Annotated in this window: 72 protein-coding genes (2 of these 72 running past the window's edge); 61 read left to right on the top strand and 11 right to left on the bottom strand. The window is 70.2% G+C overall.

Features of this window, described 5'->3' with window-relative positions; all coding sequences use genetic code 11:
• The 7 genes from ACZ7L7_RS05135 to ACZ7L7_RS05165 all read left to right on the top strand — a co-directional run.
• A protein-coding gene (locus tag ACZ7L7_RS05135; protein WP_472074839.1) for a hypothetical protein crosses the window boundary here: on the top strand, positions 1–554 show its 3' portion. The gene continues 70 nt to the left of window position 1, outside the view; 554 of the gene's 624 nt are visible here — the last part of the coding sequence; its start codon lies beyond the left edge, outside the window; its stop codon occupies positions 552–554.
• On the top strand, positions 551–904 hold the full coding sequence (locus ACZ7L7_RS05140) for a hypothetical protein (protein WP_472074841.1): 354 nt from the start codon (positions 551–553) through the stop codon (positions 902–904). The genes ACZ7L7_RS05135 and ACZ7L7_RS05140 overlap by 4 nt, the downstream gene beginning before the upstream one ends.
• Entirely contained in the window at positions 901–1,101 is a 201-nt protein-coding gene (locus tag ACZ7L7_RS05145; protein ID WP_472074843.1) for a hypothetical protein, read from the top strand. The genes ACZ7L7_RS05140 and ACZ7L7_RS05145 overlap by 4 nt, the downstream gene beginning before the upstream one ends.
• A complete protein-coding gene (locus tag ACZ7L7_RS05150; protein ID WP_472074845.1) occupies positions 1,094–1,678 on the top strand; it encodes a hypothetical protein in 585 nt (194 codons plus the stop codon). The genes ACZ7L7_RS05145 and ACZ7L7_RS05150 overlap by 8 nt, the downstream gene beginning before the upstream one ends.
• A complete protein-coding gene (locus ACZ7L7_RS05155; RefSeq protein WP_472074847.1) occupies positions 1,675–3,057 on the top strand; it encodes a hypothetical protein in 1,383 nt (460 codons plus the stop codon). The genes ACZ7L7_RS05150 and ACZ7L7_RS05155 overlap by 4 nt, the downstream gene beginning before the upstream one ends.
• Positions 3,058–3,059: 2 nt before the next feature.
• Entirely contained in the window at positions 3,060–3,554 is a 495-nt protein-coding gene (locus tag ACZ7L7_RS05160; protein WP_472074849.1) for a hypothetical protein, read from the top strand.
• A 127-nt stretch (positions 3,555–3,681) separates the two neighbouring features.
• Entirely contained in the window at positions 3,682–4,422 is a 741-nt protein-coding gene (locus ACZ7L7_RS05165) for a hypothetical protein (RefSeq protein WP_472074851.1), read from the top strand.
• On the opposite strand, the gene ACZ7L7_RS05170 is transcribed toward ACZ7L7_RS05165, so the two are convergent.
• From ACZ7L7_RS05170 to ACZ7L7_RS05180, 3 genes are all read right to left on the bottom strand, one after another.
• On the bottom strand, positions 4,412–4,921 hold the full coding sequence (locus ACZ7L7_RS05170; protein ID WP_472074853.1) for a type II toxin-antitoxin system VapC family toxin: 510 nt from the start codon (positions 4,919–4,921) through the stop codon (positions 4,412–4,414). The two genes, ACZ7L7_RS05165 and ACZ7L7_RS05170, sit on opposite strands and share 11 nt — an antisense overlap.
• Positions 4,914–5,735, bottom strand: coding sequence for a hypothetical protein (locus tag ACZ7L7_RS05175; RefSeq protein WP_472074855.1), 822 nt, complete (start codon positions 5,733–5,735; stop codon positions 4,914–4,916). Before ACZ7L7_RS05175 ends, ACZ7L7_RS05170 begins: the two co-directional genes overlap by 8 nt.
• A 669-nt stretch (positions 5,736–6,404) precedes the next feature.
• The gene (locus ACZ7L7_RS05180; protein ID WP_472074857.1) at positions 6,405–6,740 is read right to left on the bottom strand and encodes a DUF6233 domain-containing protein; all 336 of its coding nucleotides are present in this window, start codon (positions 6,738–6,740) and stop codon (positions 6,405–6,407) included.
• 45 nt (positions 6,741–6,785) lie between these two features.
• On the opposite strand from ACZ7L7_RS05180, the gene ACZ7L7_RS05185 reads away from it, so the two are divergent.
• Genes ACZ7L7_RS05185 through ACZ7L7_RS05195 form a run of 3 tightly spaced genes read left to right on the top strand, consistent with a single transcriptional unit; the run spans position 6,786 to position 7,350 of the window.
• Complete coding sequence (locus tag ACZ7L7_RS05185) at positions 6,786–7,010, top strand: LexA family protein (protein WP_472074859.1); 225 nt, start codon at positions 6,786–6,788, stop codon at positions 7,008–7,010.
• Positions 7,007–7,207, top strand: coding sequence for a hypothetical protein (locus ACZ7L7_RS05190; protein ID WP_472074861.1), 201 nt, complete (start codon positions 7,007–7,009; stop codon positions 7,205–7,207). Before ACZ7L7_RS05185 ends, ACZ7L7_RS05190 begins: the two co-directional genes overlap by 4 nt.
• A 20-nt stretch (positions 7,208–7,227) precedes the next feature.
• Positions 7,228–7,350: a hypothetical protein gene (locus ACZ7L7_RS05195; RefSeq protein ID WP_472074863.1), complete on the top strand. Its 123-nt coding sequence runs from the start codon at positions 7,228–7,230 to the stop codon at positions 7,348–7,350.
• Here the strand turns inward: ACZ7L7_RS05195 and ACZ7L7_RS05200 are convergent.
• A complete protein-coding gene (locus tag ACZ7L7_RS05200) occupies positions 7,347–7,625 on the bottom strand; it encodes a hypothetical protein (protein ID WP_472074865.1) in 279 nt (92 codons plus the stop codon). The two genes, ACZ7L7_RS05195 and ACZ7L7_RS05200, sit on opposite strands and share 4 nt — an antisense overlap.
• A gap of 58 nt (positions 7,626–7,683) precedes the next feature.
• Positions 7,684–7,965, bottom strand: a complete 282-nt coding sequence (locus tag ACZ7L7_RS05205) for a hypothetical protein (protein WP_472074867.1) — start codon at positions 7,963–7,965, stop codon at positions 7,684–7,686.
• Positions 7,966–8,120: 155 nt separating this feature from the next.
• On the opposite strand from ACZ7L7_RS05205, the gene ACZ7L7_RS05210 reads away from it, so the two are divergent.
• The 43 genes from ACZ7L7_RS05210 to rhuM all read left to right on the top strand — a co-directional run bounded on the left by ACZ7L7_RS05210 (position 8,121) and on the right by rhuM (position 41,115).
• Positions 8,121–8,426 carry a hypothetical protein gene (locus ACZ7L7_RS05210; protein WP_472074869.1) on the top strand — a complete coding sequence of 102 codons (306 nt, stop codon included), beginning with the start codon at positions 8,121–8,123 and terminating at the stop codon, positions 8,424–8,426.
• The gene (locus ACZ7L7_RS05215; RefSeq protein ID WP_472074871.1) at positions 8,426–8,788 is read left to right on the top strand and encodes a hypothetical protein; all 363 of its coding nucleotides are present in this window, start codon (positions 8,426–8,428) and stop codon (positions 8,786–8,788) included. The genes ACZ7L7_RS05210 and ACZ7L7_RS05215 overlap by 1 nt, the downstream gene beginning before the upstream one ends.
• Positions 8,789–8,862: 74 nt before the next feature.
• Positions 8,863–9,708, top strand: a complete 846-nt coding sequence (locus ACZ7L7_RS05220; RefSeq protein WP_472074873.1) for a protein transporter Sec31 — start codon at positions 8,863–8,865, stop codon at positions 9,706–9,708.
• Complete coding sequence (locus tag ACZ7L7_RS05225) at positions 9,708–10,352, top strand: hypothetical protein (RefSeq protein ID WP_472074875.1); 645 nt, start codon at positions 9,708–9,710, stop codon at positions 10,350–10,352. Before ACZ7L7_RS05220 ends, ACZ7L7_RS05225 begins: the two co-directional genes overlap by 1 nt.
• A complete protein-coding gene (locus ACZ7L7_RS05230) occupies positions 10,349–10,861 on the top strand; it encodes a hypothetical protein (RefSeq protein ID WP_472074877.1) in 513 nt (170 codons plus the stop codon). Before ACZ7L7_RS05225 ends, ACZ7L7_RS05230 begins: the two co-directional genes overlap by 4 nt.
• The gene (locus ACZ7L7_RS05235; RefSeq protein WP_472074879.1) at positions 10,858–11,442 is read left to right on the top strand and encodes a hypothetical protein; all 585 of its coding nucleotides are present in this window, start codon (positions 10,858–10,860) and stop codon (positions 11,440–11,442) included. The genes ACZ7L7_RS05230 and ACZ7L7_RS05235 overlap by 4 nt, the downstream gene beginning before the upstream one ends.
• A 78-nt stretch (positions 11,443–11,520) precedes the next feature.
• Positions 11,521–11,706 carry a hypothetical protein gene (locus ACZ7L7_RS05240; RefSeq protein ID WP_472074881.1) on the top strand — a complete coding sequence of 62 codons (186 nt, stop codon included), beginning with the start codon at positions 11,521–11,523 and terminating at the stop codon, positions 11,704–11,706.
• A gap of 367 nt (positions 11,707–12,073) precedes the next feature.
• A complete protein-coding gene (locus ACZ7L7_RS05245) occupies positions 12,074–12,289 on the top strand; it encodes a hypothetical protein (protein ID WP_472074883.1) in 216 nt (71 codons plus the stop codon).
• 160 nt (positions 12,290–12,449) lie between these two features.
• Positions 12,450–12,824 carry a hypothetical protein gene (locus tag ACZ7L7_RS05250; protein WP_472074885.1) on the top strand — a complete coding sequence of 125 codons (375 nt, stop codon included), beginning with the start codon at positions 12,450–12,452 and terminating at the stop codon, positions 12,822–12,824.
• Between the two features lie 147 nt (positions 12,825–12,971).
• Complete coding sequence (locus ACZ7L7_RS05255) at positions 12,972–13,397, top strand: hypothetical protein (RefSeq protein ID WP_472074887.1); 426 nt, start codon at positions 12,972–12,974, stop codon at positions 13,395–13,397.
• Between the two features lie 235 nt (positions 13,398–13,632).
• Positions 13,633–14,364 carry a DNA-methyltransferase gene (locus ACZ7L7_RS05260; RefSeq protein ID WP_472074888.1) on the top strand — a complete coding sequence of 244 codons (732 nt, stop codon included), beginning with the start codon at positions 13,633–13,635 and terminating at the stop codon, positions 14,362–14,364.
• A 121-nt stretch (positions 14,365–14,485) separates the two neighbouring features.
• Positions 14,486–14,725 (top strand): MerR family transcriptional regulator, encoded by a 240-nt coding sequence (locus ACZ7L7_RS05265; protein WP_472074890.1) that lies wholly within the window; start codon positions 14,486–14,488, stop codon positions 14,723–14,725.
• 28 nt (positions 14,726–14,753) lie between these two features.
• On the top strand, positions 14,754–15,083 hold the full coding sequence (locus ACZ7L7_RS05270) for a hypothetical protein (protein ID WP_472074892.1): 330 nt from the start codon (positions 14,754–14,756) through the stop codon (positions 15,081–15,083).
• 38 nt (positions 15,084–15,121) lie between these two features.
• Entirely contained in the window at positions 15,122–15,271 is a 150-nt protein-coding gene (locus tag ACZ7L7_RS05275; RefSeq protein ID WP_472074894.1) for a hypothetical protein, read from the top strand.
• The gene (locus ACZ7L7_RS05280; protein WP_472074896.1) at positions 15,271–15,513 is read left to right on the top strand and encodes a hypothetical protein; all 243 of its coding nucleotides are present in this window, start codon (positions 15,271–15,273) and stop codon (positions 15,511–15,513) included. Before ACZ7L7_RS05275 ends, ACZ7L7_RS05280 begins: the two co-directional genes overlap by 1 nt.
• A gap of 15 nt (positions 15,514–15,528) precedes the next feature.
• A complete protein-coding gene (locus ACZ7L7_RS05285) occupies positions 15,529–15,891 on the top strand; it encodes a hypothetical protein (RefSeq protein ID WP_472074898.1) in 363 nt (120 codons plus the stop codon).
• Positions 15,888–16,199: a hypothetical protein gene (locus ACZ7L7_RS05290; RefSeq protein ID WP_472074899.1), complete on the top strand. Its 312-nt coding sequence runs from the start codon at positions 15,888–15,890 to the stop codon at positions 16,197–16,199. The genes ACZ7L7_RS05285 and ACZ7L7_RS05290 overlap by 4 nt, the downstream gene beginning before the upstream one ends.
• Before the next feature lie 263 nt (positions 16,200–16,462).
• Positions 16,463–16,843: a holin gene (locus ACZ7L7_RS05295; protein WP_472074901.1), complete on the top strand. Its 381-nt coding sequence runs from the start codon at positions 16,463–16,465 to the stop codon at positions 16,841–16,843.
• 427 nt (positions 16,844–17,270) lie between these two features.
• Entirely contained in the window at positions 17,271–17,891 is a 621-nt protein-coding gene (locus tag ACZ7L7_RS05300; RefSeq protein WP_472074903.1) for a hypothetical protein, read from the top strand.
• Between the two features lie 14 nt (positions 17,892–17,905).
• Positions 17,906–19,552 (top strand): terminase, encoded by a 1,647-nt coding sequence (locus ACZ7L7_RS05305; protein ID WP_472074905.1) that lies wholly within the window; start codon positions 17,906–17,908, stop codon positions 19,550–19,552.
• Between the two features lie 15 nt (positions 19,553–19,567).
• Entirely contained in the window at positions 19,568–21,007 is a 1,440-nt protein-coding gene (locus ACZ7L7_RS05310) for a phage portal protein (protein ID WP_472074907.1), read from the top strand.
• Positions 20,991–22,046, top strand: coding sequence for a hypothetical protein (locus ACZ7L7_RS05315; protein ID WP_472074909.1), 1,056 nt, complete (start codon positions 20,991–20,993; stop codon positions 22,044–22,046). The genes ACZ7L7_RS05310 and ACZ7L7_RS05315 overlap by 17 nt, the downstream gene beginning before the upstream one ends.
• A gap of 65 nt (positions 22,047–22,111) precedes the next feature.
• Positions 22,112–22,837: a hypothetical protein gene (locus ACZ7L7_RS05320; RefSeq protein ID WP_472074911.1), complete on the top strand. Its 726-nt coding sequence runs from the start codon at positions 22,112–22,114 to the stop codon at positions 22,835–22,837.
• On the top strand, positions 22,834–23,022 hold the full coding sequence (locus ACZ7L7_RS05325; RefSeq protein WP_472074913.1) for a ribosomal-processing cysteine protease Prp: 189 nt from the start codon (positions 22,834–22,836) through the stop codon (positions 23,020–23,022). Before ACZ7L7_RS05320 ends, ACZ7L7_RS05325 begins: the two co-directional genes overlap by 4 nt.
• Positions 23,023–23,026: 4 nt before the next feature.
• Positions 23,027–24,361, top strand: coding sequence for a hypothetical protein (locus ACZ7L7_RS05330; RefSeq protein ID WP_472074915.1), 1,335 nt, complete (start codon positions 23,027–23,029; stop codon positions 24,359–24,361).
• 57 nt (positions 24,362–24,418) lie between these two features.
• Positions 24,419–24,763 (top strand): hypothetical protein, encoded by a 345-nt coding sequence (locus tag ACZ7L7_RS05335; RefSeq protein ID WP_472074917.1) that lies wholly within the window; start codon positions 24,419–24,421, stop codon positions 24,761–24,763.
• A gap of 15 nt (positions 24,764–24,778) precedes the next feature.
• Positions 24,779–25,408 (top strand): hypothetical protein, encoded by a 630-nt coding sequence (locus ACZ7L7_RS05340; protein WP_472074919.1) that lies wholly within the window; start codon positions 24,779–24,781, stop codon positions 25,406–25,408.
• On the top strand, positions 25,405–25,746 hold the full coding sequence (locus ACZ7L7_RS05345; protein ID WP_472074921.1) for a hypothetical protein: 342 nt from the start codon (positions 25,405–25,407) through the stop codon (positions 25,744–25,746). Before ACZ7L7_RS05340 ends, ACZ7L7_RS05345 begins: the two co-directional genes overlap by 4 nt.
• A 2-nt stretch (positions 25,747–25,748) precedes the next feature.
• Positions 25,749–26,162, top strand: coding sequence for a hypothetical protein (locus ACZ7L7_RS05350; RefSeq protein WP_472074923.1), 414 nt, complete (start codon positions 25,749–25,751; stop codon positions 26,160–26,162).
• Complete coding sequence (locus ACZ7L7_RS05355; RefSeq protein ID WP_472074925.1) at positions 26,162–26,416, top strand: hypothetical protein; 255 nt, start codon at positions 26,162–26,164, stop codon at positions 26,414–26,416. The genes ACZ7L7_RS05350 and ACZ7L7_RS05355 overlap by 1 nt, the downstream gene beginning before the upstream one ends.
• The gene (locus tag ACZ7L7_RS05360; protein ID WP_472074927.1) at positions 26,413–26,838 is read left to right on the top strand and encodes a hypothetical protein; all 426 of its coding nucleotides are present in this window, start codon (positions 26,413–26,415) and stop codon (positions 26,836–26,838) included. Before ACZ7L7_RS05355 ends, ACZ7L7_RS05360 begins: the two co-directional genes overlap by 4 nt.
• A 71-nt stretch (positions 26,839–26,909) precedes the next feature.
• Positions 26,910–27,473 (top strand): phage tail tube protein, encoded by a 564-nt coding sequence (locus ACZ7L7_RS05365; RefSeq protein ID WP_472074929.1) that lies wholly within the window; start codon positions 26,910–26,912, stop codon positions 27,471–27,473.
• An 85-nt stretch (positions 27,474–27,558) separates the two neighbouring features.
• The gene (locus ACZ7L7_RS05370; protein ID WP_472074931.1) at positions 27,559–27,903 is read left to right on the top strand and encodes a hypothetical protein; all 345 of its coding nucleotides are present in this window, start codon (positions 27,559–27,561) and stop codon (positions 27,901–27,903) included.
• Between the two features lie 29 nt (positions 27,904–27,932).
• A complete protein-coding gene (locus tag ACZ7L7_RS05375) occupies positions 27,933–28,325 on the top strand; it encodes a hypothetical protein (RefSeq protein ID WP_472074933.1) in 393 nt (130 codons plus the stop codon).
• Positions 28,326–28,338: 13 nt separating this feature from the next.
• Positions 28,339–33,165, top strand: a complete 4,827-nt coding sequence (locus ACZ7L7_RS05380) for a hypothetical protein (protein WP_472074935.1) — start codon at positions 28,339–28,341, stop codon at positions 33,163–33,165.
• Positions 33,166–34,143 carry a phage tail family protein gene (locus ACZ7L7_RS05385; protein WP_472074937.1) on the top strand — a complete coding sequence of 326 codons (978 nt, stop codon included), beginning with the start codon at positions 33,166–33,168 and terminating at the stop codon, positions 34,141–34,143. It begins immediately after the preceding gene.
• A gap of 3 nt (positions 34,144–34,146) precedes the next feature.
• Entirely contained in the window at positions 34,147–35,307 is a 1,161-nt protein-coding gene (locus ACZ7L7_RS05390; RefSeq protein ID WP_472074939.1) for a siphovirus ReqiPepy6 Gp37-like family protein, read from the top strand.
• A 6-nt stretch (positions 35,308–35,313) separates the two neighbouring features.
• Complete coding sequence (locus ACZ7L7_RS05395; protein ID WP_472074941.1) at positions 35,314–36,255, top strand: hypothetical protein; 942 nt, start codon at positions 35,314–35,316, stop codon at positions 36,253–36,255.
• Complete coding sequence (locus tag ACZ7L7_RS05400) at positions 36,255–38,231, top strand: hypothetical protein (RefSeq protein ID WP_472074943.1); 1,977 nt, start codon at positions 36,255–36,257, stop codon at positions 38,229–38,231. The genes ACZ7L7_RS05395 and ACZ7L7_RS05400 overlap by 1 nt, the downstream gene beginning before the upstream one ends.
• 67 nt (positions 38,232–38,298) lie before the next feature.
• Positions 38,299–39,225, top strand: a complete 927-nt coding sequence (locus ACZ7L7_RS05405; protein ID WP_472074945.1) for an N-acetylmuramoyl-L-alanine amidase — start codon at positions 38,299–38,301, stop codon at positions 39,223–39,225.
• Positions 39,225–39,593, top strand: a complete 369-nt coding sequence (locus tag ACZ7L7_RS05410) for a hypothetical protein (RefSeq protein ID WP_472074947.1) — start codon at positions 39,225–39,227, stop codon at positions 39,591–39,593. Before ACZ7L7_RS05405 ends, ACZ7L7_RS05410 begins: the two co-directional genes overlap by 1 nt.
• The gene (locus tag ACZ7L7_RS05415; protein WP_472074949.1) at positions 39,590–39,898 is read left to right on the top strand and encodes a hypothetical protein; all 309 of its coding nucleotides are present in this window, start codon (positions 39,590–39,592) and stop codon (positions 39,896–39,898) included. The genes ACZ7L7_RS05410 and ACZ7L7_RS05415 overlap by 4 nt, the downstream gene beginning before the upstream one ends.
• Before the next feature lie 443 nt (positions 39,899–40,341).
• Entirely contained in the window at positions 40,342–41,115 is a 774-nt protein-coding gene (gene rhuM, locus ACZ7L7_RS05420; RefSeq protein ID WP_472074951.1) for a RhuM family protein, read from the top strand.
• A gap of 53 nt (positions 41,116–41,168) precedes the next feature.
• Here the strand turns inward: rhuM and ACZ7L7_RS05425 are convergent, their stop codons facing one another.
• Together ACZ7L7_RS05425 and ACZ7L7_RS05430 are read right to left on the bottom strand one after the other, a co-directional pair.
• Complete coding sequence (locus ACZ7L7_RS05425; protein ID WP_472074952.1) at positions 41,169–42,023, bottom strand: helix-turn-helix domain-containing protein; 855 nt, start codon at positions 42,021–42,023, stop codon at positions 41,169–41,171.
• 10 nt (positions 42,024–42,033) lie between these two features.
• The gene (locus tag ACZ7L7_RS05430; RefSeq protein ID WP_472074953.1) at positions 42,034–42,786 is read right to left on the bottom strand and encodes a DUF6879 family protein; all 753 of its coding nucleotides are present in this window, start codon (positions 42,784–42,786) and stop codon (positions 42,034–42,036) included.
• 176 nt (positions 42,787–42,962) lie between these two features.
• Here ACZ7L7_RS05430 and ACZ7L7_RS05435 point away from each other — a divergent pair, with 176 nt between their 5' ends.
• The 3 genes from ACZ7L7_RS05435 to ACZ7L7_RS05445 are packed head-to-tail and all read left to right on the top strand — an operon-like array spanning position 42,963 to position 43,869.
• Positions 42,963–43,181 (top strand): hypothetical protein, encoded by a 219-nt coding sequence (locus tag ACZ7L7_RS05435; RefSeq protein WP_472074954.1) that lies wholly within the window; start codon positions 42,963–42,965, stop codon positions 43,179–43,181.
• Positions 43,178–43,657 (top strand): hypothetical protein, encoded by a 480-nt coding sequence (locus tag ACZ7L7_RS05440; protein ID WP_472074956.1) that lies wholly within the window; start codon positions 43,178–43,180, stop codon positions 43,655–43,657. Before ACZ7L7_RS05435 ends, ACZ7L7_RS05440 begins: the two co-directional genes overlap by 4 nt.
• Positions 43,654–43,869 carry a hypothetical protein gene (locus tag ACZ7L7_RS05445; protein WP_472074958.1) on the top strand — a complete coding sequence of 72 codons (216 nt, stop codon included), beginning with the start codon at positions 43,654–43,656 and terminating at the stop codon, positions 43,867–43,869. Before ACZ7L7_RS05440 ends, ACZ7L7_RS05445 begins: the two co-directional genes overlap by 4 nt.
• A gap of 161 nt (positions 43,870–44,030) precedes the next feature.
• On the opposite strand, the gene ACZ7L7_RS05450 is transcribed toward ACZ7L7_RS05445, so the two are convergent.
• Entirely contained in the window at positions 44,031–44,267 is a 237-nt protein-coding gene (locus ACZ7L7_RS05450) for a helix-turn-helix domain-containing protein (RefSeq protein ID WP_472074960.1), read from the bottom strand.
• 651 nt (positions 44,268–44,918) lie between these two features.
• On the opposite strand from ACZ7L7_RS05450, the gene ACZ7L7_RS05455 reads away from it, so the two are divergent.
• Entirely contained in the window at positions 44,919–45,212 is a 294-nt protein-coding gene (locus tag ACZ7L7_RS05455) for a hypothetical protein (RefSeq protein WP_285510910.1), read from the top strand.
• 11 nt (positions 45,213–45,223) lie between these two features.
• Here the strand turns inward: ACZ7L7_RS05455 and ACZ7L7_RS05460 are convergent, their stop codons facing one another.
• Positions 45,224–46,279 carry a LacI family DNA-binding transcriptional regulator gene (locus ACZ7L7_RS05460; protein WP_285510909.1) on the bottom strand — a complete coding sequence of 352 codons (1,056 nt, stop codon included), beginning with the start codon at positions 46,277–46,279 and terminating at the stop codon, positions 45,224–45,226.
• 335 nt (positions 46,280–46,614) lie between these two features.
• Here ACZ7L7_RS05460 and ACZ7L7_RS05465 point away from each other — a divergent pair, with 335 nt between their 5' ends.
• The 4 genes from ACZ7L7_RS05465 (at position 46,615) to ACZ7L7_RS05480 (ending at position 51,389) form a co-directional block, all read left to right on the top strand.
• Positions 46,615–47,931: an ABC transporter substrate-binding protein gene (locus ACZ7L7_RS05465; protein ID WP_471591491.1), complete on the top strand. Its 1,317-nt coding sequence runs from the start codon at positions 46,615–46,617 to the stop codon at positions 47,929–47,931.
• A gap of 5 nt (positions 47,932–47,936) precedes the next feature.
• The gene (locus ACZ7L7_RS05470; protein WP_285510907.1) at positions 47,937–48,950 is read left to right on the top strand and encodes a carbohydrate ABC transporter permease; all 1,014 of its coding nucleotides are present in this window, start codon (positions 47,937–47,939) and stop codon (positions 48,948–48,950) included.
• Between the two features lie 10 nt (positions 48,951–48,960).
• The gene (locus tag ACZ7L7_RS05475) at positions 48,961–49,857 is read left to right on the top strand and encodes a carbohydrate ABC transporter permease (protein WP_285510906.1); all 897 of its coding nucleotides are present in this window, start codon (positions 48,961–48,963) and stop codon (positions 49,855–49,857) included.
• Between the two features lie 98 nt (positions 49,858–49,955).
• Positions 49,956–51,389 carry a GH1 family beta-glucosidase gene (locus ACZ7L7_RS05480; protein WP_453605858.1) on the top strand — a complete coding sequence of 478 codons (1,434 nt, stop codon included), beginning with the start codon at positions 49,956–49,958 and terminating at the stop codon, positions 51,387–51,389.
• A gap of 151 nt (positions 51,390–51,540) precedes the next feature.
• On the opposite strand, the gene ACZ7L7_RS05485 is transcribed toward ACZ7L7_RS05480, so the two are convergent.
• Positions 51,541–52,998, bottom strand: coding sequence for a glycoside hydrolase family 18 protein (locus ACZ7L7_RS05485; RefSeq protein ID WP_285510904.1), 1,458 nt, complete (start codon positions 52,996–52,998; stop codon positions 51,541–51,543).
• A 110-nt stretch (positions 52,999–53,108) separates the two neighbouring features.
• Positions 53,109–53,191, bottom strand: the 3' end of a protein-coding gene (locus ACZ7L7_RS05490) for a sensor histidine kinase (RefSeq protein WP_285510903.1). The gene runs 1,318 nt beyond the window's last position; 83 of the gene's 1,401 nt are visible here — the last part of the coding sequence; the start codon falls outside the window, past its right edge — the gene reads right to left on this strand; it ends in the stop codon at positions 53,109–53,111.

A 53,191-nucleotide genomic window follows, 5' to 3' on the forward strand; every position in this document is an offset into this window, starting at 1 on the left:
ACTTCCGCCAGTACCTCGCCACCCGCCGAGCAAAGGAGACGTCCATGCCCGACCATCCACGTCTGTTCCACCTCCAGCGCGACCACGACGTCTCCGGAGTCTCTGGTACCGGCCGTGTCGCGAACGGCGTTCTGTGGCCCGACGGGACCGCGTCGCTGCGCTGGATAGGCGAGCGGCCGTCCACCGTCCACTGGGACCGTCTGGCGGACGCTGAGGCGGTGCACGGCCACGGAGGCGCGACGCGGATCGTGTGGGCCGACGAGCAGCCCGCGGGCGTGCTCACCCTCACCCGTGAGCAACTCGCCTCGCTCCTGGCCCACCACGCCGACGTCCTCGCCGCGAGCCTCCGCACCGACGCGGCCACCGGCCTGCCTGAGCACCGCGCCGGCGTGGACCGTGCGGCCCAGTTGCTGAGCCTGCATGCCGAGCACTTCACCGCGGAGGAGGAGTGCGCTGCTGTGGCTGAGCTCCTCGATGCGGCTTTCGAGTTCCCCGAGTGGCAGCGCCGCCACGCCGCCGAGGCGCGGCAGCAGGACGGGAGGCAGCAGCCGTGACCAGCTACCGGGCCTACCAGTACGGCGCCGCCGCCGGTGCCGTACTCCTCACCATCGCCGCCTTCATCGCCGCATTCCAGCGGCTGTTCCTCCCCGCGGCGTTCTTCGGCTTCGGCGTCCTGGTCCTCACCGAAGCCGCGCTCCGCGAGCACCGCCGACTCCGGCGCGCGCAGCTCGAATGCGACTGGGCGCGCAGGAAAGCGCTCGGCGAGAACCCGCCGCCACTGGACCCCTGCTGTCTCCTCGGCCACGCCTCCCACGGCCAGGCCCACGACCGCAACTGCACCGGCGAGCACTCCCTCGAACGGTTCCTCAACTCACTGGACGAACAGCACAAGGACAGCGCATGACGTTCCACTACACCGACCCCGACCACGAGCGCCTGGACATCGAGGCCGACGCACTCGGCGACGGCACCCCCGCCATCTACATCGACACCACCGCGCCCATCCGCGTCCCCCTCGACCAGGTCGAGGAACTCGTCGCCGGCATCCGCGACACCGCACGCCAGGCAGCCGCCACCGACCAGGCGGTGAGCAGTGGCTGAGGACCTCCCCGACCCGGCGGCCGAGCCTGTCGACACCTGCCGCGCCGTGGAGATCGACGGTGACACCGTCCGGGTCCGCGGCAGCGGCGAACTCAGCGACCAGGAGCAGCAGCTCCTCTCCGATGTCGTCCGCGAGGGCAAGGCAATGTTCCTGGCCGAGCAGGCCGCCATCGTGCAGCGCGTCGTCAGCCTGTACCGGACGTGGCTCGCGGACGGCGCACCCCGGATCGGCACCTCGGTCTCCCGCCGGTGGGACGACCGGATCCGCGAGCTCGGCACCGCGCTGTCCCATCACGTCGGCGCCGCAGGGCAGCCGTACGACACCCCGGTGCAGGCGCGGGAGCGGTGGGCGCTCCGCCTGGTGGGGATCCTCGCCGACCTCGACCGCTGCCAGCACGGCCGCCACGAGGGCGACCCCTGCGCCGACTGCGGCGGCCTCTCCAACGGCAACCCCTGTCTCGCGCCCGGCCGGGTCCTCGGCTACGGCCCGTACGGCAACCCGATCGTCCTGCCCACTCGCGACCGCAAGACCGACCCCGCCGCCTGGCGGACCTCCACCCCGAGGGGAAACACGTGACCGACCGCACCCGCACACACATCAAGGCCGTCATCGAAACGCTGAAGGAGCAGCAGCCGGAGCAACTGGCTCAGCCCGCGGGCCTGTTCATTTCCGGCATGCTCACCGGCCTCGCCTCCAGCGTGGAGATCCTGGACGGCGGCACCGCCGAGCAAGCCCTCGCCGCGGTGAACACCCGCCTCGCGGCCGCTGTCGGCAACGCGTACCTCGCGGGCCAGCTACCGCCGCAGCCACCAGCCGCCGGCCAGCCGGAGCCCAGCCGCGCCGAGGAACTGCACGAGCAGCTGCACCGCCTGGCCACGGACCTGCACAACGCCCTCGGCCAGCCCACAGAAGAGCTGTACTCCCCCCAGGGCCACGACACGCTGGAGGAGTGGTGGACTGCCCTGTGCTCGCGAGTGGCCCAGCGGACCCGCGCTGAACACGCCCGCGCCCACGAGCGCGCCCTGCAGGACCTGTACGCCGACACCCGGTCCGCCCTGGACCTCGGCCCGGAACCCGCCAGCCTCTTCTTCCCCATCGCCTACGGCGCCACCATTGCTGAGGCGCACCCCGTCACGCCGGACCAGCCGCCGTACCTGATCGACCTGACCGGATACGAAGAAGGCGACCCCCTGCAGCAGACGACGCTGCGCCTGATCGTGCATCCCTCCCTGGTCGACAGCCTCGGGCGGGACCTGGCCCGGCTCGTCGGCTCTCGGGCCCGGCTGGACCTTGCCGACGAGCTCACCAAGGTCGACGCGGTCCTGCGTGACTGCGGCGTCGCAGGGGAGCTCGGCGCCCGCGGCGTGCATACGCTCGCCACCGCAGCCCGTGCCCGCCTTGAGAACCTCCGCCGTGTCGAGGCGGAACGGGACGGCGCGTACCGCGAGCGCGCGCATCTGGTCGCGCTCCTGGCGGCGATGACCGAGGGCGCCGTCATCGCCTCGGCCACGGACGTGGAGGAGCCGGGCTGGCAGATCGTCTACCTCACCATCGGCGGCCGCCAAGCCTCCTGGCACATCAGCCCCGGCGACGCTGGCCTCTTCGCCTGCGTCCCGCACGTGGACCCAGACCACCCCGCCGCGCAGTGGGACGGCCACACCACCGAGGACAAGTACGCCGGCATCCGGCAGCACACCCGCGCTCTGTTCCACCAGTGCGGGCCGGCCTGCGCCGAGGGCCACACCTACACCGACCGCTGCGAGGCCGCCTACCCGCACCCGGTGGACGACTCCGCAGCCACCGCGCCCGCCGTCGTCCGCCCCGCCGACGCCCCGCAGGCCAGCAGCCCGCAGGGGGTGGACGAGCCCTGCGCCCAGCACCCGGGCGCGCCCGTCATCGGCGGCGTGTGCGGCGCCTGCACCCAGTACCCCGCCCCCACGACGCAGGGAGAGTGACCATGCACAGCACCGATCGCATCCTCGACCAGATCAACCACGCCCTCGCCGACCACTCGGTCAGCCCCGACGCGATGCGCTGCCGCCCCGAGCCGGACGCTGAACCGCTGCCGCCCGTCCCAGCCGTACGGATCACCGGGCCCGCCGCCGCCCGGGAGGCGGTGGTACACCGTCTGGTCGACGAGCACGGTCTCACCCCGGACACCGCGACTGCCGCGGTCCGCGCCGTGGAGACGGGCCAGCCCACCGAGCACCAGCCGCTCGTCGCCGCCGCGGCGCAAGCAGAGGCGACTGCGGCGATCCAGCGCATCGGCCAGATCTTCGCTGCGCTCGCTCGGGCACTGCGGCCCGTCGCGGCGGCCGCGGCCGCCGCCCTGCGGCAGTTCGACGAATCACTGCGCGCCGCTGGCCACGCCGCGAACGATATGCGCGGCCGCCGCCGGGACCGCCCGGCCTGGCAGTCCCCGTACGGCCCGCCTCCGAGGAAGAAGCGGTGATCGTCCGCCGCGGGCGTCGGCACGGCGGCCGCTGAGCAAGGCGCAGGGGCGCGCGCTCTGTCTCCCCAGACCACCAGCGCACGCCCCCAGGTGAGTTCACCGTACCCCTCGCACCACAGGAGGCACGATGGCCACCATCGACACCACCACCAGCGCCAGCACCAGTTCGTGCGCTGCGGCCACTTGTCACCGCAGCCTCCGGGACACCGAGCTCGCAGACGGGCAGACCATCTGCACCCCCTGCGTCCGTCTCATCGGCGTCTGGCTGCAGGCCGAGCTGCCCCGTCAGCTCATCGTTCTTGAGGGCTCTTGCCAGAAGGAGACCACCGGCGCCTCGGCGGGCGGGCGAGCGGCGTACCGCACCGCGCCGCTACCCGGCCGCGTCGACGTCCTCAACCTCCTCGGCCCGGCCGCGTGGAGCGACGCCGTCCGCGACCCGTACGGTCAGGTGCACGCTGACCAGCACGGCGCCATCCCCATCGCGGGAGTGCTCATCCCCTGGGTGAAGACCGTGTGCGACGAGCGCCGCTGGAACCCTCCCGCCGCTCTCACGCCGGGCCCTCTCGCCGAGTGGCTCGCCCGCCCCGCCGTGCTCGGCTGGGCTACCCGGCAGCCGTGGGCGGGTGACCTGCGCGACGAGCTGCACCAGATGATGCGGACCATCCGCGCCGTCACCCGGGTCCGCCCACAGCGGCGGCCCGTCCCGCAGCCGTGCCCGCGCTGCGAGGACCTGGCCCTGGTCGAGACCGACCATCAGCTGTACATCGACTGCACCACCTGCGAGTCCATGTACACACAGGAGGAACTCGCCCTCGCTGCCCGTATCCACCCTGCCATCGCTCGCCCAGCAGACGAGCTCACAGGGTGACGCCTGCCTCCTCGTCGATCTTCTGGTCATCAAATGTCGGCGTCCACAGAACACACGGTTGGACCACCTTTGTGACCCGGCCAACTGTTCTCCCGTACGGGAAGCCCCTGTCCCGGGACATGAAGTAGTCGGCGTTCCGACGCACGGCTGTCGCCAAGTGGGCTGCGTCTGCGCCTCGCAGCTGGTATTGCTCCGCTAGCTGCCGTGCGTCGCGAGCCGTGAGGTGGTCCACTTCAACCCACTCCACGTCCTTCGAGTCCAGGAACTGGTAAATGACCTGGTCACGATCGGCACGGAACTCGGGAGTGGCATCGCGCTTCTCACCGTTCAACTCCACAAGGAGCAGTGTTGAAGCCACCAGGCGGATGTCCCCCCGGTACGCGGCAAGGAGGACTTTCAGCGAGTCGGCCCACAACGGTGTCCCGGTCTTTGGGTCGATCTCCTTCTGGATGACGTTGAGGAACAGGGCGGTGTCCACGTAGACCAACGGCTTAGCCACGCCTCACACGCTCCAGGTAGTCGGAGGTGCTAAGCCCGTCAGTGAAGTCGGGATCAATGCCAAGCAAGCGCCAGGGGCTTACTGGCTCATATGGTTCACCCAAGACTTCAAGTTCCTCAAGCTCCAGCGACACCGGCTGACCGGCGATGTTCCGTTTCAACAGACCCCCTACGCGAACGCGCTGGCCCCACGCCTCACGTAGATCGGCTGCCTGGCCATGATCCGCGAAGATCCTTACTGCGTGCTTAGAACCAGGCACTCGTACTTCCGCGCGCGCCCGTCGTCCGCCACGGTTGTAGTCCAGAACGTCCAACGTGCCTGACACGCTGGAGTACGAGCGTCGGATCGGTTCGACTGCTCTGGCTGCGTTCTCTACCGTTTCCCGCCCAACTTCCGCGCTGTCACCCTCGTGTGAGCTGGACACACGGATCGCCTCGAAGGCCCCGCCGCTGATGTGCTTGCCGATGGCTTGAACCCGGCCCACGGTCTCCTCGCTGAAGAATGGCGGGATCTCTGCAACCGCGGACAGCGAGCGCACGCCGCCGACGAGGCCGTCAGCCGGCAAAGCCAGAGTGGACCACGCCCGGGCTTTGGGGACCTCCTCGGGCACCAGGAGGACTCTCCCAGACTTGACGTCCATCTCCATATGCTGGATACCCCACTGCACACGAGGCGTCCGCACTGGCGTGGCATTACGGTCGATCTCTTCCAGCGTCAGGCGTAGCTGAGTCAGCACCTGAGTGAAGGACCGCAGATCCAGTATCGAGCGTGGGGAGAACAGTCTCACCTCTAGCGTGGCGCGACCTGTGGCCATGTCCAAGCCTCCCGCCGAATGCCTGCGCCTCATAGCCATGCGCTCACGCCTCCTCCCAGACTTCATGGTTGCCCCAAGTTAGTGGGTACGCCCCCATGGTCCCCCCATATTCCAGAGACGGCACACAGGGCACCGTACCCCCGGGCAGCAAAGGCCACCCACGCGGCTCTACCTGCCGAGGATGAATTCGACGATGGCCAACGCCATGCCGACAATGGCCGAGACCCACGACCAAACCTCAAGGCGCGGTCGCCGAGGAGGCCGAGGAGGAGGCGTGGGTTCAGCGTCTCCTGCAGGCCCGTGCCCGCCACCGGCCGGAGACCGCTCAAGCCGAACGTTAACCTCAATCCCGGCGGCTGCGACGCGTATGACGATGGCGAGGACGACGAGGGCGGCAGCTACCCACAGGACCGGACTGTCAGACGCTGATACGACCCAGACCAACGTGACGACCGCAACCACAATGAGAAGGTCAGGCCACTTGAACTCCTCGAACACAACGCAGCCTCCCTCATGAGCTCCGGCTACGGCCCCAGGCACCAGCCCATCGCCACAGCCGCGGACGGTCCCACCGCACGCCCCCGCCTCGCCGGGCGGACACGATCACGGAGCACGGTCCGGGCATGGGTCCAGGATGATCCGGACAGTCCGGGCGTGCATCCTGGCTGATCAGTCCGCGAATCCCAGCAGCGTGTCCGGGTTGCAGTGCGGACACGGATCCACCTGATCCGCAAGCGCCCGAAGCGTCTGCTCTCTCGTGGCGGCCTTGCTGCGTTTACCGGCCATATGGCAGCCGCCGACATGGACGTACACCGGCGGGGCGCCACGGCTCAGGCTCTGCTCGATCAGCCAGTCCGGGGCCGGCGGCCGGGCCTCGATGCCGCGCTGCCGCTCGGCCTCGCGCTGCTCGGCGTACGCGATGTGCTGCCGCACTCGGTCCAGGGTGAGGGCGAGCCACGTCTCCAGGACCCGGAGCCGGTCCAGATCAGGCGGCAGATCAGTCACATCCCCAGCTTGCCTCAAAAATCGAACAAGGTTTCTACTGGGGATATGGCCAGGCCACGCGTCGACTACCTCACGGACACCCAGGAGCACATCCTGAGGTGCATCCGTTCGTCTATCAGCGACAGCGGCGAGGCCCCCACCGTTGCCGAGATCGGCCAGCAGATCGGCCTGCGCAGCAGCGCCTCCGTGCACTGGCACCTGCAGCGGATCGAGGCCCTCGGCTACATCGTCCGCGAGCCGCGCCGGCCCCGGGGGATCAGGCTCAGATGACTGCCGAGGCCGGCCGCTTCCACATCGTCCTCGCACTGGCAGGCCGGCCGGCCCTGCACGGCTGGTGGGAGGACGAGAAGGTGGCGCGGCGGCAGTTCGCGCACCTGGTCGGCCAGTACGGGGAGTCAGGCTCGCGCGTCACCCTCGTCGACGAGGCGACCGGCAGCGAGTTGACGCGGCGGCCGGACACTGGGTGATCGTCTGCCATGCTGGCCGCATGGACCTTGACCCCATCCCCGCGCCGGACTTTGAGGAGCCGGGCGAGGACGGCTTCACCGACGTCGTCACCCCCGAGGACGCGCCGCCGGTCGATGAATACCGGCTCTCGACCCGCGGCTAGCCGTCCGCCGACGCCGGATGCCGAGCCTGCTTCTTGACGTCAGCCTCAACGCCGTGGCGCGCTGCGCCCTGCTCCTTGGCATGCCCGGTGACCGCGGCCTGGACCTCCTCGGCCCGGGCCCTCCACGCCTGCCAGGCTTCCTCGTATGCTGCAGCCTGCTCGTCGGTCCACCCGGCTGTCGACCGACCGTACTCGTCGCGGAGTTGCGCGACGCGCGCATGCGCCTGGTCCGCCGCGCGCTGCAGGGCGATGAGGTCATCGAAACTGTGTGCCACAGGCCGGGATCCTAGGCCGAGCACGCCCACGCCCTGACGCGACCCGCCTGCAGTGCGCCTACCCCTCCGGCCCAGCCAGGTCGGTGCGCTGCCCCTGCCGGGACTTCCGCGCCCGGAAGTACGGCTCGATGACGCGCCAGTCGAACAGCCTCATGCGGCCGACCTTGAGGGCCTGCTCGATGGGGACCGGCCATGCGGGATCCTCCTCGGCCAGCTGCCGGCACCTCTGCGCGCTGATCCGCTTCAGCCCGGCGGCCTCAAGACGGGCGGGCATGTCCGCGAAAGAGATCAAGTCCGGGCCTCCCGTCTCGTCGACTTCCTCGGGCGGGGAGTCGGGCATGACTCCATCCTTCCAACTTCCTTGTTTTAAAACAAGGAAGTTCGCTACTCTCGATCCGGCACAACGGAAAACCCCTCGCCCCATGCGGAGTTGCAGCTCCGCAGGTCCGGGGCGAGGGGGGACCCGTTCCCAGCGATCAAGAGAGCAGGTCCGCCATGGAGCGTACCCAGCCCGACCTCACCGACGAAGCCCTGCGCAAGGTGATCGAACAGCCCAGCTACGCCGCGCAGATCCTCACCGTCGCCGCCCGCCTCCTTGAGCGGGACATCTCCAGCCCGGTCACCCCCGAGGCACTGGACGAGGCGATGACCCTGGCGGAGACGGCGATCCTCCTCACCCTGCCCGAGGCCGTCCAGCACATCGCCTCCACCCGCGCCCGCAGCCACCTCCCGTACCCGTACGCCGGCACCCGGCGGGAGTACATCGACCAGCTGCACGCGGCCGCTAAGGCGATCGCCTGATGGCCGGCCACCGCCGCGGACGCGGCCCCGCCAGCACCGAAGCCCTCGTACGGCAGATGCTCCTCGACCTCGCGCACCGCTTCGAGACCCACCGCCCCGACGCACGCGTCACCCCGGTCAGCCGCATCGCCGCGATCCAGGCCACGACCATGACCCCGGCACTCAGCCGCCTGCTGCGCTCCCGCGCCCCGGAGATCACCGGCCCGGTCACCCGCCGCGAGTACGCCGCCAAGCTCCGTGCCGCTGCCGAGCCCCCGGACCCGGGACCGGCGCGGTCCGCCCGCGTCGCTGCACTCCTTGAGCAGTGCGCCCAGGACTACGCCGAGCACCAGCGCCAGCAGAAGCGGGACGACACCGCCTGACCACTGCCAGACCGGCCGGGCCCGCGAAGGCCCCCACGCGGGCCCGGCCTCTTTTCCCGCTCCGGAGGAGCACTGTGAAGACCCGCACCACCACGCAGCTCGTCCCGCACACCGTCGACGGCAAGACCCGCATGGTCCCGGTCACCGTCGACACGCCCGCGCCTCCGCGGGACTGGGACCGCATCGTTCTCAACGGCGTCACGGGCATCGCCGTCGCCGTCCTGGCGGCCTCTGTCGTCTGGTCGACCGCATCCATCGGTGACCTCCTCGCCCGCCAGGTCGTCGAGCCCGCCGCCTACGCCGCCGCCATCGTTTTCGACCTCGCGTGGATCGCCTGCATGGCCGTCGAGTGGCTCGCCCGCCACGACGAGGACCGCGCAGCCCTGCCCCACAAGGCAGGCAACTTCGCGCTCGTGGTCGCCATGCTCGCCATCGGCGCCCACGGCAAACTCGCCGGATCGTGGGAGATCGGCGTCGTCGGCGCCCTCGTCTCCGCGCTCGCGAAAGGCTTGTGGACGGTCGTCCTGCGCCACCAGACCCCGGAGCTCGACGAGCGCACCCGCGCCTGGATCAAGGGCGAGTTCGCCGATGCGGGCGCGGCGCTCGCGATGATCCCGGTCCGCCGCCGTCTCCAGCGCGCGCAGGCGCTGGTGGCCGCCGAGCGTGCCGCGATCGGATCCGGTCCGGACAGCGGATCCGCCGATCCGGACCGTCCGGACGAGTCCGCGGACGATCCGGACGCCGACGTCATCGACCTTCACCCCCGCGCTGTGACCACGAAGGACGCGGTCCGGATCGCGTGGGACAGCGGGATCCGGGACGACGCCGACGCCGCCCGCTACGTCGCCAGGGTCACCGGCAAGGCCCCGTCTCCGGACACCGTCGCCCGCTACATGCGCGCCCTGCGGGTGGCTGGCTGATGGGCGCGCAGCCGCCGCCCGACGGTGACGAGCTGCGCGCCCGCGCCTACCTCCGCGCCCTCCACGCCCGCCCTCTCGGACACCAGGACCTCGCCATGCCCCAGCCCCAGCCTCGGCCTGTCACGCCGACGCGGATCGTGCCCGCAGGAGCACCGCTCCCACCGCGGCCGCCCGACCCCGGCGAGACCCCGCCCTGGTGGCAGAAGCCGCCCACGACACCGCCCCCGGCACCGCCTGCTCCGTCCGATCCGGATCCCGGACCGGTCGAGATCCGCCACGTCCACCACATCCAGCTGACCTGGCAGGACTCGGATCCGGACCCGGATCCGCCCTTGTGGGCGCGGGCCTGGGACCTGATCAGCTCCTGGCGGAACCTCCTCGCCATCGTCGCCGCCCTCGTGCCGTGGATCGCCGGGCAGAGCCCGGTCGGCCTGTGGTCCCACACCCTGCACGAGGCCCGCGGCGAGGCCGGTATCGCCGCCGCCTACATCCTCGCCGCGGTCGCCCTCACCGCCGCGTGGGCCGTGGACCGGCGCACCGGCCGCGCTACCCCCCGCTTCCTGCTCGTCACCGCCCTGCTGGGCTCCGTAGGGGTCCTGCACTGGTGGGACCCGATCCACCTGCTCACTGGAGTCTCCCTGTGACCGGCACGACCACCCTGACCCTCGGCGGCCTCCTTGCCGCCCTCCTCGTCCTCACCGCCAACCTGCACCCCTGGTGGACCGGCAACCGCGACCCCAAGCAACTCGCCCCGTTCGGCAAGGGGTTCACGGCCGCCGCCTGCGCCGCCGCCTGCCCCGGCGGGCTCCTCGGCTGGGCACACTCCCGCTCCGGCACCGTCGCCAACGGCGCAGGCGAGCGCACCAGCGCGGTAGCCGCTGGCACCACCACGGGCAGCGGCCTCACCAGCGGCCAGCTCGTCGGCCTCGGCTCCACCGGCGCCGCCATCGCCGTCCTCGTCGTCTTCATCGTCAGCCTCGCCTACAAGAAGGCCGGCAAATCCGACCGGCGCCGCATCATCGGCGGAGCGTTCGTCGGCTCCGTGCTGCTCCTCACCGCGGGCGTGGCCGGAGCCCTGTCCTGGCTGCCGGACGTCCTGGACACCACCGGCGCTGTTCTCGTCGACACCGTGCAGGGGGTGGGACTCCTGTGAGCCGCCTCGCCCGCCCCGCTACCCGCCTCGCCACCGGTACCAGCGTGCTGGCCCGGCGTCTCGGCGCCCGCACTGCCGCCTGGATCCGCAAGGGCCGCCGCGACGACCTCACCGGCTGGCGCGCCACCCTCGGCTGCTGGGCGCGCCTGGCCGTCCTCGGGCTCGGCTGCTGGCTGCTGTGGCGGCTCATCCGGGCCGTACCCCACCTGCTGTGGCTGCTGTCGGCCGCGTGGACCGCCGCCGCCTGGCGAGCAGGCCGCCCCCGAACCGAGGGGGAGGCCCCCGACGAGGCCCCGCCCGTACCCGACGCGGAGGCCGTGCGGGGCCTGCTCCTGGCCCTCATGGGGACCGGCTCCGGGGTGCACCTGCGCACTGTCCTCGCCCACCTCCAGCAGCACGGCCAGTGGGAGGGCCGTACGGTCACCGATCTGCGCGCTCACCTGACCCGCCTCGGGGTGCCCGTCGACCGGTCCGTGAAGGTGGCCGGCACCCCCACCTGGGGGGTCCGCCGACGCGATCTGGAGGCCCCTTCCCCGACCACAGCCGAGGACACGTCTCCCGAGCCGTCTACCGCCGCCTGACCTGCACGTCTACCGGCGCATCTACCGCCGTCTACCAGCCCATCTACCCGCCATCTACCGCCGGGAAGGGGACCCCCGATGGACGAGATCACGAGGCGTATGGCCGAGGCCGAACAGGCCGAGTCGGAAGGGAACTACCGGGAAGCAGCTCACCTCTACAACCGCCTCGGCAAGGACATTCAGGCCCGCCATGGGCGCTTCGACGCCAGGGCGCTTGACGCCTTCGAGGGAGTGGCCCGCTCGATCCGCAAGGGGAGCGCGTAGCCCAAAGCGTGTCTGGCTCGGCGACGGCCCCGTAACGGAGCCGCCCGCCGCAACAGCACGACGACCCACAAGCACCGGCGCGGCCGTGCCTTCCGCCAAGTCGACTACGGCCGCGCCGGGTTCCACCCATCCCGAACACGAGACAGGAGACCGCCATCATGGCGTTCCGCCGATCAGTCCCCCAAGACGAGCTCCGTAAGACGATGAGCCCGGAGCAGTTGCAACGGCATGCGACGACCTACCAGCCGTCCCGCGGCGGTCACTTCCCCGAGCCCGAGAAGCCGGTTCCGGGCACACCGAAGCCCAACGCGAAGCAGTGACCCGGCCAGTCCGGCGAGCTGACCTGAACGACTGAGAGGATCGAGTCATGAGTGAGCGTGTGAACGTCCGTGTCCTGCTGCTGTTCGGCGACCAGGCCGAGGTCGTCGCCAACGTTCCGGCCGAGGAGCGCGCGGAGCCGGAGCGGTACCCGGCCGGTGAGATCGCCGAGGCTGTGGGCCTGGCGGTCAAGGATCTGCCGGGCCAGGCTCTGTCCGCTGTCGTCGGTGGCGACGGCCGGCTGTCCGGCTGGCAGCTGGCCTGATCGCGTAGGGCCTCAGCCCCGCTTGGGGCTGAGGCCTTTTCTTCACCTCAGGGTGTTGCAATCCACTACTTGAGTGCTGTAAATTACTACTCAAGAGGTGAGGGGCCGCGAACCCCGACCCTCCCGATCCATCTCAACTCAACAGTGGAAGGACAGTCACATGGCTGACCACAAGGACGAGGTCATGGGGGTTCTGGCCCACTCGATCTCGACGGTCTACACCATCCTCGTTGACGTCTGCGGGATGCTCCCCGTGCGCATCGGCCTCCCCGCCGACCAGCACATCCCCGCATCGGCCGCCTACCCCGCAATCCAGCGGGTGGCCGACCTCGCGACGGAGCAGCCCATGGGCGAACTCCAGGGGATCCAGCTGTACACCGGCTGCATCCACCTCCTGGCCGCCATCGACCTCTACGCCCTCTGCGCAATGAGGTTCATGGACACCCGAGCCGAAGGAGCGAGCGCCAACCTCCTCGTCGCAGAAGAGGCGCTCCGGGCACTCGCCACCTGGCTGGCGATCAACGAGGCCGACTGACCAAGCACCGCCCCCGGCAGCCAGCCGGGGGCGGTACCCACTGAAGACGCGAGACCGGCGAGGGCCAGGCCGAAGCCCCGGCACACGGTGCCGCTGCGAAACCCCCGCCGGCCGGATCCATCCCTCACCAGGAAGGACAGAACACCCATGGTAGAGCGCCCGCCCCACCCCACGCCCCCCCGGCAGCCGCCACGCCCACCGGAGACGGTCGAGGAAATCGCGGCCCGCCTCGGCCGCCCCCTCAGCACGGTCAAGAACACCTGGCGCCGGCACCCCGCCTGGCCCGCACCACTCCCCGAGAAGCGGGGCCGCCGGGTCCAGTACGACCCCGACGCCGTCGACGCGTTCGTCCGCGACCACATCGACCGCCAGACCCCCGACCTCGAACCCCGCCGCCTCTACACCGCCCGCGACCTCGAAGCCGCCGACATCGGCATCCGGGCCAGCACAATCCGCGCCGACCTCGCCCGAGGACGCTGGCCCAACCCCGACGACACCACCGGCAGCGTGAACCGCTGGTACGGCTCCACCGCAACCCACGCCCTCGCCAAACGTCGCGGCTACCGACGCTGAGCAGCCGCAGCATTCCGCTATCGCGACAGCGCTCCCCTTCGATGCCACACCCAGGACCAGGCCCCGCCGCGTAACCCCCTGCCGCAGCGGGGTCCGCTTCTTAGGGCAGACCCTATGGATGCGAACACCTGTTCCAGGTGAGCCTTGATCGACTGGTCCGGCCGGATCGCGCGCACTTCCCAACGACTCGCTCGTCGCCTTTTGACGCACGCGACCCGGCGAAAGGCACGCCCTCATGCCCGATTGGACCCTCCACACCGGAGACGCGCTCACCATCCTCAACAGCCTCGACACACCCGTAGACGCTGTCATCTGCGACCCGCCCTATAACAGCGGCGGGCGCACAATGACCGAGCGCACCAGCCGTACCGCCCGCGAAAAGTACCTGACCGAAGGCGGCCGCAAGCACGGCTTCGACCTCGGCGATTTCACCGGCGACAACCGCGACCAGCGCTCGTACCTCGCATGGCTGTCGCTCATCCTCGCCAACTGCTACCGCCTCACCAGACCTGGCGGCGCGGCCCTCGTCTTCACCGACTGGCGCCAGCTCCCCGTCACCTCAGACGCCCTGCAGGCCGCGGGCTACACCTGGCGCGGCGTCGCCGTCTGGCACAAGACCACCGCGCGCCCCCAGCCCGGCCGCCTCAAGCAGGACTGCGAATTCATCGTCTGGGGCAGCAACGGCGCCATGATCCCCGGCAACGAACCCGTGTACCTGCCGGGCCACTTCACCGGCAGCCAGCCCCGCGGCACAAACCGCCGGCACATCACGCAGAAGCCCCTCGACGTCATGCAGCAGCTGGTCCGCATCGTCCCTGCCGACGGCACCGTCCTCGACCCATTCACCGGGTCAGGCACGACCGGAGCGGCCGCGCTCCTCGAAGGGCGCTCATTCATCGGGATCGAGCAGTCAGCGAGCTACGCCGCCATCGCCCGCGAGCGACTGGCCGAAATCACGGCCGCATAAGCCCTGCTGGACACGGAAACGATCAGCACTGCATAATCCGATGCCAGCAGCACACTTGTGCCCACACACCACACAGCCCCCGTCCTTGAGCGGGGGTTTCGTCGTATCCGGGGGTGAGCGCATGCCCCAGCCGGGCTCAGGTCCCCGAGAGGCCGACGGTGAGTTCTGGTTCACCGTCCGCGAGATCGCCGCCTTCACCGGCCGCGCCCTGCAAACGATCTACTCCTGGGAACGCCGCGGCCACCTCACAAACCCCCGGCACGACGAGCGCGGCCGCCGCATCTACACCCAGGCCCAGGTCGCCGCCGCCGAACGCCGAGCCCGCCACAACACCGCCGCGGTCCGCCGCCTCGCCAGCTGACCGCCCCATCCCACCGAAGGAGCCCGCGATGCCGCGCGAAGCCCTCACCGTCACCCAGCTCAGCCGTGCCGGTATCGCCCCGCCCACCCCGGCCGACGGCGACCCCGTCAACAACCACAGCGTGCAGAACAACGGGCGCGTCTTCCTCCTGGTCGCCAACGCCAGCGAATCCAACGCCCGCACCCTCACGCTCCGCCTCCCCGGCGTAGTCGACGGCCAGGCCCTCACCCCCAAGACGGTCTCCATCCCCGCCAGCGCCTCCCGCTACATCGGGCCCTTCCCCACCGACTCCTACGGCTCCACCCTCCAGATCGACGTCGACAACGCCGAACTCAAGCTCACCGCCTTCGGCATCTAATGCCCTCCACCGCAGGAAGTGTGACCGTCGCCTGCCCCGTGTGCGACGAAGAGATCACCATCGCGCTGCGCATCCAGACGCCCCCACGGACGGACAACAGCAAGCCGCTCCGCATCGAGCTGGAGCCCGACCTCGATGCCTTCCGAACCCACCTCACCGCCGCCCACGCCGACACCGATGGAAGCTGATGGCCAATCAGAAGATCGGGCAGCTGATCGACAGCCTCGGCGTCGAAGCCGACCTCGACGAAGGCGACCTCGTCGCCGACGCCTTCGTGATCCTCAAGGTCGTCAAAGCCGACGGCACGGTCACACTCGCCAACGCCCGCTCCGAGGGCCTCGACTGGATCACCCGCCTCGGCATGGTCACCGCCGCACACACCATCGAGAACAGCGGCTTCATCGACTCCCCGTCCACCGACGACACCTGAGAGCAGGCACCCGCATTGGCCCGCATCCAGATCCTCCCCCTCCCCGAAGGCGCCTCTGACGAGCGCCCGCCCTTCGCCCTCGTCATCGACCAGGCCAACGAAGCGATCTTCCGTGACCTCGCCCACGGCATCGCGTACGACAGCGACAACGGACAGCGCCCGCTCCGCGAAGCTCTCAAGGCCGACCTCGGCGCCCAAGCCATCCTGTGCTTCGAGGACACCATCGAGATCCCCGCCAACGACGTCACCGCCTACGCCACCCCGACCACGGTCATCCATGTCGAGGGTGACGCCGACTACGGCAGCGCCGACCTCACCGACCAGATCCGTCGTGGCATCGAACGCGCCCAAGCCGACCACTACGGACGGACTGCGTGAGCGGCGGCGCCTACAACTACCTGTACGCCTCCGTCGACCTTGAGGACCTCCAGGCCCGCCGCTACGACCTCGAAGCCATGGCGGCCCGGCTGGCCGGCCTCGGCTACGCCCAGGACGCCGCCGGCGAGACCGAGGAACTTCTGCTCCTCTTCAGGCAATGGGAAGTCCGGGCCGAGGTGCGAATCAGCCGACTCTCCGAGCTGTGGCGCGCCGTCGAGCGCCTGGACTCCAACGACGCAGGCGAGGACGCCGTGAAGGCTGCCCTCGCCAAGTACCGGGCCGACACCGACGGCACCCCGCCGCCATAGCCCGGTCAGTCCTGGAAAGACCCGTCCCGACGCCGCTGGTGCCGGCCCATCATGTGCTTGCACTGCGGGCAGTTCTTCAAGAACACCGGCTTGATCAGCCACGCGAGCGTGATCAGGTACAGCGTGTGGCGCCCCTGCCGGGCAATCCACGGCATCGTGCACGTCTGACAGTCACGGCACCCACTGGCCACGACAACACCCCCTCACCGCTGGGACCCCCCTGGTCCCACGCCCGGCACGGTAACCCTCCGGAGGTGGTCACCGTGGCCAGACGCGCAATGTCCATCTGCACCACACCAGGCTGCCCCGAGTACACCCACGGCGGACGATGCGCAGGCTGCCGAGCCAGGGCCGAACGCCAGCGCGGCACCGCCGCCCAACGCGGCTACGGCACACGCCACCGCCGCCGCTTCCGCGCCGCCGTCCTCGCCCGCGACCCGGAGTGCGTCTGCACCGACACCAGCCACGGCCACGCCAACCCGTGCGGCGCCCTCAGCCAGCACGCCGACCACCACCCGCGCAGCCGACGCGAACTGGTCGCCGCCGGCGAGGACCCCGACGACCCACGCCACGGCCGCGGCCTGTGCGGCCCGTGCCACAGCCGCGAGACCGCACACCACCAGCCCGGCGGCTGGAACCAGTAGCCCACCACCCCACCCTGCGCCCCGCCCTGCCGCACGCCGGCCCCGAGGCGCTGCCCGGGCTGCAGGACCTCACCGACACTGCGGCTCGGCTCACGCTCACCGATTCCGCATCGCCGAGCACAAGCCGACGCATCAACCCCGCCCAGCGCGCACCTGGCGCGGTCTGCGCGATGCCAGCCGCCGACGGTCACGGCGCAACGCCGAGACCGGCCTGAGCGGCGCCGCGCAGCCGGGCTCGCCGGGCCCGCGCGGGGGTGGGGGCGCACCCGCGCGGGCGTGCGCGCAGGAGACCGCGGGGGAGGGCAACGCCAGTCTGTACGGGTCTGGGAACCCCCGTCTGACGCGTCGAACGCCGGCACCACCCGCGCCCACTGCCCAGCCGCAATGGCCGGGCACCGACGCGCCGCAACGGCGCTCACCTGGAGTGATGACCATGGCAGGCATGGGCCCAGCCCCGAAACCCGAGGGAGCACGACGCCGGCGCAACGCCACCGTCGCCATGACCCCGCTACCGCCCGAAGGGCGGAAAGGGCGCCCCCCGAAATGGCCGCTGCTGGACGACGTCGTGCTCGTCGCCCGCCGTGACCTGGCGGTCCGCAGGGCAGACGAGCTGGAGCTCGCGCTCTTGGAGCCGAACCTCACGGGGCGCGCGAAGATCGCTGCACAGAAGAAGGCCGACACCGCACGCGAGGCCGCGCTGGTCCTCACCAAGCAAGTCGAGGCGCAGCAACAGCTTGAGGGTGAGCTGTGGAAGGAACTGTGGAAGACACCGCAGGCGGTGATCTGGGCGCAGCAGTCGTGGACGCGGGAGGTCGCGCAGTACGTGCGGTGGAAGGTTCGCGCGGAGTCGGGCGATCTGGACGCGGCCAAGGAAGCACGGCAGTTGGCGGACCGTCTGGGGCTGACGCCTCTGGCGATGCTGCGGCTGCGGTGGAAGATCGCTGAGCCGGACGAAGGCACGGTGTCGCGTGCGCGGCGTCGGCCGGCTGCCGGAAGGCGTAGGCCGAAGCCGGACGACCCTCGGGCCACCTTGCACTTGGTGGACTAACCGTGGGTGTCCTGATGGTGCCCAGCCCGGACGACGAGCCGTGGCCGACGCTGGGCCCGCAGGTGTGTGATCTCCTCGAAGAGCGTGCGATCCACGGGCCGGGCGCGCTGCGTGGCCAGCCGTACGTGCTGGACCCGGAGAAGAGGGCGCTGATCTACCGCTGGTACGAGGTGTACCCGCAGGGGCACCCGCGCGCGGGCAAGCGGCGCTTCAAGCGGGTGGGGCTGTCGGTCCGGAAGGGCACGGCCAAGACGGAGCTCGCCGCCGCGGTGGCGTTCGCCGAGCTGCATCCCGAAGGGCCGGTCCGGTGTGACGGGTTCGACGCGGACGGAGAGCCGGTCGGTGTTCCGGTGTCGGACCCGTACATCCCAATGGTCGCGTACACCGAGGAGCAGACGGAGGAGTTGGCGTACGCCGCTCTGTACGTGATGGTCACGGAGGGGCCGGACGCGGATCTGTTCGACCCGGGCCTGGACCGCATCATGCGGTGGGACGGTCTGGGCCGTGCGGTGCCGCTCGCGTCCTCACCGGACGCGCGTGACGGTGCACGTACGACGTTCCAGCACTTCGACGAGACACACCGCTTTACGCTGCCCCGGCACCGTGAAGCGCACCAGACGATGCTGGCGAACATCCCGAAGATCATGCTGTTCGACCCGTGGTCCCTGGAGACGACCACGACGTACACCCCCGGCGAGGGCAGCGTGGCTCAGGGCACGCACGAGTTCGCCGAGCTGGTTGCGTCGGGGAAGTCGAAGGACCGGACGCTGTTCTTCTTTCACCGCCAGGCGGACCCGCGGCCGGACGAGGACCTCTCGGACGACGAGCAGATCCGCGCTGCGGTCCGTGAGGCGAGCGGGCCGAGTATCGCGGCGTGGCCGGACTTCGAGGGCCAGGTCGACGCGATCGTCTCCCTGTACAACGCGCCCGACACGGACCGCGCGTACTGGGAGCGGGTGTGGCTGAACCGTCGGGTGCAGGCCGGCCGCCAGGCCTTCTCCGTCGCACGGTGGGCAGAGCTCGCCCGGCCGGACCAGCCGCTGCCGGAGAAGGGCGAGCGGATCACGATCGGCTTCGACGGCGCCCAGTTCCGCGACGCCACTGCGCTCATCGCCACCCATCTGGCGACCGGGTTCCAGTGGCCGCTCGGCATCTGGGAGGCCCCGCCCGGTGCCAACGAGGGCGACGACCCGGACCAGCAGTGGGAGTGTCCAGCCGACGAGGTCGACGCCGCGATGATCGAGGCCTTCGACACCTGGGACGTGGTCCGCTCCTACGTCGACCCGCCGTACTGGGAGGGCCTGATCACCACGTGGCAGGGCCGGTGGGGCGAGAAACAGATCACGAAGTGGTGGACCAATCGCCTCAAGGCCACGGCCTACTCGCTGCGCGCCTACGAGGGCGCGATGAGGACCGGGGCGCTGACGCACTCCGGGCACGATGCGTACGCCCGGCACGTGGCCAACGCCCGCAAGAAGCAGCTGAAGATGCTCGACGAGCAGGGCAAGCCGCTGTGGGTGATCGAGAAGGAACGTCATCAGTCGCCGCTGTCCATGGACGGCGCGATGGCCGGCTGTCTGTCGTGGGAAGCCCACCGCGACGCGATCGCAGCTGGCGTCAAGCCGAAGAGGAAGCCGTCCAGGATGATCGTCCTGCGGTAGAAGGTGAGGTGAGCCATGGAGCGCACCGAGCTGGAATGGCTGGAGCACCTGATCGCCTGCCACGACAGTTGTAAGGGCGACCTCGAAAAGTTGGACCGGTACTACGAGGGCACGCAGCCCCTGTCGTACATGGCGCCGGAGCTGCAGCAGGAGCTGCAGGAGTCGGTGCGGCAGGTCGTCATCAACTGGCCGCGCCTGGTCGTCGACTCGATCGAGGAGCGCCTGGACGTCGAGGGATTCCGCTACCCGGGCAAGGCCGAGGCCGACGAGGAGCTGTGGCGGATCTGGCAGGCCAACGACCTGGATGAGCAGTCCCAGATGGGGCACCTCGACGCACTGGTCATGCGGCGGTCCTACGTCGTGGTCGGGCCGAACGAGGAAGACCCCACGACGCCGATCGTGACGGTGGAGTCGGCGCTCGACATGTACGCCGAGCACGACCCGCGGACTCGCCGGGTCGCCGCCGCGGTGAAGCGGTGGTGCGAGGGCGCGGGCAAGGACGAGATCGAGCACGCCACCCTGTACCTGCCGGACGCGACGATCTGGTGGGTCAAGCAGGATGGCACGTGGGTCGAGGATCCGGACTACCCGCGCGATGACCACGGCCTGGGCGTGCCGCCGGTGGAGGTCCTGGCGAACCGGACCCGGCTGAAGTTGCGCAACGGTGTCTCTGAGCTGGCGGACGTCATCCCGCTGTCGGACGCCGCCTGCAAGATCGCCACGGACATGATGGTGTCCGCCGAGTATCACGCCACCCCGAGGCGTGTGGCGTACGGGTTCGGTGAGGAGGACTTCACCGACGAGCACGGGCGGCGGATCTCCGCCTGGTCGCGGATCGCGGGCCGGATCTGGGCGACGGAGAAGAACAAGAAGGACGACGGCGTCGACGTCACCCAGTTCCCCGAGGCGGATCTGAAGAACTTCCACTCGACGATCAGCCAGCTCGCCACGCTGGTGGCGTCCCTGGCCGGTCTGCCGCCGCACTTCCTCGGGCACTCCACCGCCAACCCCGCGTCGGCGGACGCGATTCGCTCCAGTGAGGCGCGCTTGGTGAAGCGGGCCGAGCGCAAGCAGAGGGCGTGGGGCGGCACGTGGGAGCGGGTCATGCGGCTGGTGCTGCTGGTCCGCGACGGAGAGGCGTCCGCCGACGCGCGGTCGCTGGAGACGATCTGGCGGGACGCGTCCACGCCGACGGTGGCTCAGGCCGCCGACGCCGCGGTGAAGAAGTTCCAGGCGCACATCGTGCCGCTGCGGCAGACCCGCGAGGATCTCGGCTACACCCAGGCGCAGATTGTCCGCATGGAAGAGCAGGACGAGGCCGACGCGGCCAACACGGTCCGTCGCCTGGCGGCCGGGGATGTCACGCCGCTGTTCGGCGCGAAGCCGGTCGAGGAGCCACCGCAGCCGCCGGAGGATGAGGAGCCGCCGGAGGCCGGCCGTGGCAACGCCGCCTGAGCGAGCCGGGCTTCCCCCGGATCCGATGCAGATGGCGGCCGCCCGCTACGACCACGTCGCGGCCACGATTCGGGCGATCGTCGAGCAGATCCAGGCGGTGTGGGCGCAGCTCACCGCCCAGTCGGTGGAGGCCGCGCTGCTCGGCGAGGCCGGCGCTCAGATCGCCGCCGCGGCGGCGGCCGGGCAGCTGACCGTCGCCCAGGCCGCCCAGGCGTACATCGCCGCGCAGATGGCCGCGCAGGGCGGGATGTCGCTGGCCCGGTCCGCGCTGCTGCCGCAGTTGGTCCCGTCCGCGTTCACTGGGATCGCGCCCGGGGGCGGGCCGCTGGAGTCCCTGCTGTATGTGCCTGCCATCGGTGTGCGGCGCAGGCTGGCCGCGGGGCTGCCGCCGGAGGAGGCGATGATCGGCGGGCTTGTGGACATGACGATGTACACCTCGACCGCGATCGCCGACACGGCGCGGACCGCGGACCAGGTCGCGATGGCCGCGCACCCGCAGTGCGTGGCCTACGTGCGGGTCGTACGGCTGCCCGCCTGCGCCCGGTGCATCATCCTCTCCGGCCAGATGTACAGCCGCTCCGAGGGGTTCCTGCGGCACCCGCGCTGCGACTGCCAGACCCTGCCGCTGCGCGAGAACGAATGGCCCGGCATCTACACCCCGCGCCAGCTGTTCGACCAGCTCGACAAGGAGCAGCAGCAGCGCGTGTTCGGGGTCGACGGTGCCCGGGCGATCCGGCAGGGTTCGGACATCGGGCAGATCGTCAACGCCCGCCGCGGCATGAGCACCGCGACCGTCCACGGCCGCGACGTGCAGATCACCAGCGAGGGCACCACCCGCCGCGGCGTGTACGGGCGAAGCCGCGCCCAAGCCGGGGACCGGTTTGGCCGGTTCGCCGGGCAGCGGTACGGCCAGGCCACCTCGGCCCGCTACATGCGCACCCAGTCGACGCCGCGCCTGATGCCCGAGGAAATCTTCCGGATCGCGGAGGACCGCGACGAGGAACTGCGGCTACTGCGCCGCTACGGCTACATCGTGTAGCCGCCCACCCCACGGCCGTACGCAACGTGCGGCCGCCGATTCCCCCGCAATGGGAGACACCCACCATGAAGGCAACCCGCCACGCCTGGCTGCCCGCTGCGCACCGCACGGGCGACTGGTTCCAGCTGACCCGGCACGACGACCCCGACCCGGCCGATCCGTCGGCAGACCCGCCTGCCGACCCGGCGGACCCGCCCGCCGATCCGCCGGCAGACCCCGACCCGGCCGATGACCCCGAGGGCGCCGACCAGCTCGGCGACGCCGGGAAGAAGGCCCTCGACGCGATGAAGCGGGAACGCGCCGAAGCGAAGAGGGCGGCGGCCGCCGAGAAGAAGCGCGCCGACGCACTCGCCGCGAAGGTGCAGGAGTTCGAGGACCGCGACAAGTCCGAACTGGAGCGAGCCCAGGCCCAGGCCCAGCGGGCGCAGGAGGCGGCCGCAAAGGCCACCGCCCGCGCGGTGCGCGCCGAAGTGAAGGCTCTTGCCGCTGACTTCGCCGACGTCGATGACGCGGTCGTGCACCTGCAGTCGCGGATGGGCGAGTACGCCAACGACGACGGCGAGATCGACACCGAGGCCATCGAGGCCGATCTCACGGAGCTCCTCGAACGCAAGCCGCACCTGCGCAAGCAGGCGGCGCCCGCGGACCCGCAGGGTTCGGACAGGAAATCGCCCAAGCCGGACCCGAGCCAGGGCCCCCGGCCGTCGCCGACGCCCGCCGATTACCGCAACGCCGACCGCTCGGCTCTCAAGGACGAGCTCGCCAAGTACGGCGTCCGCCTGCGCGGATGATCCGGATCCGTGCCCGGCTGGGCGACGGCCGCACCGTGATCGAGGTCGACGGGCATGAGGGCCACGTCGAGAGCGGGCGGGTGTGCGCGGCGATATCGGCCATCACTCAAACCGCACTGCTCGGCCTGTCCGCCGTGGCCGAGCAGCACCCGGACCTTGTGTCCGTCGACATCACCTTGGAGTAACCGCATGAAGACCAACACCCTCGCGCGTGCGCGGTCGTGGTTCCGGCTCGACCGGCACGACGTCCGGACCACCCTGCCGGCGGCGATCCGCGCCATCATGCAGAACGGCCTGCTCGACGGCATGTTCCGCGAGTCGCTCATGCCGGAGCTGCTGTTCGCGCAGATCGCGGACGTCGAGCCGTGGCAGGGCGCCAAGGGCTCGAAGAAGATCATGACCCGTAACGGGCTCATGACCCCGGACCCCACCCCGACCACCGGCTCCGACGCATCCACCGGCTCGTACAGCATCGAGCAGTGGGAAGTCGTCATGGACCAGTACGGCAAGTCCATCGACACCGACCTGCTGCAGTCGAAGATGACGCAGGCGTCGAAGTACCTCAACGACGTCGGCCGCCTCGGCATCCACGCCGGGCAGACCCTCAACCGGCTGGCCCGCAACAAGCTGTACAAGGGGTACGCGGGCGGCCGTACGTTCTGCCGCACGGCGGGCTCGTCGGACACGACCATCGAGGTCGCCAGCGTCGACGGGTTCACGCACGTCCTGGTCGACGGTGTGCCCACCGCCGTCAGCGCGTCGACTCCCCTGGACATCACCATCGAGGGCGTCGCCAACACGGTCACCGGCGTCAACACCAGCACGAACACGCTGACCCTGGGCACGGCCCGGGCGGACGTCCTCGGTGATGCGGTCGTGTCCTCGCAGGCCCCTTACGTCGTGCGGGCAGGCACCAGCAACGACTCCGCCTACGACCTGGGCGCCGGGGACCTGATCAAGTTCTCCCATTTCCGGGCCGCGGTCGCCCGCCTGCGCCGCATGCACGTCCCGCCGGCCGAGGGCAGTAACTACGTCGCCCACATCGACTCCGTGACCGAGAGCCAGCTGTTCGAGGACACCGAGTTCCAGAACCTCTACCGGGGCCGCGCCGACTCCGACACCTACCGCGATCTCGCCATCGGTGTGTTCGGCGGCATCGTCTGGGTCCGCAACGAAGAGGTGCCGTACCTCGACACGAGCGCCACCGGCTACGAGGACCTCTCCACCACCGTGCACCGGCCGATCGTCGTCGGCTCCGGCGCCCTGGTTTCCGCGCCGTTCGAGGACATCGCGGGCCTGCTCTCCGAGACCGGAGTCAGCGACGTCCCCGAGATCGCCATGATCAACGTCGCGCCGGGTGTCGACGTCGCCCGCATCGTGCGCCCGCCGCAGGACCGGTACCAGCAGACCGTGTCCACGACCTGGTCGTGGGTCGGCGACTACGGCGTCCCGAGCGACTCCCTCGCCAACGGCGACCAGGCCCAGTTCAAGCGGGCCGTGATGCTGGAGCACAGCGCGAACTGACCCCGCCCGGGGCCTGGCCGGCGGCCGGGCCCCGAGCCCGACGAAAGGGGAAGTCTCGTGCCTCGTGTTGTGGTCAACGAGAACTTCAAGGTCTTCCACGGGCACATGCCCGTACAGCTCACCGCAGGGCAGGTCGTGACCGGCAGCCTCGCCGACCTGCTCGCCCGCAGCGCCCGCAAGAAGGTCACCGTCCTCGACGATGGCCCGGACCCAGAGGGCGGCAAGCAAGGCCCGACAGCCCCGGCCGACGGCGACCTGGACCTGGACGCGTCCATCGCCGACGTCCTCGCCTGGGTCGGCAACGACCGCGAGCGGGCCGCCGAGGCGCTGGGCCAGGAACAGGCCAAGTCCAGCCCACGGTCGACGCTGGTCAAGCAGCTCGCCAAGATCGCGGACGCGTAGCGGGGAGGGGGCGTCGTGGCACTCCCCTCCTTCGCCACCGCCGAGCAGCTGCAGGCATACCTGCCGGGTGTGACGGTGCCTGCCGAATCCGCCGAGCTGGCCCTGCGGATCGCCTCTGCCGCGATCCGCAGGGAGACCCGGCAGACGCTCTCCTTCGTCGCCGACGACACGGTCGTCCTTGAGGGAGGTGAGCGGGCTCTGGCGCTGCCGCAGCGGCCGGTGGTCGTGGACGACGACCACCCGCTGACCGTGGTGGAGATCCCCGACGGCACCGGCCTGGAGGTGCCCGCCGTCGAGAACCGGGACTTCATTCGGCAGGGCGCCGAACTGCGGCGCGGCGAGCCGCTGTACGACATGTCCCGGTTCGCGGGCTGGCCCGTCAACCGGCCGCTCGGGATCTGGGCCGACCGCGTCCGGGTCACCTACAGCCACGGCTTTGAGGAGATCCCGGACGACATCGTCGGGGTGTGCCTGGACCTGGCGGCCGCCACCTTGTCCAACCCCCGCCGCCTGCGGTCGGAGTCGGCCGGCGCCACCAGCGTGACCTACACGGTGGAGACGTTCGGCACCGGCAGCCTGACCAGCGATCACCGCCGGATCCTGCGCGGCTACAAACGGACCGCGCTGTCGGTGAGGCCATCGTGAGCGTCCTGTACGAGCAGTCCGCGGTCATCGTCCGCCCAGCCGTCACCGAGGACCGGTACGGCAACAGGAAGCCGGACTACGGTCCGGCCGCCGAGCGGATACCGATCGAGCAGATCAACGTGCAGCCGTCCGGCGGCAGCAGCGAGGACACTGACGACAAACAGCTCACCGTCACCGGCTGGCTGCTGATCTCCGCGCCCGGCACCCTGCCCGACCTGCGCGAGACCGACCGCATCGAGTTCGAGGGCATGGTCCTGGAGGTCACCGGCAAGGTCGGCCGCTGGCCCGTGCCCACCGCGATCCGCCACATCGAGGCCCAGCTCAAGGAGGTGGACTGACGATGCCACGAGCCCCCTTCCGGTACGTGCCGAACAGGCGGTTCTTCGACGAGGTGGCACGCAGCCAGGAGATGCACACGATCCTCCTGGACGTCGCGCAGCGCGGCGCGAACTTCGCCCGAGGCTTCGCCCCGTCCTACTCGGGCCCGACGTACAAGCCAGGCGTGACCAGGCACGGCGAGTACAAGGCGCAGATCTACTCGGGTGCGCACCTCAACCCCAACGGCTGGCGGGCCGAGTTCGGCGCTGCGGCGCCCTGGTCGCTGCAGGTGGAGTTCGGGACCGGCCGGCACGACGACCGGGCCCGTGACTCCCGAGGCCGGTACCGGTCAGCGCGCGCCCGCCCGCAGGGCGGCTACAGCCCGAAGTTCCGGCCGCTCGGCCGGTCGCTCGACGCCCTAAGGAGCACTGCCTGATGCACCGGATCAGACTCGCGTACTGGCACGACGGCCGGCAGCCCGGTGACGAGATCGAGGTCGACGCCGATCAGCTGCGCGCACTCACCCGTGACGGCCGAGTCGCCGAGGTCCTGCCCCAGACCGCTTCCGTGCAGGAGCCCGCCTCGGCCGCGGCCGCGCCCGAGGACCAGGAGGCCGCCGAGGAGCCTGCCGCCGCCGAGGAGCAGGCTGAGCAGCTGGAGCCGTCGGCGAAGACCCGACGCCGACGATGACCACACCGCTCGTCTTCCCCGACGCCGAGCTTGTCGCGGTGACCGTGCTGCGGGCCGCCCTCGCGTCCGGCACGCACGTCGGCACCGAGTGGCCCGACGAGCTGCTGGCCAAGCTCAGCGGCGGCGTGGTGTCGGTGACCCGGGGCGGCGGCGCCACCGTCCAGCGCAACGTCATCGAGGACGTCACCCTCGACATCGACGTCCTCGCCGCGGACAAGGCCGCGGCCCACGACCTGGCACAGCTCGCCCGCGCACACCTGACCGCAGCCCGCGGCACGACCGTCGACGGTGCGCAGATCTACGAGGCCGATGACGTCTCCCTGATCTGGCTGCCCTTCGCCCCGGACAGCGAGACCACGTCCATCCCCCGCTACGTGCTGGTGATGCAGCTGCGCCTGCGCGCGGCACCAGCCACCCCGTAACCCGCAGCCCCTTTCCCTCCGTACCCGTCGGCCGCCGGTCGCACGGGTCCTTCGCATGCCTGGAGGCATCCGTGTCGAACGACGCAGACAACGTGCGGGTCGCACTCAACGGCTCGATCTACCTGGCCCCCGTGGGGACCACCGGCCCGACCGACCTGGACACCGCGTGGGGTGCGGGCTGGGTCGACCTCGGGTACATGTCCGACGACGGCGTGAGCATGGAGTACTCCACGGACGTGGAGGACATCAACGCCTGGCAGTCCCTCTCCCCGGTCCGGCGCGTCCTCACCTCGGTGGACATGACGCTCGGCTTCACCGCGCTGGAGCTCAAGCCCGCGACGATCACGGCGTACTTCCCGGACTCCACGATCACCGAGGTGTCCGCCGGCGCCGTGTGGCGGCTCGACATCCCCGCCGCCCCGGGACCGGACGAGCGGGCTGTCGGCCTGGAGTGGATCGACGGCTCCATCAAGAACCGCCTGGTCGTCCCCCGCGCCGAGATCACCGACCGTGGCGCCATCAGCCTGGGCCGCTCGAACCCTGTCGGCCTGGAGATGACCGTCTCCGCCTACGCCAGTTCGGCGCCGGAGATCGCGTTCTGGCTGTCCAACGACCCGGCCTGGGATGCGGCCTGACCCCTCGTGACTCCCCGGCAGGCGTGCATTGCGGGTCGCGCCTGCCGGGGACCCCAACCCGCTGACACCCGCGAAGGAGAACCAGGTGAGCACCACCCCGAGCAAGAAGAAGAACCCCGGAACCGAGCGCGTCAGCCTCGACGCAGCCGTGAAGCAGAAGCGCGACGCGCTGCCCGAGCCCACCCCGTACGAGCTGTTCGGGGTGGAGTTCACGCTGCCGCCGATGCGCGCGCTGCCGTGGGAGATCCAGGAGAAGGTCGGCGACCTCAACGACACCATCGGCGTCCTGGCGGAGGTCCTCGGCAAGGACAAGGTCCGCGAGTTGTACGGAGTCGGCATCCAGCTCGGCGACCTCGAAGTCCTGGCCCTCGACTGGCAGAAGCGGTCCGGTCTGGAGTCGGGGGAATCGGCGGCCTCCTCCAGTTCCTGAGGGAGCACGGGGAGGCAGTCGAGTGGGACATGGCCCGGTACTGGCCGGGCCGGTCCCTGCTGGAGCTGTACCGCGGCGAGATGTCCTGGCGCGAACTGCGCGTGTTCCTCAAGTACCTGCCGTGGGACTCCGCCACCGCCCGCTCGGTACGCGGGTCCACGCCGGAGGAGGACTACTGGACCCCGGACCGGCAGCTCGCGGCGACGCTCATCGACTCGCTGCGTGAGCAGACCTACGCGCTGATCAAGCTGCACGGCGACCCGAAGAAGACCCGCCGGATCAGGCCGCCCGAGCCGATTCAGCGGCCGGGCGTCGAGAAACGCAAGTCCACCAAGACGATCCGCTTCGGCGGCCGTCACGGCAGCGGTGCTGCCGAACTGGCGAAGGTCTTCGGAGCCGGAGGCCGCGCCACAACCCCCTGATCGGAGGTGGGTCGTGGCTGCTGGAGGCGTGCTCGTCGGACGCGGATACGTATCCATCCGCCCCGAGTTCGAAGGGGACTGGAGCCGACGCGTCAACGCCCAGACCCAGCGGGCAGGCGAGCAGGCCGGCGGCAACTTCGGTAAGGCATTCGGCCGGGCCGCCGGGGTCGGCCTGAAGGGCCTCGGTGCGCTGGCAGGGGTCGCCATCGGGGCGAACCTCAACGCGGCGGCCGCCGGGGCCGCGCTCCTCGCCCCCGCCCTCACCACGGCCGGGACCGCGGCCGGGGCCCTCAAGCTCGGCCTGTCCGGGGTCGGCGACGCGTTCAAGGCCGCGTTCGCCGACAGCACCGCCTCGGCCCAGTCCGCCGCCTCGGCAACCCGCGCGGTCGAGAACGCTGAGCGCAGCCTCGCCAACGCCCAGCGGGCGCTGGCCGATGCCCGCGTGGAAGCCGCGAAGCGCGTGCAGGACGCACTGCGCGCGGTCGAGGACGCGGAGCGCAACCTCACCCGCACCGTCGAGGACGCCGCCGAACGGCAGGCCGACGCCAAGCGGCGCGTCGAGGACGCAGTCCGGGACCTGGCCGAAGCGCAAGACGACGCGCGCGAGGCCCAGGAGTCACTGAACGAGGCGCGGCAGGAAGCCGCGCGGGATCTGGAGGACCTCAACAGCAAGCTCGCCAACTCCCGCCTGGAGGAGCGCGAGGCCATCCTCAAGATGGAGGAGGCCGAGCGGAAGCTCAAGGCCGCGCAGGCGAAGCCGGGCAACCGGCCCGAGGACATCGCCGAGCTGCAGCTCGCCTACGACCAGGCTGCACAGGCTGTCGAAGACCAGCGGCTGGAGACGAAGCGTCTCAGCGAGGACGCAGCCAAAGCGAACGCCGCAGGCGTCGACGGCAGCAAGAAGGTCCAGGACGCGCAGGAGCGGATCGCCGACGCCCAGCGCGACGTCGCCGACAAGACCCGAGATCTCGCCCGGGCGCGCGAGGAACAGCGCCGGGCCGAGGTCGATGCGGCGCGGGACATCGCCGACGCCCAGCGTGCTCTGGCCGACGCGCAGGAGGGCGTCGCCGAGGCCCGCGCCGACGGGGCCAAGCAGATCGCCGATGCCGAAGAGGCGGTCGCGGACGCGGCCGCCGCGGTGGCCGACGCGCAGGCAGCGGCAGCCGGGCAGGCCAGCCAGTTCGACCAGGCCATGGCCAAGCTCGCGCCGAACGCGCGGGCCTTCGTCACCGCGGTGCAGGGGCTGGCACCCGCGTGGCGGGACATGAAACTCGCCGTCCAGAACGAGCTCTTCAAGGGCCTGGACGACACGGTCACCACGCTGGGCACCGCGACCATCCCGGTCCTCAAGCGGCAGCTGACCGAGACCGCCGGCGTGTGGAACGCCATGGCCAAGAACGCGGCCGGGGCGGTCACGGAGATGGCCCGGTCCGGGCTGCTCGACCAGATCCTGGCCGGAGCCACCGAGAACCTGCGCGCGTTCGAGAAGGTTCCCGGCCAGCTGGTCACCGCGCTCGGGCAGCTCAGCGTGGCGGCGCAGCCCGCGTTCAATGCGCTGTCGCAGCAGATGGCTGGCGCGGTCACCAGCTTCACGGACGGCATCGCCAAGGGCTTCGACTCCGGCACTCTGCAGCAGTCGATCACCTCGGCGTTCGGGATCCTCTCCAGCTTCGGGACGCTGCTGGCGAACGTGCTCGGCACGGTCAACCAGATCTTCAAGGCTGCGTCCGATGCCGGCGGGGAGATCCTCGGCTCTCTCGGCGCGGTCTTCGGCGAGCTCCGCAAGGTGCTGGCAACAGACGAGATGCAGGCGCAGATGCGCAGCCTGTTCGCGTCGGTGGCGCAGATCGTCTCCGCGATCGTCCCGGTGTTCGGGGCGGTCGTGCAGGCCGTCGTGCCCCTTCTCGCCGAGATCGCCCAGCCGTTCGCGGAGATCGCCACCGTCCTGGGGCCGGTGCTGCAGGAGCTGGCCACCAGCCTCGGCGCGGTCCTGCTGCCGATCGCGCAGGCCCTGGGCCCTGCGCTGGTCATGGTCGGTACGACCATCGTGCAGATCGTGCAGGCGGTCATGCCGCTGCTGGCGCCGATCGCCGCGCTGATCAGCGGCGTCATCACCGCGCTGACTCCGGCGCTCGCGCCGGTCCTCGCGATCGCCACGCAGCTGGTGAATCTGCTGGTGGGGCCGCTGACGCAGATCGTCACCGCGCTGACGCCGGCGCTGGTCATGATCGGCGACATCATCGCCGCGGCGTTCCGGGCGCTGGAGCCTGTGCTGGCTCCGCTGGTCGATCTGATCGGGCAGGCCGCCGAGCTCCTGGCCGGGGTCCTCACGCTGGCCATCGGCCAGCTCATGACCGTGCTGACCCCGCTCATCGAGGTCGGCGTCCAGCTCGTCGAGACCGTGTTCGCCGCGCTGGAGCCGCTGCTGCCGGTGATCGGCGATGCGCTAGAGGCGCTGGGTGGCGCGCTGCTGACGATGCTGCCGGCGTTCGAGGGCATCGCGATGGCGGCGGTCACTCTCGTCGAGGGGCTGGCGCCGCTGATCCCGGTCGGCGTGGAGCTGGTCACCGCGGTGCTGGACGCGCTGGTGCCGGTGCTGCCCACCGTGGCGGACGCGTTCGTGGCGATCACAGAGGCGGTGCTGGCGGTCGTGCAGCCGATCGCCGAGATGGCCGCCGGTCTCGCCGGGCAGCTCGCGCCGATCATCGCTGATCTCGCCCCCATCCTGGGGGACGTCGCCAGCCTGCTCGCCGACACCCTCGCCCAGGTCCTGCCGCCCCTCACCGAAGCATTCCTCAGCCTCGCGTCCTCGTTCGGGCCGCTGCTGCCGGTCGTCGGCGAGCTCCTGGGGATGGTGCTGGAGATGGGGGCCGGGATCCTGGTCCAGCTCCTGCCGTCGCTGCTGCAGCTCGTGCAGGCCGGCGTCGACCTGGCCCTGGCGCTGCTGCCGATCGTGCCGCCGCTCGCGCAGCTCGTCGGCCTGGTCGTGACCCTCGCCGTGAACATCCTGTCCTGGCTGCTGCCGCCGCTGCTGCAGTTCGCCGGGTTCCTGGCGGGTGCCGTCGCGTCCGCGCTGATCACGGTGATCGGCTGGGTGTCCGGGCTGGTGTCGGGGATCGCCGGGCTGATCTCGTGGGTCACCACGAAGCTCGGCCCCGCCTTCACATGGCTGCGGGACAAGGTCGTCCTGCCTGTATGGAAGGCGATCAGCCAGGCAGTCGGGGCCGCCTGGTCGTGGATCAAGAAGAACGTCCTCACGCCGATCCGCACGTTCTTCACCCAGACCATCCCGAGCTGGGCAGGCACGCTGAAGGCAAAGACGCTCGGCGCGTGGGGGGCAGTACGGGACGGGGTCAGCGGTGTCTGGTCCTCGATCAAGAAGAACACCCTCACCCCGGTGAAGACGTTCTTCACCCAGACCGTTCCCGGCTGGGCCGTCACGCTCAAGGACAAGGTGGTCGGCGCGTTCGACGACGCGCGCGCCGGGATCAAGAAGGCGTGGGACAAGCTGGAGGGGATCGCGAAGAAACCGATCTCCTTCGTGATCAACACGGTCTACAACCGCGGTATCGTCGGTGTCTGGAACAAGATCGCGAAGGCGTTCGGTGCGCCCAAGCTGGAGGAGTTCCACCCCAAGGGATTCGCCCGCGGTGGCGTGTACGACGTACTGCCGGGCTACACCCCGGGCCGCGACCCCCACAAGTTCTACTCCCCGTCCGGCCTGGCCCTGGAAATGAGCGGCGGAGAGTCCATCTTCCGCCCCGAGTTCACGCGAGCGGTCGGCACACGGTTCGTCTCCACGATGAACCACATCGCCAAGTCCGGCGGCGCGGCCCGCGTCCGCGAGGCCCTGGCCCCAGTCCTCGGCGGCAACCCTCGCACCTCCGTGGACCGGTCCCTGCGCTACGCCGGCGGCGGCACCGTCCAGGCGTTCGCGGACGGCGGCATCTTCGGCTGGATCAAGGACGCCGGGTCCGCGATCGTCGGCGCCGGATCCGAGGTGTGGAACACCGTCAAGAAGGGCGCGTCGTGGCTGACGGACACGCTGGAGGCATCCGCGCGTGCGGGCGTGAAGGCCGTGGTCGACCCGCTGTTGAAGAACTTCCCCGGGGCGGACACCGACCTGGGGAAGATGTTCCGCCGGATCCCCGACCGGATCCTCGACGCACTGTTCGGCTACTCGAAGGAGGCCGACAAGCGGGGCGCGGGCGGGATCGGCGGGCCGCGTATCCAGGCCGGGCTGAAGTGGGCCAAGACGCAGGACGGCAAGCCGTACCAATGGGGCGGCAACGGCAACCCGTCCTGGGACTGCAGCGGCCTGGTCTCCGCGGTCGAGTCGGTGATCCGAGGTCAGAAGCCTCACCGCCGCTGGGCAACCGGCGCGTTCCACGGGAAGACGGCCCCGCCCGGCTGGGTCCTGCACGGCGACAGCGCCTACCGCATCGGCATCACCAACAAGGGCGTTGGCCACACTGCGGGCACCATCGCGGGCGTCAACATCGAGAGCCGCGGCGGTGACGGCGTCGTCATCGGCAAGGGTGCCCGCGGCTACCGGGACAAACTGTTCACCGACTGGTACGGCTTCCAGCCCGGCAAGTACGACCGGGGCGGATGGATGCCACCCGGCTGGGCCTACAACGGCCTCCGCGAGCCAGAGGCCGTGTTCACCCCGCAGCAGTACCGCGCCCTCGAAGGCGCGGCCGCCGTCGGCGTGGCCGCCGCGCAGGGCGCGACCACCCAGTACGTCATCAACGCCCGCACGGCGGACTTCACCGTCGCGGACCTGGAACGCGTGCAGCGCGTCCAGGACGCGCGAGCCCGGGTAGGGAGGCCACGGTAGATGCCGCTCATTACTGCGCCGGTCGTCACCCCGCCCGAGACGGGGGAGCCACCCGGCGGCACACCGGTCCCCCTGCCGGAGATCGGCTACGCCACCGCGCAGTACACCGACCCCTCGGGGAAGGTGTGGCCGCTCACCGACTGGGAGGCCGGCTGGTTCACCCTCGCCGAAGGGGTCTCCGGCCTCGGCGCTGTGTCGTACGACCTGACCAGCGACGCCCAGCCGCGCGGAGGCGCCCGGCTGCGCCACGCCCAGGCGCAGCCGCGGACGATCGTGTGGCCGCTGTTCGTGCACGGGGCGACGCATGTCGAACTCGTCGAGCGGTGGCGGGCGTTGGCCACCGCGTTCACGCGGACGCTGCGGCCGGGCGAGGGGCCGGGCGTGCTGGAGATCGCCCGCCCAGACGGCACCCGAAGGCAGATACAGGTCTACTACCAGGACGGGTTCGAGGGGCAGGCGAAACAGGGGTGGGGGCGGGACGCCGACAGCGCGGTGATCTCACTGTGGTGTGAGGACCCGTACTGGACGGACCCCGTACCGCAGTCCGTCCACCGCGAAGCGGGCACCCTCGACTCGTTCTTCGAGCCGTACCCGACGGTGTCCTCGTCGCAGGTTCTCGGCGCCACCACCCTGACCAACCCGGGCGACACGATGGTGTGGCCGACCTGGGTGGTGACCGGCCCCGCCTCGCTGATCACGTTCACGCACGAGGGCACGGGCGAGGCCTTCGTCCTGGACCCGGACGCGTCCGCGATCGGGCACGGGAATCTCCTCACCGGGGAGCAGGTGACGATCCGCACCGACCCCCCGAGCGTGCGCTTCGAGAACGGCGACAACTGGATCGGCGGGATCAACTGGCCGGGCGCATCCCTGTGGGGCCTGCGCCCGGGGGCCAACGAGGTTACGTTCCAGCTCGACGGCAGCGGCCCCGGCTCGGCCGTCGACCTGGCCTTCAACCCGCGCTACGAGACGGCGTGAGCGATGGCCATCACTCTGCTCATCACCGATCAGGACCTGGCCGTGCAGGGCGACCCACTCACCGGCTGGTCCAGCCTCGACGTCACCCTCAAGTTCAACGAACCGGCGTCCGGGTCCGTGACGCTGCCCGCGCACCCGGAGGTCATGCAGCAACTGCAGCCGGGCGCCCGCCTGGTCGTCATCCGCGACGGCAGCATCTGGTGCGCGGGCCCGATGGAACAGCCCACCGACTACACCTGGTCCGTCGACAACGAGCGCGGCGTCGGCCAGGTCACCATCAGCTTCAGCGATGACCTGGCCACGATCGCCGGGCACATCACCTGGCCCGAGCCCAGCCTGACCTGGGCAGGCCAGCACGGCGACACCTGGAGAGAGTTCGACACCGTCAACGCAGAGACCATCATCCGCACCCTCGTCGACGAGAACGCCGGGCCCGGCGCGATCACGGCCCGACGCATCCCGCACCTCGTCCTCGACACCGCCGCCGGCGTCGGCACCACAACGTCACTGCGCACCCGCTTCGAGCCCCTCCTCGACCCGTGCCGCCTCGCCGCCACCGCCGGAGGCGGCATCGGCTTCCGCACCTGGCAGGACGGCACCCAGATCAAGTTCGGCTGTTACGCCCCCGCCGACAAGACGGCCACGGCCCGTTTCTCCCAGGGGCTGGGCAACCTGCGCGCCCTCGCCTTCACCAGGTCGGCGCCGACCGCGACGCACTCCCTGGTCGCCGGAACCGAAACCGAAGGCTCCTCGATCCGTACGTTCGTTGAAGTCGCCGACGCTGCGGCGGCCGCCGAGTGGTGGCGGGTCGAGCACTACGTGGACGGCGGCGCCGAGAACGATGACACCGGCGAGCTCACCGCGGCCGGGACCGCCGACCTCGCCGAGGGCGCCGCACCCGTCAGCCTCGCCACCGTCACCGTCGACACCGAGGACCTGCAGGCGGGCCGCGACTACCAGCTCGGCGACCGCGTCGCCGTCGCCCTCCCCCACGGGCTGCAGGTCACCGACATCGTCCGCGCCATCACCCTGCACGCCACCCCCGGCGAGGGAGAACAGGTCACCTCGGTCGTCGGCTCGCAGGACGCCACGACAGACCCCCGCACCGTGCGGCTCATCCGCACCCTCAGCCGTCGGCTCGGCCGACTCGAAACACGGAGGTGAGCGCCCGTGGCACAGAACTCGTGGCCGTCCCCCGACCACAACTCGCGGGCCGTCACAGACCTGGAGTACGAGAAGATCGCCGCACGCTTCTCGGACAACGGCGTCCACGGTGTACCGAGCGATGATCCGGTGGTGAGTGCCGGCACCGGGCTGTCGGTCGACATCCGCGCCGACGTCTACGCCTCGGTCCGCGGCCACGCCTGGACCTCCGGCACCACACCAGTCAACCTGGCCATCTCCGCCAACTCCTCCGGCTCCACTCGCATCGACCGTGTCGTGCTCAGGCTGGACCGGTCGACGTGGACGGTCCGCGCGGTCGTGAAGACCGGCACCCCCGGGGCGGGCGTACCGTCGCTGTCCCAGTCGGCCGGGGACACCGGCACCTACGAGATCCCCCTCGCCGAGGTCACCGTCCTCAACGGGGCAGCCTCCGTGACCGTGACCCGCAAGGAGCTATACGTCGGCAGCCGCATCCGGCCGTGCACCTCATCGACCCGGAACCCGGTCCCGAGCCCGGGCGAGATGTGCTTCGAGACGGACACCGGCCGCGTGCGCCTGTGGAACGGCTCCGCGTGGACGGCTGCCTTCGACGACCCCGGCCAGGTGACCATCAACGCCAGCAACTCGGCGTGGGCCAACGAAGCCGACAGCGTGCTGCAGCGGCGCAACGGCGTCGTGCACCTGCGCCTCGCTGCGTTCAGGCGGACAGCGGGCACGCTCGCCGCAGACACCGAGTCCCGCCTGCCAGCCCTCATCCCCGCCGCGTACCGGCACCCGAACCGGGACCAGTACTGCATGGCCTACATCACCGGTGCGGACATCGGCCGGATCATCATCTACTCGGCAGCCTCCGAGCGGGCCGGACAGATCTGGCTGACGAACAAACCGCAGATCATCACAGGGCAGCACGTGCTGCCCTCGTCCGGGCTCAGCTGGGTGGTGGAGTAATGGCACGCTACGAGTTCGGATCCGGTATCGCCGACTACGTCGTCGAACCCAACGACGGCCTATGGGGCGTGGCCGAAGGCGCCACCGTTACCTTCTGGTCCGCACAGGACGGGGGCACCCAGTACACCGACCTGCTCGACGCGACGAGCACCCCCATCACGGAGATCGTCGCCGACGAGTACGGGCACCTGCCCTCTTTCCAGGGGCCCGACGGCGTGACGGGAATGTGGGCAGACGCCGGCGGCAGCAGCCGCGCCTGGGTCGAGGCCCGCAACGCGGGCGGCGGCGGGGGCGGTACCGCCTACACCTCGGTCACCCGCATCGTCGCCTCGGCCACCGCACCCGCGGACGTACGGGCCGCCGCCCAGTACGTGTGCGACGGCGTCGCCGACCACGTGCAGATCCAGCAGGCCCTCGACGACGCCCGCGACAACGGGGGCGGCGTCGTCCAGCTGACCGTCGGCGATTACAACCTGACCGAGCAGCTCAGCATCGAGGGCACCGACGACGTCGACGTCGAGATCGGTATCAGCCTGCTCGGACAGGGCGCCCGCGCCACCATGCTCAACACCACCACGGGCATGGCCTCGGCGATCCACCTGACCAAGGTCGTCCGCGTCCACCTGGAGGACTTCGGCATCACCATCGACGGCGCCACCGACGGCATCACCTCGGCGACAACCAACGGCGCCAGCAGTGGGCACCGCAGCTTCTGGAACTCCACTTTCCGGAACCTGCAGATCAACGGCCCGTGGGACGGCGGCCACTCCGGGTGGGCCATCAACATGGGCTCGCCGTTCCGGTCGGTGTTCGAGAACATCGAGATCGGCGGCGTCGGCAACGGGATCCGCTTCTACAGCGAACACTCCGATTTCAACCCCGGCGACTGCACCGTCGAACGCGTCCTCGCCGACCTGGTCGGTGACAACGGCATCGCCTACCAGGTCGAGTCGACCACCGCCTCGGGCGTCATGAACCAGATCGAGTTCGAGATGTGCGAGGCCATCGCCTCGGGCACCGGCTGCACCGGCATCCACATCACCGGCGTCGGCGGCTGGGGCACCAGCCACTGCCACTTCCGGGGTGTGAACCTGGAGGAGTTCGACACGCTCCTGGACGTGGAGTACGGATCGGCGAACAGCTTCCGCTTCAACCACATCAACCTGCGCGACGGCGCCGCAGGTCTCACCGCTTTCAGCTTCGGCGCCAACTCCTTCAACAACACCGTGCTGAGCACGGGGCTGCTGTACGTGACCGCCGCCGGCCAGCTGTACGCCGACGGCAACACCATGGACGCCAACATCCCCAACCGGATCCTGGACACCCGCGTCTACACCGCTGCCTCAGTCACCGTGTCCGCGACGGACAACCCTGCCGGGACCACCGTGGTCCAGGGGCTCACCACCGCCGGCACTGGCACCGTGTCGGTGGCGGACACCAGCACCGAGCCCGAGTTCACCCCGGCGGACCACGGCCTCATCACGTGGACGCAGAACCCGGCGACTGTGGCGAGTGGCTTCTCGCTGAACGCTGGGGCGGTTTACCTGTCGAAGGTCAAGATCACCGGGCGGCCCCGGACCGTCAGCAACATCCTGTACGGGATCACCACAGCCGGTACCTCGCTCACGGCCGGGCAGAACGTCGTGGGCCTGTACGACGCGAGCGGCACACTGCTGGCCACCAGCGGCGACCAGACCACCGCCTTCGGATCCACAGGCACCAAGACGGCCGCGCTCACTGCACCGGTCGACCTCGACGTCGGCTCGTACTACGTCGCGTTTCTCGCCAACGGGGCAGGCACACAGCCGTCCGTCGCCGGCGGGGGCGGGGTGTCGTCCACGATCAACGCTGGACTGTCGACCGGCAGCGCCCGCTTCCTGGGCCCGATCGGCAGCGGACAGACCGCCCTGCCTGCGTCCATCACCCTGAGCAGCGGACCGACGAACATCGCCGGACGCTGGGCCGCCCTGTCCTGACCTCTCGCACATCCACGTTCGCCCTGTGCCACACCGGCCCGGGGCATTCGCATGTTGGGAGCACCGCATGGCCACTCCGCCCCCGGCCCGAACCTTCCTGCAGGCCCTGCGCGACGAGGGCGTCACCGTCGTCGAGGTCGGCAACTGGGCCACACACAACCGCAACTCGCGGGGCCCGTGGGGTCCCGTGCACGGCGTGATGATCCACCACACCGTGACCTCGGGCACGGCCCGCACCGTGGCCATCTGCCGTGACGGCTACGCCTCACTGCCGGGCCCGCTGTGCCACGGCGTCGTCGCCAAGGACGGGCGCGTGCACCTGGTCGGCTACGGCCGCGCCAACCACGCAGGCCTCGGTGACCCCGACGTGCTCGCTGCGGTCATCGCCGAACGTCGCCCGCCGCTGGACGACGAGGCCACCGTCGACGGCAACAAGTCGTTCTACGGTTTCGAGTGCGAGAACCTCGGCAACGGCGAGGACCCATGGCCCGAGGCGCAGTTGCTCGCGATCGAGCGCGTTGTCGCAGCGCTGTGCCGGCACCACGGCTGGAATGCACGCTCCGCGCTCCGGCACCTGGACTGGCAGCCCGGCAAGGTCGACCCCCGCGGCCCCGGCATGGACTGGGACACGATGCTGGCCCGAGTCACGAAGCGGCTCGGCACGAAGCCGCCAGCGACGCCGCTGCCCGCCCCGGCCGCGCCGGTCGTCGACCTGTCCAAGCTCGTGGCCGCCGCCCGCACCGACCCGAAGCGCGCAGGCACACCGGTCACCTACGCCGGGGTCCGCGCGGTCGAGGCCGCGCTGGTCGACCTCGGCCTGCTGGCCAAGCCCTACAGCGACGGGCACTTCGGTACGGCGACCGTCGAGGCGTACGCCAAGTGGCAGCGCTCCAAGGCCGGCGGCGGATACCGCGGCGCTGCAGCCGATGGCATCCCCGGCCGCGACAGCCTGACCCGACTCGGCCGCAAGGCCGGATTCAAGGTGGTGGACTGATGAACAACCTCTTCGTCTCCTTCATGCGCACTGCGGTCCCGTGGGGCGTGGCCCTGGTCCTCGCCGCCACGGGCTGGCTCGGGATCCCCGTGGACAGCAAGGCCGCGGCCGCCGCCGTCACGGTCGGCCTGGGCGCCCTCTACTACGCCGCGTTCCGCGGCCTTGAGGCGCTCGCCGAAAGGTTCGCGTGGCGGCCCCTGCAGTTGGCCGCCGGACTACTGCTGGGATGGGCCAGGCCCCCGCAGTACCAGCAGCCGTCGACAGTGCCGCTGCAGGTGCGGCTCAACGTCAACGCGGACCGCTTCACTGCGGACGAGCTCGTGTCGCAACTGCGCGGCATCGTGGAGCGGGGCGGGAGCGTGCGATGACCACGCCCGACCCGGGCGTGTTCATCAGCAGCGCCCAGATGTACCAGGAGTTGAGATCGCTGAGCGATGGCCTGACCCGGGTGGAGACGAAGCTTGACAGCATCGGGCAGGGCTTGACCGACCTGGGTAAGGACGTCGCCGATCACGAGTCGCGGCTGCGTGCCCTGGAGGCTATGCCGAAGGGCAGCGACATCGAGCCCCGCGTCACTGCCCTGGAGAAGGCGAGGTGGCCTCTGCCGTCGCTGGCTGCTCTGACAAGCCTCGGTGCTCTCGCAGTCGCGCTCTACCAGGCCATCAGCCGCTGACGGACCAGCCCCTCTCGCCTTCGAGCGGGAGGGGCGCATTTGCGTCTCGGCGCGCGCCCCTCACGTGCCCCTCGCGCCCTGAGAGAGGTCCGTCACAGAACAGAACGCCGTAGACAACCCCGGATGGCACACCGTGCCACCGAAACCCAGCGGAATCCCCCCAGAACCCAGGAGTTCGCCTCGGAATCCAAGGTGCCACTTCAGGGCGCCGACACCCAGTGCCGACAGCTACAGGCCCCATCTTGTCGACACCGTGTCGTAACCTGAATGACGCAGTGTCGCCTTCGATTCGAAGGCGACAAAAAAGTCACCCTCCGCAGGGGTAGCAGCCCTGCGGAGGGCCAAAACCAGGAGGTAAGAGCTCCGTGGTGCAAACGCAAGGTAACGCAAGCCTGCCCACTGAATCCAGTGGGGGGTCTAGTCCTTTTGACAAAATCCGCCATGTGGACACCTACGGGCGCGAGTACTGGCTCGGGCGTGAGATGCAGCCGCTCATGGGCTACGCACGCTGGGTCAGCTACGCCGCCGTGATCGAGAAGGCGAAGACCTCGCTCCAGCTCGTCCAAGGTTCCGAAGCAGCCAACGCAGCGTTCTCGCAGGTCACCAAGCTTCGCCATGCGGGGAACCTGGGGCCCCAGGAGCGTCTCGACTACCGGCTCACCCGCTTCGGCGCCTACCTGACGGCGATGGCCGGCGATGCCACGAAGGAAGCGGTGGCCCAGGCGCGGGTGTACTTCGCCGTCCGTACCCGCGAGGCCGAGCTGGGCGCCATCACTCTGGGGGAGCGGAGGCAGACCGCCCTCGCCCGGGCCCGCGAGATGATCGACTACCGGCTCTTCCGGGACATGATGGCCGAGAACGCTCCCGACTACGAGCCCGGCAGTAGAGCCACCCGCGTCTTCTTCGCGGCCATGCAAAACAAGCTGTACCGGCACATCGTCGGCATGACCGCCGAGGAGATCAAGGTGGCCCGGGATATCTGCACCTGGCCCGGCATCGAGGAAGGCAAGCCGGAGCCCAGTCCCAAGAGTCGGCACAGGAAGGTGGCCAAGAACTACCTCACGGCGAAGGAGCTCGCAAAGCTCGACCGCCTCGTCAGCCGGCTCTGTCTGCGCGCTGAGGACATCGCTGAGGACGACCTCCACCTGTCCCTGCTGGAGTGGCAGAACCTGGTTGAGGTCGAGTTGATGATGGCGAATCGACAACTCGCCGCGTGATTCAGTCGCCGCTCGGCCCCCTCTCGCCCTCTGGGGTGGGAGGGGGCTGTTCGTCATGCCCGGGGATGCACGGTCCGCTGGGCTCTGGTGATGAGGGCTTGGGCGTCGGGGCCGTAGACCGCGGACTCCCGCAGCGTTCCCCACACCCGCATGTAGGTGGCCACGCTGTCTGTGTCGTCCAGCCATATCTCCGCGTGCCAGTCCTCCGCGATGACGAGCCGGTCGTCCAGGACCCAGAAGCCGTTGGCTGCGGGGATCTTCAGGGACGCGCCGAGCGGGATGATCCCGAGGTCGACCGTGTCCATGCCGATCATCCCTGCGAGCCGGTCCAGTTGGGCGGCGAGGACTGCGGGCGCGCAGATCAGCGCGTAGAGGGCCGCTTCCCAGACGAGGACATGGAACCTGTGGCCTGCCTGGTGGAGCCACTGCTGGCGCAGGACGCGGGTCCGCACGGCCTCCTCGGTGTCCCGCACGGACCCGTACAGGTCGGCGTACCGCTGGAAGATGGCGCGCGCGTAGTCGGCTGTCTGCAGCATGCCGGGGATCACCGACTCCTCCCAGGCGTGGATCGTCTGGGAGCGGTCGACCTCCAGGTTCCACACGTCTTGGACGGGGCGGTGGCCTGCGGCGAGCTGGCGGCGCCACGATCGGATGTGGGACTCGAAGCCGCGCAGCCGGGCTACCAGTTCGTCTGCGGTGTCGGGGTGGCCGACCGCGTCGGCCCATGCCTGCAGGTCCTCGGGGACCGCGGTCTGCCGGCCGCCCTCCAGTTTGTAGACCTTGGAGTGCGGCCAGCCGAGCCGCTGTGCGAGTTGCGTTCCGGTGAGTCGGCCACCGGCGGCCGACAGGCGCAGCTCGCGCAGCCGTTGGCCGAGGGCTTCGCGGGCCTGCTGGTAGTCCGTGCTCACCGGCGGTGCTCTACTCCTTCGCGCCGAGCTGTGCCGCGAACTCGCCGTAGGGGATGGAGACATGGACGGCGGCGTCTCGGACCTGGCAGTACCGCAGTACCTCGGCGGGTTCGGTGATGATCTCGACGTCGTGGAACACGTCCTGGTCGTCGAAGCGGAGGACGGCTACGAGCCGCGAGTCGAAGATCCAGAAGTCTTCGGCAGGAAGGTACGCGAGGTCGGCGTCCTCCCGCCAGATGTTGCGGACGTCCTCGCCCGTGGCCGCATTGCAGCGGGCGTAGCTCAGGAGGAATCGCTGGCCGTCGGTGGGCGGGTTGTCGACGACGCGCACGCGCCCGACGTACTTCCCGGCCTCTGTCTGCCGGCGGATGTTCGAGCACCAGTCGCTGTCGAGGTCGCACGGGGCCTGGCCGGTGGCGAGGAAGTCGTCGAAGCCGGGGTCCTCGCGGTCGGAGGCGTAGCCGCGGCGGGTTTCCAGGTGCCATGCCGAGTGCTTGAAGGTGTGGAAGAGCTGGCCGAACTCGTCGAGGCTGATGAGCTTGGGCACGCGGTGCAGTTCCTTCGGGCCGTGGTTGACGAGGAGTTCGCGGGGGACGGCCACCACCGCGTCGTCCGGGCCCAGGTGCTGCAGCTGGGAGATGTCGTCGGGGTCCGTGACCGGGCGCCCTTGCACGAGGATCTCTCCGCTCTCGAGGTCCTCGTGGATTGCGGGGCAGCTGCCGTTCTTGCTGTCGGTGCCGTTGAACCGTAACCGTCGCGCCATGGTGGTCTCCTTGGTGCCGGGCAATGTGGCGCTCCCAGGATCACCAGGCGCGATGTCCTCGCACCACGGTGTTCCGGCGCCTTCGTGAGACCAGACGAGAACATTCGGCTAGCCCCCGAGAACATTCGAGAACATCACGTGGTGGCTGTCAACGCCGTCTCCCTACGGTCCTGTTCATGGCCGATCACCTTGAGCCAGTCGAACCTGGCGCCGACCCGTTCGCCGCGGTGGAGTCGCTTCGCGCGGCACTCGACCGTGCCGGAATCGTGCTGCCCTCGCTGAGGGTCGACCCCGCCGCGACGGCCACGCTCCCGCTCGTGGATCTCGGGCGGGTACGCGCGGACGTAGCCTCGCGTCTGGCGCATGCTCTCCGACAGGGGGCGCACGCAGCATGAGCATGACGTCGTCAGCGGCGTGGGACGCCGCCTTCGCCGAACTCTGCCGGGCCGGGGACGCGTGGCTTGCCGGCTGCTCCGCGCATCCGGCCTTCGTCCGCGCGGCCTGGGCCGTCGACGGTCTCGCCCCCGTGGTCACCGAGCGATGGCTCATCGCCGAGTCCACCGTGGTCCACAGCCTGCCTGCGCTGAGCCTCATCCCCGAGGAGAAGCGCGGGCCGCTCCTCATTGACCCGTACGACAACCAGGCATGGTGGCTGGTGCCCCGCGACTCAGCCCCCCAGCTGGCGCCGGTCGAGCACCTGACCGTCCTGTTCGTTGAGACACCGTTGCTCTGCCCTACAACGGGCGGGCAGGCCGACGGCCGGTGGTGGATGTGGCGGCCGGACGGATCAGGCACGCTCACCGACCCGGCCGCGCTCTGTGCCGCGTTCGGGCGTGGCCGTGGCGGGCGTCGAGCGGGGGTGTCTGGGTGACGCCCGCGGCGAGCGCCACGGCGCGGACCACTGCGGACCGCCGCAGGGAGGCGGAGACGTCGGCGGGGCGGGCGGCCGGGTACTGCTGGATGGAAATCCCCGAGGGCGGTCGGCACTGCACCCGGCGCCCGCACCCCGACCGGAACCACGTCGACCACTACCGCGGCCGGCAGTCCGTGACGGACACGCGCGGGACGGAGTGGGTGGACTGACTAGACCCCTGCTGCCGGGGCCCGCCGTAGACCGGCAGCAGGCTGCTGGCCGTCCCTGCCCCCGCAAGGGGCGGCCAGCCCTCGGGTGCCTCCGGCCGGGTTTTGTGGAGCCGGGCTGGAGGAGAGCGGCCGTCCGACGGCGAGCAGGACAGGGCGGCCGCTCAGCGCACGAGATCGGAGAGGGGGACGCCGATGGCGTCGGCGATACGGATCAGGGTGTCGAGGAGCGGTGACGAGTGGCCCTGCTCGATGCGGCTGTAGGTGGCCACATCGATGCCGGACCGTCCGCACACCTCGACCTGGCTGAGGTTGTGGTGCTCGCGTACACGGCGGATCTGTTCCCCGACTTGGCGGCGGCGGGCGAGGACCCGTTCGTCGGGCGGGGTCGGACGTGACACCCGTCCACGCTCTCGACGTCATGATCAGAGGGGATTAGGGTCAACCCTAATTTGTTTGATCTTGGTTGCCTCGGGCATGGGGGGAGCGCACCACGCCTCCCGCTCGATGGGAACAGGTGTTTGAATATGCCGGACAGATCCGAACGTTCAGCCGATGCAGTACGGGGCGTCCGCCTTGTTTCGCAGCTATCCACTGACAGCTGTCCGGCTGGAGATGAACCATGGGTCTCAGGTCCTTGAGACCCTGGTCGCTCCGGTGAGACGACCCTTCGCCGGGCTCGCTTCCCAGGCTGCCGGCGAAGGGTCTCGCGGCGCCTCCGCATGCGCGGGGGCGCCGCACTCTATTCATACGCGGTAAGGGCCATCTGCACTCACCCCTCGTGATGCTGGGGCGGCCCGTCGATGCCTGTTCCCGTGGGAACGCAGGCCGCCATTCGGGGGCATTGAGCGTCATTCAGCGTCATCGGACTGGGGTGTATTGTCCGATTCTCCGGCATCCTTGCAGGTCAAGTAGGTAAAAAATCTGGTTCGAGTCCCGTCACTCACCCTGAAGTATTCAGCCGGTGACCTTGATCAGAAGGTCACCGGCTGAATGCGTTCCCGGGGCGTATCGTCGGCCGTATGAGCCGGTGAGGACCTGGGAGGCTCGGCATGAGGTCGCGAGGCGTCCATCGGTGGCGGCTGCTGACGTGGCTGGTCATCGCGTTCAATCTCGCGATGCTGCTGTGGCTCGTGGTCGCCCTGGACGCGGCCGAGGACGAGGGCGAGTCCTGCGTCGGCGACCTGTGCACCGGCGCCGACCCCAGCACCTCCATCGGCACCTGGCTGGTCGTCATCGTGTGGCTGACCGGCCTCTCCCTCCTCGCGGTCGCCTGGTTCATCACCCACCACACGGAACGCCCGGGCCGCCGGCCGCGCAGGGGCTGGCACCGGTCGTCCGACTGAGGCCCGTCCCCTCAGGACGACTCCCGCTCCGACAGCTCGGTGGCCAGGACCACCTGCCGGCGCTCAAGCCCCCGCGACACCGCCGGGCGGCGGTCCGCGATCTCCTCCAGCAGGAGGTCGATCATGCGGCGGCCCATCTCCTCGATGGGCTGGCGGACGCTGGTCAGGGGCGGATCCATGTGGCGGGCGATGGCGGAGTCGTCGTAGCCGACGAGGGCCACGTCGTCGGGGATGCGGCGGCCCGTCTCGCGCAGCACCTGGCGGGCGCCCGCCGCCATGACGTCGGAGCCGGCGAAGACCGCGTCCAGGTCCGGGTGGCGTTCCAGCAGCGCGGCCATCGCGCGGCGGCCGCCCTCCTCGGTGAAGTCACCGGGCTCCATCATCGTCTCGTCGACCGGCAGGCCCGCGTCCGCCAGGGCCTCGCGGTAGCCGTCGGCGCGGCGCCGGGCGCCGTAGACGTCCATCCGGCCGGTAATGTGGGCTATCCGGCGGCGGCCCCGGGCGTACAGGTGCTCCACGGCCTGCCGGGCGCCGCCGTAGTTGTCGGAGTCCACCGAGGTCAGCGTCTCCGCGGCGGACCTCGGGCCGCTGATCACGGCGGGTATCTCCAGCTGGGTGAGCAGGTCGGGCAGCGGGTCGTCCGCGTGCACGGAGACCAGCAGCACCCCGTCCACGCGGTGCGCGGCGAGGTACTGCGCGAGGCGCTGCCGCTCCCGGTCGCTGCCCGCGAAGATCAGCAGCAACTGCATCTCGGTCTCGGAGAGTTGCGCCCCGACGCCCTTGAGCATGTCGGAGAAGTACGGCTCGGCGAAGAAACGGGTCTCCGGCTCGGGGACCACGAGGGCGATCGCGTCGGTGCGGTTCGCCGCCAGGGCGCGCGCCGCGGTGTTCGGGACGTAACCGAGTTCGGCGACCGCCGCCTCCACGGCCGCCCGGGTCGCCTCGCTGACCCGCGGGGAGCCGTTGATCACCCGGGACACGGTCCCACGGCCGACCCCGGCGCGCGCGGCGACCTCCTCAAGCGTAGGCCGCCCACCACTCCGCCCCCGCGCTCCGTGGCTTGCCATGGGCTCCGCCTTTCGCCATTGTCCTGTCGCTGGCCTGGAATTTAACAGCCCCGGAAGAAGCTGTGACCGTCCGCTGAGGCAACCGACCGCACCCCCGGGCGGTACACCCGGTTCCAGTTAACGTCCCTATAACTGAACGCATCTCTCCGCTCCCGCGCCCTTGACACCCCCGCCCGGACCGACGAACCTTCAACACATCACTTGTGGGAGCGCTCCCACGGTACCTGACACATACACATCCCGCACGTTCCCCGCCCGAGCCGCAGCGAGAACTAAACGGGCCCAACAATGCAGTTGGCCGGGGGGTCGGCACGTCAGGGCAACAGGAGGACGCAATGCGAGCACGTACCCGAATCCGCCGCAAGGCGGTTGTCCTCGCGGCGGTGGCGTCGCTGGGCACCGGGCTGCTGGCCGGCTGTGCCGACGACGGCGACGACAACGGATCGTCGTCCGAGGGCGGCGGTGGCGGCAAGACCAAGATCACCCTTGGTCTGTTCGGCACCGCCGGCTTCGAGGAGTCCGGGCTGTACAAGGAGTACGAGAAGCTCCACCCGGACATCGACATCCAGCAGACCGTCGTCGAACGCAACGAGAACTACTACCCGGCGCTGCTGAACCACCTCACCACCAACAGCGGACTCCAGGACATCCAGATGGTCGAGGTCGGCAACATCGCCGAGATCGTCCAGACCCAGTCCGACAAGCTGCTCGACCTGTCGAAGTACGGCAAGGAGAGCGACTACCTGGAATGGAAGTGGGAGCAGGCCACCACCAAGGAGGGCCAGACCATCGGTCTGGGCACCGATGTCGGCCCGATGGCCATCTGCTACCGCACGGACATGTTCGAGGCCGCCGGACTGCCCACCGACCGCGAAGAGGTCGCCAAGCTGTGGGCCGGCGACTGGGAGAAGTTCGTCGACGTCGGCCGCGACTACCAGAAGAAGGCGCCCAAGGGCACCACCTTCCTGGACTCCCCCGGCGGCCTGCTCCAGGCGATCCTCAGCAGCGAGAAGGACCGCTTCTACAACGCCTCCGGCGAGGTCATCTACAAGACCAACCCGGCCGTGAAGAACGCCTTCGACCTGACCGCGGAGGCCGCCGAGGACGGGCTGGTCGGCAACCAGACGCAGTTCCAGCCGGCCTGGGACACCACCATCGCCAACAGCAAGTTCGCCGCGATGTCCTGCCCGCCGTGGATGCTCGGCTACATCAAGGGCAAGTCCAAGCCCGAGTCGGCCGGCAAGTGGGACGTCGCCCAGGCGCCGAAGTCCGGCAACTGGGGCGGCTCCTTCCTGACGGTGCCGAAGTCCGGCAAGAACGCCGAGGAGGCCGCGAAGCTCGCCGCCTGGCTGACCGCGCCGGAGCAGCAGGCCAAGCTGTTCGGCGTGCAGGGCAGCTTCCCGAGCACCCCGGCCGCGTACGAGTCGAAGGAGGTCACCGGCGCCAAGAACGACATGACCGGTGACGCCCCGATCGGCACGATCTTCGCCGAGGCCGCCGCCAACATCCCGGTCCAGTCGATCGGCCCGAAGGACCAGATCATCCAGCAGGGCCTGACCGACAATGGCGTCGTCCTGGTGACCCAGGGCAAGTCCGCCAAGGAAGCCTGGGAGAACGCCGTCAAGACCATCGACAACGCCCTGGACCAGTGACCCGCATGAGCACAGGGCACGACACCGCCGCCGCGTCCCCCGTCAAGGGGGGCGCGGCCCCGGGCCGCCCGTCCGGCGGCGGTCCGACCGAGCAGGAACTGAGGCGCCGCAAGCGGCTGTCGCGGCGCTGGCAGCGGGACGTGCGCTGGAGCCCGTACGCCTTCGTCTCGCCGTTCTTCCTGCTGTTCCTCGCCTTCGGCCTGTTCCCGCTGCTGTACACGGGGTGGGCCTCGCTGCACCAGGTGGAGCTGACCGCGCCGACCGACATGAACTGGGTCGGGATGCGCAACTACACCCGGATCTTCGACGACGAGTTCTTCTGGAACGCGGCCGAGAACACGCTGACCATCGGCATCATCTCGACCGTCCCGCAGCTGCTGATGGCCATGGGCATCGCCCACATCCTCAACTACAAGCTGCGCGCGTCGACCTTCTACCGGGTCGTGATGCTGGCCCCCTACGCCACCTCGATCGCCGCCGCCTCGCTGGTCTTCGTGCTGCTCTTCGGCCGCGACTACGGAATGATCAACTGGGCGCTGGGCGCGGTCGGCATCGACAACATCGACTGGCAGAACGACAAGTGGGCCTCCCAGCTCGCGGTGTCCACCATCGTCATATGGCGCTGGACCGGGTACAACGCGCTGATCTACCTGGCCGCGATGCAGGCGATCCCGCAGGACCTGTACGAGTCGGCGGCGCTGGACGGCGCCAACCGCTGGAAGCAGTTCTTCCACGTCACCCTTCCCTCGCTGCGTCCGACGATCCTGTTCACGGTCGTCGTGTCGACCATCGGCGCCTCCCAGCTGTTCGGTGAGCCGCTGCTGTTCGACGCGAACAAGGGCGCCTCCGGCGGATCGCAGCACCAGTTCCAGACGCTCGGCCTGTACCTGTACGAGCAGGGCTGGGTCAACCAGCACCTGGGCCGCGCCTCCGCCATCGCCTGGACGATGTTCCTGATCCTCATCGTGATCGGGATCGTCAACTACGTCATCTCGCGCCGGCTGCGCGCCAGTAGTTAGGAGACCGGCCGTGACGACGACCCTGACGAAACAGCCCGATACCAAGTCCAAGCGCTCCCGGCGCCCCAAGGCGGCCCGCGCGGGCGGCACCCTGCACGCGGGACCGATCGCCTACGTGGTGCTCGCGCTGTTCACCATCGGCTCACTGTTCCCGCTGGTGTGGACGGCGATCGCCGCCTCCCGGGACAACCAGCGCCTGGCCGAGACGCCGCCGCCGTTCTGGTTCGGCTCGAACCTCTTCGACAACCTCGATCTGGCCTGGAACGACGCCAACTTGGGCGAGGCGTTCATCAACACCACGTTCGTGGCCGGTGTGTCGGCGCTGACCATCGTGTTCCTGTCGACGATCGCCGGGTTCGCCTTCGCCAAACTGCGCTTCAAGGGCCGCAACGCGATGATGCTGATCGTGATCGGCACGATGATGGTGCCGCCGCAGCTGAGTGTGATCCCGCTGTACATGATGGTCGCCAAGCTCGACTGGTCCGACCAGCTCCAGGCGGTGATCCTGCCCTCGCTGGTGAGCGCGTTCGGCGTGTTCTTCATGCGCCAGTACCTGCTCCAGGCGCTGCCCGACGAGATCATCGAGGCCGCGCGGGTGGACGGCGCGAGCAGCTGGCGGGTGATCTGGCACGTGGTGTTCCCGGCGGCCCGTCCCGCGATGGCGGTCCTGGGCATGCTGATGTTCGTGCAGACCTGGAACGACTTCCTCTGGCCGTTCCTCGTGCTCACCCAGAACGGCAACCCGACCGTGCAGGTGGCGGTCGCCGGCCTCGGCCGCGGCTACACCCCGGACCAGTCCCTGATCATGGCGGGCGCGCTGCTGGGCACGCTGCCGCTGCTGATCGTGTTCGCGATCTTCGGCAAGCAGATCGTGGGCGGCATCATGCAGGGCGCGGTCAAGGGCTGACGCCCGCGGGGCCGGGTCAGCGCCGCTCCGGCCCCTCATCCCCCTTTTTCCTTCCCCCTTGTCCGTCGGCCCGACCGACCTCCTATGGGAGCGCTTCCATGCCTGATTCGCAGCCGGTGACCCCGGTGACCTTTCCTCCCTCCTTCCTCTGGGGCGCGGCGACCTCCGCGTACCAGATCGAGGGCGCGGTGCGGGAGGACGGCCGTACCCCGTCGATCTGGGACACCTTCAGCCACACGCCGGGCAGGACAGCCGGTGGTGACCACGGCGACATCGCTGTCGACCACTACCACCGCTTCCGTGACGACGTGGCGCTCATGGCCGACCTGGGCCTGACCGCGTACCGCTTCTCCATTTCCTGGTCGCGGGTGCAGCCCACCGGCCGCGGCCCCGCTGTCCAGCGGGGTCTGGACTTCTACCGCAATCTGGTGGACGAGCTGCTGGCGCACGGCATCAAGCCCGCGGTCACGCTCTACCACTGGGACCTGCCGCAGGAGCTGGAGGACGCGGGCGGCTGGCCGGAGCGGGACACCGCCTACCGGTTCGCGGAGTACGCGCAGATCGTCGGCGAGGCCCTCGGCGACCGGGTGGAGCAGTGGATCACCCTCAACGAGCCCTGGTGCAGCGCCTTCCTGGGCTATGCCTCCGGCGTGCACGCGCCGGGCCGCACCGACCCGGTGGCCGCGCTGCGGGCGGCCCACCACCTCAACCTGGCGCACGGGCTCGGCGCGAAGGCGCTGCGCTCGGTGATGCCGGCCCGCAACCAGGTCGCGGTGAGCCTGAACTCCTCGGTGGTCCGGGCGGTTTCCGACGACCCGGCGGACCTGGCGGCCCGGCAGCGCATCGACGACCTGGCCAACGGCATCTTCCACGGCCCGATGCTGCACGGCGCCTACCCGCAGTCCCTGCTGACGGACACCGCGCCGCTGACGGACTGGGGTTTTGTGCAGGACGGCGATCTGGCCCTGGCGAAGCAGCCGTTGGACGCGCTCGGCCTCAACTACTACACGCCGACGCTGGTGGCGTCCGCCGCCTCCGCCCCGGCGGGCCCGCGCGCCGACGGTCACGGCGAGAGCGCGCACTCCCCCTGGCCGGGCGCGGACGACATCGCCTTCCTGCAGACGCCGGGTGAGCGCACCGAGATGGGCTGGACGATCGACCCGTCCGGTCTGCACGAGCTGATCATGCGGTACACGCGTGAGGTCCCGGGCCTGCCGATCTACATCACCGAGAACGGCGCGGCCTACGACGACAAGCCCGACCCGGACGGCAAGGTCCACGACCCGGAGCGGATCGCCTACTTGCACGGCCACCTGTCCGCGGTGCGCCGCGCCATCGAGGACGGCGCCGATGTCCGCGGCTACTACCTGTGGTCCCTGATGGACAACTTCGAGTGGGCCTACGGCTACGGCAAGCGCTTCGGCGCGGTGTACGTCGACTACGCGACGCTGGAGCGGACGCCCAAGTCCAGCGCCCTGTGGTACGGGCAGGCGGCCCGGGCGGGCGCGCTGCCGAGTGTGGAAGCGGTCTGAGGCGGTTCGCGACCGTCCGAGTCCGATCCGGACCCTCGGGGGAGGGGGAGCGGGGCGCGGCGGTCGAGGAGGGGACGTGCCGCGCCCCGGCCGGATGGGGGGAAGACCGGCCGGGGCGCGCCCCCCGTGGGCCTGGGCTGCTTGCTCGGGCCTACTTGTAGGCCGCGAACGCCTTGCTGAAGGCGTTCTTCTCCTGGTCGATGGAGCTGCAAGTGGCGTCGGCCTGGGCCTTCGGGCCGCCGGGGCAGGCCTTGTCGCGGGTGCCGGACCACATCGACAGCCAGCCGAGGCCCTTGGACTTGGCGAAGTTCACCAGCTGGGTGGCGTCCTCGACCTTGAAGACCTCGGTCACCACGTCGTTGACGCCGATCATCGGGGTGACCGCGACGGTCTTCCAGGCGGCGCTCTCGCTGAGCCCGAGAACGCCCTTGATCTGGGCCTGGGTCGCGGTGGCGGCCTGTTCGGCGTAGGTGCCCATGTCGCCGCTGTAGGCCGGGCCGTAGTCCATGGCCATGATGTTGACGGCGTTGATCTTCACGCCGTTCTTCCTGGCGTCGGCGAGCAGGTCCACGCCGGGCTGGGTCAGGCCCTCGGGCATCACCGGGAGAGTGAAGGAGACGTCCAGGTCCGGGTGCTGCTTCTGCAGCTTGGCGATGGCCTGGGCGCGGCGGGTGTTGGCCGCGGCGTCGGGGAGCGCGCCGCCCTCGACGTCGAAGTCGACCTTGGTGAGCTTGTAGGCGGTCACGACCTTCTCGTACGCCGCCGCCAGCGCGTCCGCCGAGGAGCAGGTGGTCGCCAGTTCGCTGCCGGCCGCGCCGCCGAAGGAGACGCGGACGTCGCCGCCCTTGGCGCGCAGTGTGCCGATCTGGTTCGCGACCGCGTTGCTCCCGAGGTCGCTGACCCCGCCCCACTTGGGCGTGCAGCCGCCGCCGTCGGTGATGAAGGCGAGGTTGTAGTTCTTCACGCCGGTGGCGTCGGCGGTGCCGACCAGGTCGAAGGCGGGGAAGAGGGAGGTGTCGACGTACGGGGCGAAGCCGGCGTTGGTGGGGGTGCCGCCGCCGGTGGACTCCGTGGGCTTGGGGTCGGTGGTGGTCTGCGTCGGGGTCGGCGTGGGCGTGGCGGTCGGGGTGGCCGTCGGCTTCGGGGTCTCGGTGGGGCGGCCGGTGGGCTCCGGGGTGGCGCCGCCGTCCGTGGAGCACTTGACGCCGTCGACGACACAGCCGGTCGGGTCGCCGGAGCCGTTGACGACGAAGCCGACGGTGATGGACTCCTTGGGGGCGAGGCCGTCCTTGTCCCACTTCGGCGGCTTCACGGTGACCTTCGAACCGCTCACGCTGGACTCGGCGTTCCACAGCGAGCTGAGCTTCGCGCCCGCCGGGAGGTCGAAGGTGAGGGTCCAGTCGGCCTTGGTGGAGCCGGTGTCGTTGGTGACGACGTACTGCGCGGTGTAACCGGTCTGCCAGTCGCTGGTCTTGGTGTAGACGGCGCCGACACCGGCTGCCTGCGCGGTGCCGGTGAGGGCGAGGGCGCCGCCACCGACCACGGCGGCGGCGACGAGTCCGCCTATCGCCTTGTTCCTGCCGCTGATCCTGCGCCGGTGGGTGCTCATCGCCTGCCTGCTTTCGCTGCTTGCCGTGTGGGGGATGCGGGAGCACGCTAGCGAGGCCGAATCGGGCAAAAGGCCTGATCCAGGCGGCGGTTGCGGATCTTAGGGTGCGCTTAAGGAAGGGATCGGGAGCGGTTAAAGGTCGAGACCAGTCGGCTGCCGCGGCGTCGGCGCACCCGGTGTCCGCGGCGCCGCT

The sequence above is a fragment of the Streptomyces sp. NPDC110618 genome (assembly GCF_055657065.1).

Excerpts from the sequence above, each read along its gene's own strand:
- ACZ7L7_RS05145 (WP_472074843.1), top strand. The coding sequence starts at position 901 with ATGACGTTCCACTACACCGACCCCGACCACGAGCGCCTGGACATCGAG.
- ACZ7L7_RS05160 (WP_472074849.1), top strand. The coding sequence starts at position 3,060 with ATGCACAGCACCGATCGCATCCTCGACCAGATCAACCACGCCCTCGCC.
- ACZ7L7_RS05165 (WP_472074851.1), top strand. The coding sequence starts at position 3,682 with ATGGCCACCATCGACACCACCACCAGCGCCAGCACCAGTTCGTGCGCT.
- ACZ7L7_RS05175 (WP_472074855.1), bottom strand. The coding sequence starts at position 5,735 with ATGGCCACAGGTCGCGCCACGCTAGAGGTGAGACTGTTCTCCCCACGC.
- ACZ7L7_RS05185 (WP_472074859.1), top strand. The coding sequence starts at position 6,786 with ATGGCCAGGCCACGCGTCGACTACCTCACGGACACCCAGGAGCACATC.
- ACZ7L7_RS05190 (WP_472074861.1), top strand. The coding sequence starts at position 7,007 with ATGACTGCCGAGGCCGGCCGCTTCCACATCGTCCTCGCACTGGCAGGC.
- ACZ7L7_RS05195 (WP_472074863.1), top strand. The coding sequence starts at position 7,228 with ATGGACCTTGACCCCATCCCCGCGCCGGACTTTGAGGAGCCGGGCGAG.
- ACZ7L7_RS05205 (WP_472074867.1), bottom strand. The coding sequence starts at position 7,965 with ATGCCCGACTCCCCGCCCGAGGAAGTCGACGAGACGGGAGGCCCGGAC.
- ACZ7L7_RS05210 (WP_472074869.1), top strand. The coding sequence starts at position 8,121 with ATGGAGCGTACCCAGCCCGACCTCACCGACGAAGCCCTGCGCAAGGTG.
- ACZ7L7_RS05215 (WP_472074871.1), top strand. The coding sequence starts at position 8,426 with ATGGCCGGCCACCGCCGCGGACGCGGCCCCGCCAGCACCGAAGCCCTC.
- ACZ7L7_RS05225 (WP_472074875.1), top strand. The coding sequence starts at position 9,708 with ATGGGCGCGCAGCCGCCGCCCGACGGTGACGAGCTGCGCGCCCGCGCC.
- ACZ7L7_RS05240 (WP_472074881.1), top strand. The coding sequence starts at position 11,521 with ATGGACGAGATCACGAGGCGTATGGCCGAGGCCGAACAGGCCGAGTCG.
- ACZ7L7_RS05245 (WP_472074883.1), top strand. The coding sequence starts at position 12,074 with ATGAGTGAGCGTGTGAACGTCCGTGTCCTGCTGCTGTTCGGCGACCAG.
- ACZ7L7_RS05250 (WP_472074885.1), top strand. The coding sequence starts at position 12,450 with ATGGCTGACCACAAGGACGAGGTCATGGGGGTTCTGGCCCACTCGATC.
- ACZ7L7_RS05255 (WP_472074887.1), top strand. The coding sequence starts at position 12,972 with ATGGTAGAGCGCCCGCCCCACCCCACGCCCCCCCGGCAGCCGCCACGC.
- ACZ7L7_RS05260 (WP_472074888.1), top strand. The coding sequence starts at position 13,633 with ATGCCCGATTGGACCCTCCACACCGGAGACGCGCTCACCATCCTCAAC.
- ACZ7L7_RS05265 (WP_472074890.1), top strand. The coding sequence starts at position 14,486 with ATGCCCCAGCCGGGCTCAGGTCCCCGAGAGGCCGACGGTGAGTTCTGG.
- ACZ7L7_RS05270 (WP_472074892.1), top strand. The coding sequence starts at position 14,754 with ATGCCGCGCGAAGCCCTCACCGTCACCCAGCTCAGCCGTGCCGGTATC.
- ACZ7L7_RS05280 (WP_472074896.1), top strand. The coding sequence starts at position 15,271 with ATGGCCAATCAGAAGATCGGGCAGCTGATCGACAGCCTCGGCGTCGAA.
- ACZ7L7_RS05300 (WP_472074903.1), top strand. The coding sequence starts at position 17,271 with ATGACCATGGCAGGCATGGGCCCAGCCCCGAAACCCGAGGGAGCACGA.
- ACZ7L7_RS05305 (WP_472074905.1), top strand. The coding sequence starts at position 17,906 with ATGGTGCCCAGCCCGGACGACGAGCCGTGGCCGACGCTGGGCCCGCAG.
- ACZ7L7_RS05310 (WP_472074907.1), top strand. The coding sequence starts at position 19,568 with ATGGAGCGCACCGAGCTGGAATGGCTGGAGCACCTGATCGCCTGCCAC.
- ACZ7L7_RS05320 (WP_472074911.1), top strand. The coding sequence starts at position 22,112 with ATGAAGGCAACCCGCCACGCCTGGCTGCCCGCTGCGCACCGCACGGGC.
- ACZ7L7_RS05325 (WP_472074913.1), top strand. The coding sequence starts at position 22,834 with ATGATCCGGATCCGTGCCCGGCTGGGCGACGGCCGCACCGTGATCGAG.
- ACZ7L7_RS05330 (WP_472074915.1), top strand. The coding sequence starts at position 23,027 with ATGAAGACCAACACCCTCGCGCGTGCGCGGTCGTGGTTCCGGCTCGAC.
- ACZ7L7_RS05350 (WP_472074923.1), top strand. The coding sequence starts at position 25,749 with ATGCCACGAGCCCCCTTCCGGTACGTGCCGAACAGGCGGTTCTTCGAC.
- ACZ7L7_RS05355 (WP_472074925.1), top strand. The coding sequence starts at position 26,162 with ATGCACCGGATCAGACTCGCGTACTGGCACGACGGCCGGCAGCCCGGT.
- ACZ7L7_RS05360 (WP_472074927.1), top strand. The coding sequence starts at position 26,413 with ATGACCACACCGCTCGTCTTCCCCGACGCCGAGCTTGTCGCGGTGACC.
- ACZ7L7_RS05375 (WP_472074933.1), top strand. The coding sequence starts at position 27,933 with ATGGCCCGGTACTGGCCGGGCCGGTCCCTGCTGGAGCTGTACCGCGGC.
- ACZ7L7_RS05385 (WP_472074937.1), top strand. The coding sequence starts at position 33,166 with ATGCCGCTCATTACTGCGCCGGTCGTCACCCCGCCCGAGACGGGGGAG.
- ACZ7L7_RS05390 (WP_472074939.1), top strand. The coding sequence starts at position 34,147 with ATGGCCATCACTCTGCTCATCACCGATCAGGACCTGGCCGTGCAGGGC.
- ACZ7L7_RS05400 (WP_472074943.1), top strand. The coding sequence starts at position 36,255 with ATGGCACGCTACGAGTTCGGATCCGGTATCGCCGACTACGTCGTCGAA.
- ACZ7L7_RS05405 (WP_472074945.1), top strand. The coding sequence starts at position 38,299 with ATGGCCACTCCGCCCCCGGCCCGAACCTTCCTGCAGGCCCTGCGCGAC.
- ACZ7L7_RS05410 (WP_472074947.1), top strand. The coding sequence starts at position 39,225 with ATGAACAACCTCTTCGTCTCCTTCATGCGCACTGCGGTCCCGTGGGGC.
- ACZ7L7_RS05415 (WP_472074949.1), top strand. The coding sequence starts at position 39,590 with ATGACCACGCCCGACCCGGGCGTGTTCATCAGCAGCGCCCAGATGTAC.
- ACZ7L7_RS05430 (WP_472074953.1), bottom strand. The coding sequence starts at position 42,786 with ATGGCGCGACGGTTACGGTTCAACGGCACCGACAGCAAGAACGGCAGC.
- ACZ7L7_RS05435 (WP_472074954.1), top strand. The coding sequence starts at position 42,963 with ATGGCCGATCACCTTGAGCCAGTCGAACCTGGCGCCGACCCGTTCGCC.
- ACZ7L7_RS05440 (WP_472074956.1), top strand. The coding sequence starts at position 43,178 with ATGAGCATGACGTCGTCAGCGGCGTGGGACGCCGCCTTCGCCGAACTC.
- ACZ7L7_RS05455 (WP_285510910.1), top strand. The coding sequence starts at position 44,919 with ATGAGGTCGCGAGGCGTCCATCGGTGGCGGCTGCTGACGTGGCTGGTC.
- ACZ7L7_RS05460 (WP_285510909.1), bottom strand. The coding sequence starts at position 46,279 with ATGGCAAGCCACGGAGCGCGGGGGCGGAGTGGTGGGCGGCCTACGCTT.
- ACZ7L7_RS05465 (WP_471591491.1), top strand. The coding sequence starts at position 46,615 with ATGCGAGCACGTACCCGAATCCGCCGCAAGGCGGTTGTCCTCGCGGCG.
- ACZ7L7_RS05470 (WP_285510907.1), top strand. The coding sequence starts at position 47,937 with ATGAGCACAGGGCACGACACCGCCGCCGCGTCCCCCGTCAAGGGGGGC.
- ACZ7L7_RS05480 (WP_453605858.1), top strand. The coding sequence starts at position 49,956 with ATGCCTGATTCGCAGCCGGTGACCCCGGTGACCTTTCCTCCCTCCTTC.
- ACZ7L7_RS05485 (WP_285510904.1), bottom strand. The coding sequence starts at position 52,998 with ATGAGCACCCACCGGCGCAGGATCAGCGGCAGGAACAAGGCGATAGGC.